Annotated in this window: 52 protein-coding genes and 1 tRNA gene (1 of these 53 only partly in view); 26 read left to right on the top strand and 27 right to left on the bottom strand. The window is 67.5% G+C overall.

All coding sequences use genetic code 11. From position 1 onward, the window contains the following. Together ACNJ7K_RS25700 and ACNJ7K_RS25695 are read left to right on the top strand one after the other, a co-directional pair. Nucleotides 1-182: the end of a DUF899 family protein gene (locus ACNJ7K_RS25700; RefSeq protein WP_487042449.1), read on the top strand. 580 nt of this gene lie to the left of the window's left edge; only the last 182 of its 762 coding nucleotides appear in the window; its start codon lies off the left edge, out of view; the stop codon is at nt 180-182. A gap of 80 nt (nt 183-262) precedes the next feature. Beyond that, nucleotides 263-805: a hypothetical protein gene (locus tag ACNJ7K_RS25695; RefSeq protein WP_487042448.1), complete on the top strand. Its 543-nt coding sequence runs from the start codon at nt 263-265 to the stop codon at nt 803-805. Here ACNJ7K_RS25695 and ACNJ7K_RS25690 read toward each other — a convergent pair. Beyond that, nucleotides 802-2754, bottom strand: coding sequence for an APC family permease (locus ACNJ7K_RS25690; RefSeq protein ID WP_192378562.1), 1953 nt, complete (start codon nt 2752-2754; stop codon nt 802-804). The two genes, ACNJ7K_RS25695 and ACNJ7K_RS25690, sit on opposite strands and share 4 nt — an antisense overlap. 414 nt (nt 2755-3168) lie before the next feature. Here ACNJ7K_RS25690 and ACNJ7K_RS25685 point away from each other — a divergent pair, with 414 nt between their 5' ends. The 3 genes from ACNJ7K_RS25685 (at nt 3169) to ACNJ7K_RS25675 (ending at nt 5346) form a co-directional block, all read left to right on the top strand. Continuing rightward, a complete protein-coding gene (locus ACNJ7K_RS25685) occupies nt 3169-3843 on the top strand; it encodes a PaaI family thioesterase (protein ID WP_192378563.1) in 675 nt (224 codons plus the stop codon). A gap of 176 nt (nt 3844-4019) precedes the next feature. Beyond that, nucleotides 4020-4859 (top strand): PaaI family thioesterase, encoded by an 840-nt coding sequence (locus ACNJ7K_RS25680; RefSeq protein WP_487042447.1) that lies wholly within the window; start codon nt 4020-4022, stop codon nt 4857-4859. A 97-nt stretch (nt 4860-4956) separates the two neighbouring features. Next, nucleotides 4957-5346 (top strand): hypothetical protein, encoded by a 390-nt coding sequence (locus ACNJ7K_RS25675; protein WP_120283673.1) that lies wholly within the window; start codon nt 4957-4959, stop codon nt 5344-5346. 426 nt (nt 5347-5772) lie between these two features. Here the strand turns inward: ACNJ7K_RS25675 and ACNJ7K_RS25670 are convergent, their stop codons facing one another. After that, a complete protein-coding gene (locus ACNJ7K_RS25670; protein ID WP_145692247.1) occupies nt 5773-6006 on the bottom strand; it encodes a hypothetical protein in 234 nt (77 codons plus the stop codon). Nucleotides 6007-6135: 129 nt separating this feature from the next. Continuing rightward, nucleotides 6136-7671 (bottom strand): amino acid permease, encoded by a 1536-nt coding sequence (locus ACNJ7K_RS25665; RefSeq protein WP_487042446.1) that lies wholly within the window; start codon nt 7669-7671, stop codon nt 6136-6138. 219 nt (nt 7672-7890) lie between these two features. Here ACNJ7K_RS25665 and ACNJ7K_RS25660 point away from each other — a divergent pair, with 219 nt between their 5' ends. Continuing rightward, on the top strand, nt 7891-8397 hold the full coding sequence (locus ACNJ7K_RS25660; protein ID WP_159417544.1) for an Lrp/AsnC family transcriptional regulator: 507 nt from the start codon (nt 7891-7893) through the stop codon (nt 8395-8397). Between the two features lie 54 nt (nt 8398-8451). On the opposite strand, the gene ACNJ7K_RS25655 is transcribed toward ACNJ7K_RS25660, so the two are convergent. From ACNJ7K_RS25655 to ACNJ7K_RS25640, 4 genes are all read right to left on the bottom strand, one after another. Then, nucleotides 8452-9537, bottom strand: coding sequence for a Glu/Leu/Phe/Val family dehydrogenase (locus tag ACNJ7K_RS25655; RefSeq protein ID WP_487042445.1), 1086 nt, complete (start codon nt 9535-9537; stop codon nt 8452-8454). A gap of 35 nt (nt 9538-9572) precedes the next feature. Further along, nucleotides 9573-13031 carry an indolepyruvate ferredoxin oxidoreductase family protein gene (locus ACNJ7K_RS25650; RefSeq protein WP_268654551.1) on the bottom strand — a complete coding sequence of 1153 codons (3459 nt, stop codon included), beginning with the start codon at nt 13029-13031 and terminating at the stop codon, nt 9573-9575. A 369-nt stretch (nt 13032-13400) separates the two neighbouring features. After that, nucleotides 13401-13814, bottom strand: coding sequence for an SPW repeat protein (locus ACNJ7K_RS25645; protein ID WP_268654552.1), 414 nt, complete (start codon nt 13812-13814; stop codon nt 13401-13403). Nucleotides 13815-13987: 173 nt separating this feature from the next. Next, nucleotides 13988-14986, bottom strand: a complete 999-nt coding sequence (locus tag ACNJ7K_RS25640) for a zinc-binding alcohol dehydrogenase family protein (protein ID WP_487042576.1) — start codon at nt 14984-14986, stop codon at nt 13988-13990. A gap of 90 nt (nt 14987-15076) precedes the next feature. On the opposite strand from ACNJ7K_RS25640, the gene ACNJ7K_RS25635 reads away from it, so the two are divergent. From ACNJ7K_RS25635 to ACNJ7K_RS25615, 5 genes are all read left to right on the top strand, one after another. Beyond that, nucleotides 15077-15229, top strand: coding sequence for a hypothetical protein (locus ACNJ7K_RS25635; protein ID WP_174246987.1), 153 nt, complete (start codon nt 15077-15079; stop codon nt 15227-15229). A 19-nt stretch (nt 15230-15248) separates the two neighbouring features. Further along, nucleotides 15249-15830, top strand: a complete 582-nt coding sequence (locus tag ACNJ7K_RS25630) for a hemerythrin domain-containing protein (RefSeq protein WP_487042444.1) — start codon at nt 15249-15251, stop codon at nt 15828-15830. A 438-nt stretch (nt 15831-16268) separates the two neighbouring features. Beyond that, complete coding sequence (locus tag ACNJ7K_RS25625) at nt 16269-17183, top strand: manganese catalase (protein WP_447818393.1); 915 nt, start codon at nt 16269-16271, stop codon at nt 17181-17183. A gap of 128 nt (nt 17184-17311) precedes the next feature. Then, a complete protein-coding gene (locus tag ACNJ7K_RS25620) occupies nt 17312-18604 on the top strand; it encodes an ATP-grasp domain-containing protein (RefSeq protein WP_487042443.1) in 1293 nt (430 codons plus the stop codon). A 9-nt stretch (nt 18605-18613) separates the two neighbouring features. After that, nucleotides 18614-20656, top strand: coding sequence for a CocE/NonD family hydrolase (locus tag ACNJ7K_RS25615; protein ID WP_487042442.1), 2043 nt, complete (start codon nt 18614-18616; stop codon nt 20654-20656). A 90-nt stretch (nt 20657-20746) separates the two neighbouring features. Here the strand turns inward: ACNJ7K_RS25615 and ACNJ7K_RS25610 are convergent, their stop codons facing one another. The 3 genes from ACNJ7K_RS25610 to ACNJ7K_RS25600 form a co-directional block, all read right to left on the bottom strand. Then, complete coding sequence (locus ACNJ7K_RS25610) at nt 20747-21205, bottom strand: DUF6098 family protein (protein ID WP_487042441.1); 459 nt, start codon at nt 21203-21205, stop codon at nt 20747-20749. A gap of 97 nt (nt 21206-21302) precedes the next feature. Continuing rightward, entirely contained in the window at nt 21303-22823 is a 1521-nt protein-coding gene (locus ACNJ7K_RS25605; protein WP_487042440.1) for a sugar transferase, read from the bottom strand. A 357-nt stretch (nt 22824-23180) separates the two neighbouring features. Continuing rightward, nucleotides 23181-24296 carry a glycosyltransferase gene (locus tag ACNJ7K_RS25600; protein ID WP_487042439.1) on the bottom strand — a complete coding sequence of 372 codons (1116 nt, stop codon included), beginning with the start codon at nt 24294-24296 and terminating at the stop codon, nt 23181-23183. Between the two features lie 184 nt (nt 24297-24480). Between ACNJ7K_RS25600 and ACNJ7K_RS25595 the strand changes: the two genes are divergently transcribed. The 5 genes from ACNJ7K_RS25595 to ACNJ7K_RS25575 all read left to right on the top strand — a co-directional run bounded on the left by ACNJ7K_RS25595 (nt 24481) and on the right by ACNJ7K_RS25575 (nt 31247). Further along, on the top strand, nt 24481-26211 hold the full coding sequence (locus tag ACNJ7K_RS25595; protein WP_487042438.1) for an alpha/beta fold hydrolase: 1731 nt from the start codon (nt 24481-24483) through the stop codon (nt 26209-26211). Beyond that, nucleotides 26208-27605: an O-antigen ligase family protein gene (locus ACNJ7K_RS25590; protein ID WP_487042437.1), complete on the top strand. Its 1398-nt coding sequence runs from the start codon at nt 26208-26210 to the stop codon at nt 27603-27605. Before ACNJ7K_RS25595 ends, ACNJ7K_RS25590 begins: the two co-directional genes overlap by 4 nt. Beyond that, on the top strand, nt 27488-28570 hold the full coding sequence (locus ACNJ7K_RS25585) for a glycosyltransferase family 4 protein (RefSeq protein ID WP_487042436.1): 1083 nt from the start codon (nt 27488-27490) through the stop codon (nt 28568-28570). The genes ACNJ7K_RS25590 and ACNJ7K_RS25585 overlap by 118 nt, the downstream gene beginning before the upstream one ends. A gap of 12 nt (nt 28571-28582) precedes the next feature. Next, nucleotides 28583-30130: a flippase gene (locus ACNJ7K_RS25580; protein WP_487042435.1), complete on the top strand. Its 1548-nt coding sequence runs from the start codon at nt 28583-28585 to the stop codon at nt 30128-30130. 82 nt (nt 30131-30212) lie between these two features. After that, entirely contained in the window at nt 30213-31247 is a 1035-nt protein-coding gene (locus ACNJ7K_RS25575) for a cellulase family glycosylhydrolase (RefSeq protein WP_487042434.1), read from the top strand. Here ACNJ7K_RS25575 and ACNJ7K_RS25570 read toward each other — a convergent pair whose 3' ends face one another. Further along, nucleotides 31248-32330 carry a GNAT family N-acetyltransferase gene (locus ACNJ7K_RS25570; protein ID WP_487042433.1) on the bottom strand — a complete coding sequence of 361 codons (1083 nt, stop codon included), beginning with the start codon at nt 32328-32330 and terminating at the stop codon, nt 31248-31250. 165 nt (nt 32331-32495) lie between these two features. Between ACNJ7K_RS25570 and ACNJ7K_RS25565 the strand changes: the two genes are divergently transcribed. Further along, entirely contained in the window at nt 32496-33617 is a 1122-nt protein-coding gene (locus ACNJ7K_RS25565; RefSeq protein WP_487042432.1) for a GH39 family glycosyl hydrolase, read from the top strand. Between the two features lie 16 nt (nt 33618-33633). Here ACNJ7K_RS25565 and ACNJ7K_RS25560 read toward each other — a convergent pair whose 3' ends face one another. The 8 genes from ACNJ7K_RS25560 to ACNJ7K_RS25525 all read right to left on the bottom strand — a co-directional run bounded on the left by ACNJ7K_RS25560 (nt 33634) and on the right by ACNJ7K_RS25525 (nt 41079). Then, nucleotides 33634-34833: a MalY/PatB family protein gene (locus tag ACNJ7K_RS25560; RefSeq protein WP_487042431.1), complete on the bottom strand. Its 1200-nt coding sequence runs from the start codon at nt 34831-34833 to the stop codon at nt 33634-33636. Nucleotides 34834-34876: 43 nt separating this feature from the next. Further along, nucleotides 34877-35524 (bottom strand): phosphate signaling complex PhoU family protein, encoded by a 648-nt coding sequence (locus ACNJ7K_RS25555; RefSeq protein WP_455408553.1) that lies wholly within the window; start codon nt 35522-35524, stop codon nt 34877-34879. A 73-nt stretch (nt 35525-35597) separates the two neighbouring features. Further along, nucleotides 35598-35756 (bottom strand): hypothetical protein, encoded by a 159-nt coding sequence (locus tag ACNJ7K_RS25550; RefSeq protein WP_159417534.1) that lies wholly within the window; start codon nt 35754-35756, stop codon nt 35598-35600. A 118-nt stretch (nt 35757-35874) separates the two neighbouring features. Next, complete coding sequence (locus ACNJ7K_RS25545; RefSeq protein WP_487042430.1) at nt 35875-37380, bottom strand: hypothetical protein; 1506 nt, start codon at nt 37378-37380, stop codon at nt 35875-35877. A 92-nt stretch (nt 37381-37472) separates the two neighbouring features. Then, nucleotides 37473-38297, bottom strand: a complete 825-nt coding sequence (locus tag ACNJ7K_RS25540) for an N-acetyltransferase (RefSeq protein WP_487042429.1) — start codon at nt 38295-38297, stop codon at nt 37473-37475. A 144-nt stretch (nt 38298-38441) separates the two neighbouring features. Next, nucleotides 38442-39080, bottom strand: coding sequence for a hypothetical protein (locus ACNJ7K_RS25535; RefSeq protein WP_487042428.1), 639 nt, complete (start codon nt 39078-39080; stop codon nt 38442-38444). A 108-nt stretch (nt 39081-39188) separates the two neighbouring features. Next, a complete protein-coding gene (locus ACNJ7K_RS25530; protein WP_487042427.1) occupies nt 39189-39515 on the bottom strand; it encodes an Rdx family protein in 327 nt (108 codons plus the stop codon). Nucleotides 39516-39966: 451 nt separating this feature from the next. Then, entirely contained in the window at nt 39967-41079 is a 1113-nt protein-coding gene (locus tag ACNJ7K_RS25525) for a glycosyltransferase family 4 protein (RefSeq protein ID WP_487042426.1), read from the bottom strand. Nucleotides 41080-41255: 176 nt separating this feature from the next. On the opposite strand from ACNJ7K_RS25525, the gene ACNJ7K_RS25520 reads away from it, so the two are divergent. From ACNJ7K_RS25520 to ACNJ7K_RS25505, 4 genes are read left to right on the top strand one after another with little or no spacing between them, the layout of a single operon-like run. Continuing rightward, nucleotides 41256-43244, top strand: a complete 1989-nt coding sequence (locus ACNJ7K_RS25520) for a hypothetical protein (RefSeq protein ID WP_487042425.1) — start codon at nt 41256-41258, stop codon at nt 43242-43244. Between the two features lie 5 nt (nt 43245-43249). Next, nucleotides 43250-44734, top strand: a complete 1485-nt coding sequence (locus ACNJ7K_RS25515; RefSeq protein WP_487042424.1) for a hypothetical protein — start codon at nt 43250-43252, stop codon at nt 44732-44734. Next, nucleotides 44719-46194 (top strand): glycosyltransferase, encoded by a 1476-nt coding sequence (locus tag ACNJ7K_RS25510; RefSeq protein WP_487042423.1) that lies wholly within the window; start codon nt 44719-44721, stop codon nt 46192-46194. The genes ACNJ7K_RS25515 and ACNJ7K_RS25510 overlap by 16 nt, the downstream gene beginning before the upstream one ends. After that, nucleotides 46191-47837: an ABC transporter gene (locus ACNJ7K_RS25505; protein ID WP_487042422.1), complete on the top strand. Its 1647-nt coding sequence runs from the start codon at nt 46191-46193 to the stop codon at nt 47835-47837. Before ACNJ7K_RS25510 ends, ACNJ7K_RS25505 begins: the two co-directional genes overlap by 4 nt. Here the strand turns inward: ACNJ7K_RS25505 and ACNJ7K_RS25500 are convergent. From ACNJ7K_RS25500 to ACNJ7K_RS25490, 3 genes are all read right to left on the bottom strand, one after another. Next, nucleotides 47829-48893, bottom strand: a complete 1065-nt coding sequence (locus ACNJ7K_RS25500; protein WP_487042421.1) for a beta-mannosidase — start codon at nt 48891-48893, stop codon at nt 47829-47831. The two genes, ACNJ7K_RS25505 and ACNJ7K_RS25500, sit on opposite strands and share 9 nt — an antisense overlap. Before the next feature lie 85 nt (nt 48894-48978). Next, complete coding sequence (gene dcd, locus ACNJ7K_RS25495; RefSeq protein WP_016696219.1) at nt 48979-49569, bottom strand: dCTP deaminase; 591 nt, start codon at nt 49567-49569, stop codon at nt 48979-48981. Between the two features lie 34 nt (nt 49570-49603). Further along, nucleotides 49604-50239, bottom strand: a complete 636-nt coding sequence (locus tag ACNJ7K_RS25490; RefSeq protein WP_120280344.1) for a TetR/AcrR family transcriptional regulator — start codon at nt 50237-50239, stop codon at nt 49604-49606. 109 nt (nt 50240-50348) lie between these two features. On the opposite strand from ACNJ7K_RS25490, the gene ACNJ7K_RS25485 reads away from it, so the two are divergent. The 3 genes from ACNJ7K_RS25485 to ACNJ7K_RS25475 all read left to right on the top strand — a co-directional run bounded on the left by ACNJ7K_RS25485 (nt 50349) and on the right by ACNJ7K_RS25475 (nt 51639). Further along, the gene (locus ACNJ7K_RS25485; RefSeq protein ID WP_487042420.1) at nt 50349-51173 is read left to right on the top strand and encodes an oxygenase MpaB family protein; all 825 of its coding nucleotides are present in this window, start codon (nt 50349-50351) and stop codon (nt 51171-51173) included. Nucleotides 51174-51260: 87 nt separating this feature from the next. Further along, a tRNA-Gly gene (locus tag ACNJ7K_RS25480) sits at nt 51261-51331 on the top strand. 173 nt (nt 51332-51504) lie between these two features. Then, nucleotides 51505-51639, top strand: a complete 135-nt coding sequence (locus ACNJ7K_RS25475; protein WP_263869916.1) for a hypothetical protein — start codon at nt 51505-51507, stop codon at nt 51637-51639. Between the two features lie 112 nt (nt 51640-51751). Here ACNJ7K_RS25475 and ACNJ7K_RS25470 read toward each other — a convergent pair whose 3' ends face one another. The 4 genes from ACNJ7K_RS25470 to ahpC form a co-directional block, all read right to left on the bottom strand. Continuing rightward, the gene (locus ACNJ7K_RS25470) at nt 51752-52240 is read right to left on the bottom strand and encodes a gluconokinase (protein ID WP_225623642.1); all 489 of its coding nucleotides are present in this window, start codon (nt 52238-52240) and stop codon (nt 51752-51754) included. A 69-nt stretch (nt 52241-52309) separates the two neighbouring features. Next, the gene (locus ACNJ7K_RS25465; RefSeq protein WP_487042419.1) at nt 52310-53185 is read right to left on the bottom strand and encodes a hypothetical protein; all 876 of its coding nucleotides are present in this window, start codon (nt 53183-53185) and stop codon (nt 52310-52312) included. Between the two features lie 206 nt (nt 53186-53391). Beyond that, the gene (gene ahpF / locus ACNJ7K_RS25460; RefSeq protein WP_487042418.1) at nt 53392-54987 is read right to left on the bottom strand and encodes an alkyl hydroperoxide reductase subunit F; all 1596 of its coding nucleotides are present in this window, start codon (nt 54985-54987) and stop codon (nt 53392-53394) included. A 146-nt stretch (nt 54988-55133) separates the two neighbouring features. Next, nucleotides 55134-55697, bottom strand: coding sequence for an alkyl hydroperoxide reductase subunit C (gene ahpC, locus ACNJ7K_RS25455; protein WP_024102020.1), 564 nt, complete (start codon nt 55695-55697; stop codon nt 55134-55136). Between the two features lie 214 nt (nt 55698-55911). On the opposite strand from ahpC, the gene ACNJ7K_RS25450 reads away from it, so the two are divergent. Continuing rightward, a complete protein-coding gene (locus ACNJ7K_RS25450; RefSeq protein ID WP_487042417.1) occupies nt 55912-56712 on the top strand; it encodes an alpha/beta fold hydrolase in 801 nt (266 codons plus the stop codon). Here the strand turns inward: ACNJ7K_RS25450 and ACNJ7K_RS25445 are convergent. Next, nucleotides 56700-56918, bottom strand: coding sequence for a DUF2630 family protein (locus ACNJ7K_RS25445; protein ID WP_192378582.1), 219 nt, complete (start codon nt 56916-56918; stop codon nt 56700-56702). The genes ACNJ7K_RS25450 and ACNJ7K_RS25445 overlap by 13 nt on opposite strands. Here ACNJ7K_RS25445 and ACNJ7K_RS25440 point away from each other — a divergent pair. Continuing rightward, on the top strand, nt 56911-57333 hold the full coding sequence (locus ACNJ7K_RS25440) for a hypothetical protein (RefSeq protein ID WP_064256149.1): 423 nt from the start codon (nt 56911-56913) through the stop codon (nt 57331-57333). The two genes, ACNJ7K_RS25445 and ACNJ7K_RS25440, sit on opposite strands and share 8 nt — an antisense overlap. Nucleotides 57334-57369: the final 36 nt, after the last annotated feature.

Raw genomic sequence — 57369 nt, 5'->3', positions numbered from 1 at the left:
GCGGCGAGAGGTGGGAGGACAAACCCGAGGGGTGGCCGGAGGGGAACGGCCCGTGCTGGTTCTGGCGCGCCGACGCCGACGGCAACGCGACATGGGACGAGACGAGCCGCCCGGTGCCGCAGTGGACCCGGCCCGGTGCGACTCCCGTCGAGACCCTCGGGAGGCAGGGCAACTGGCACTGATCATCCGCGACCGGTACTGATCACACCGACGGTGCCGCGCACCTACCGTGGAACGAGGTGTTCCCGACGAAGGAGGGTGCGTGGCGGAATCGTCCGGGTCGACTCGTCCCGAGTCCGAATGGAACGGCCGGGATTGGTACGTGAACTTCGGCGAGCGCAGCCCGTCACGGAATTGGGACGACGGCCGCCGTTACGGCTTCGTTGCCGCCGGCGGTGGCCGCTGGTATTCGGATTCCTTGCAGGAGTTGCCGGTCGGTGGCCGCGTCTTCGTCTACATCCCGAAGAGTGGGTACGTCGGCATCGGCGTCGTGACCGGCTCGGCTGCTCCGGCCGACGAGGCGACGCTCGTCGTCGACGGTCGCCCGGTGCCGTTCCGCAGCCTCGACCTGAAGGCGCCGTACGTCCACGAGAGCGAGGGCACGGACCCGCACGAGGACCACCGCGAGTGGATCGTGCCGGTGCAGTGGACGCACACCGTCGCGCGTGAGGATGCCTTCCGCATCCCGGGCCTGTTCGCGAACCAGAACTCGGCGTGCCGTCTGCGTCACCGCTTCACCGTCGACACCGTGACGTCGTTCTTCGAGAGCGATCCGGATCGGGAATCGGACTCTGCGCTCGCCTAACTCGAATCCGACGAGTGCAACCGCCACGGCACACTCGTCACCATCACCCCGGGCTGGAACAACAGGCGACTCTTGAGCCTCAGCGCGCTCTGGTTGTGGAGCAGGTTCTCCCACCAGTGCCCCACGACGTATTCGGGGATGAAGACGGTGACCACATCACGCGGTGAATTGCCCCGCACCCGTCTGACGTAGTCGAGCACGGGTCGCGTGATCTCCCGATACGGCGATTCCAGGACCTTCAGCGGAATCGTGATGTCGCTGGCCTCCCATTCGCGCACGAGAGCACGGGTGTCCTCCTCGTCGACGTCGACGGTGATCGCTTCGAGGGTGTCGGGATGGGTGGCCGAGGCGTACGCGAGCGCGCGACGAGTCGGGTGATGCAGTTTGGCCACGAGCACGATCGAATACGTGCGGCTGGGCAGCAGGCCGTCCCAGTTGCCGGCGTCGAGTTCGACGGCCACGCGTCGGTAATGGTGGTTCACGGCCCGCATCGTCACGAAGACGGCCACCATGGCGAGGATCGCGATCCACGCACCGGCAACGAATTTCGTGACGAGCACGATGACCAGGACGGTCCCCGTCATCACCAGACCCATACCGTTGACGACGCGTGAGCGCTGCATTCTCCGGCGGTGACGTGGGTCGGTTTCGGTGACCAACAGGCGGGTCCAATGACGCACCATGCCGGTCTGGCTCAACGTGAAGGAGACGAACACCCCAACGATGTAGAGCTGGATGAGATGGGTGACCTCGGCGTCGAACACCCAGACGAGCACGATCGCCGCGAGGGCCAGGAAGACGATGCCGTTACTGAACGCCAGCCTGTCGCCTCGGGTGCGCAGTTGCGTCGGCAGGTGCTTGTCCTGCGCGAGTATCGACGCAAGGACCGGGAAACCGTTGAATGCGGTGTTGGCGGCGAGGACGAGGATCAACGCGGTCACGGCGGTGACGAGGTAGAAGCCGAGGGGGAAGCCGGTGAAGACCGTCTCGGCGACCTGCGCGACCAGCGTCTTCTGATGGTATCCCTCCGGCGCCCCGAGCACTTGCGTCGCGGGGTCGGCGGCGACGACGACGCCCAGCCGCTCGGCGAGGACGATGATGCCCATCAGCAGCGTGATCGCGATGGCACCCAGCATCAGCAGCGTGGTGGCGGCGTTGTGCGATTTCGGTTTCCGGAAGGCCGGCACCCCGTTGCTGATGGCCTCCACTCCCGTCAGGGCCGCGCATCCCGACGAGAACGCGCGGGCGAGAAGAAACGCGAAGGCCAGTCCGGCCAGGTGTGATTGTTCGGCGGCCAGTTCGTAGTGCGACGACTCGGCGCGCAGCGGGGCGTCGAACACGACGAGACGCACGAAACCCCAGACGAGCATCACCCCGATGCAGAACATGAATGCGTAGGTGGGGATGGCGAAAGCTGTGCCCGCTTCGCGGAGTCCCCGCAGATTGACCGCGGTGAGGAGAGTGATCGCGACGATCGCGAACAGCACCTTGTGGTGTTCGACGAAGGGGATCGCCGACCCGATGTTCTGGGCCGCCGACGAGATCGACACGGCGACGGTCAGCACGTAGTCGACGATGAGCGCGCTGCCCACCGTCAGGCCGGCCATCGCTCCGAGGTTCTTCGTCGCTACCTCGTAGTCGCCACCCCCGGACGGGTAGGCATGCACGTTCTGCCGATAGCTCGCGACCACGACGACCAGGACGACGGCGACGGCGAGACCGATCCAACCGGAGAACGCGTAGGCGGACAGGCCCGCCACCGACAGCACGAGGAAGATTTCCTCCGGTGCATAGGCGACGGACGACAGGGCGTCGGACGCGAACACCGGCAGGGCTACGCGTTTCGGCAACAGAGTGTGGCCGAGGGTGTCGCTGCGCAGCGGCCTTCCCAGCAACATCCGTTTGGTGACGTTGTCACGGCCCTTGTGGATGGTTACGGCCACGACCATCGACTCCTGTCCGGCGCATACCCGCGCACGCAGAAGCGAACGGTACGCTTGTATTACCCCGCTCGCCACGGGTGCAGATAGAGCGAATTCACCCCGTCGATCACCCGTCGGCAACGTTGGCAGATGAAAGAATCGTGGGTAGCGTGGAGTCGTTGTTGCTCCTCGCAACAAAGCGTGCCGCGTCTCCTCCCCTTTGACACGGCACGGACGGACCCCGTCGGCCCCTCCCCTCGTTAAGCCGACGGGGTTCTCTCATTGATTCCCGCCCGTATGGCGGTTCACACGTTTTCGTACAGAACGGTCCGTTTTACGGATTTTGCGATGATCCCGTGCAGCGGCAGCAGAACTTGACTCCTTCACCGTGCGCGCGGTCGACTGCTGTCCTTCACCACGCTCACGATCCGGAGAACCCCGATGACCGATTCCATCCTCGAGCTCTACGTCAACGACGGACTGTCCGACGAGGAAATCGATCAGCAGAGGGCCACCTACGGTCCGCTCACCGAGGACGTGCGCGAGCTGATCCAGCTCGCACTGCAGACCCGTGTGGATGCCGACGACGTCGCGCGGGCGCGGGAACATCTCTCGGCCGCGCGCGAGATCCTCGAACGCGACCGGGAGGACGGCCCGTACGGCACCCGGTTCAACGATTCGGGCCGATTCCGTAACTGGGGAAACGCCGCAATAGGCCTGCGCAACGCCATCGCCCCGATCGGCGACATCCACGAGGACGACGACGGACGCGTGTGGACGGAGATCCACCTCGGTCCCGTCTACGAGGGGCCGGCCGGGCACGTGCACGGCGGGGTCTCCGCGCTGCTTCTCGACCAGATCCTCGGCGACGCCGCGCGCATCTCGGGATATCCGGGGATGACGGGCACGCTCACCATCCGCTATCGCAAGCGCACCCCTCTCGGCGCTCTGCGCGTGGAGGCGAAACTCGACCGTGTCGAAGGGCGCAAGGCGTTCGTCGTCGGGCATATCGCCGACTCGGAGGGGATCTGCGTGGAAGCAGAAGGCATCTTCATCGCGCCGGTGTGGATGGTGCAGCAGCGCGACTCGTTCGCGGAGCCCCCGAGGCCCGAATAAGCTCACAACCGAAAAGTGAGGCTCACAACGCCCATGGTCGACCACCAGGGTTGCGAGCCTCACCTGCGCGTTGTGAACCTCGGGACGAGGCAACTCTTCCGTCGTCGCTCGCATGATGGCAATATCACTCTCATGAGCGAGAATAGCATTCCGCAAGCCTGGGGCCGTCGGTGACCATGAGTCAGCACACCTTCACCGCCGACTTCGGCCTGACGTCGCTCCAGGTGAGCAAGGAACGCGCCGTCATGCGCGTCGACCTGCACGACAAGCTGCGCAACGACGCCGGCGCCGCAGCACTCGGGATGCTCACCACCGTGGTCGACATCGTCACGTCCACCCCCGCTCTCGCCGCGTGCAGCCCCGACTGGACGGCGACGCAGGACCTGTCCATCCACACGGCCGAACCCCTCACCGAAGGGCCGGTCGTCGTCGATACCCACCTGGTGCGCATCGGCAAGAAGACCGTGCACGTCGCCGCGGAGATCTTCGACGGGTGCGGCATCACCGACATGGGTGAGCTCGTCACCGCCCTCGACGACGGCGCGCTGCGCCCGGCAGGACGTGGCCTCGTCACCTTCGCTCGACTCCCCCGCGCCGCAGCGGCCGGCTCGGACCACTACAACCCCGGCGAGTGGGTGGGCGCCATCCGCGAGTATCCCAGCGAGCACGTCGAAGGATCGATCTACTCCCGCCTGGCAATGCGCACCCTCGACGCACAGACCGGCGTACTCGAGCTCGACCTCACTCCGTTCGTGGCCAACATGATCGGCACCATCCAGGGTGGCGCCCAGGCACTGCTCGCCGAGCACGCGGCGCACACCGTCCTCCCGGGTTTCGTGGCCACCGACATCCAGGCCCACTACCTGTCGCAGGTGAAGGTGGGGCCGGCACGGTCGCACGTCACAGTGGTCCGTGAGACGAAGGACCACGCGGTCGTCGACGTCCGCCTCGTGGACGCCGGAGCCGACGATCAGGTGCTCGCCCTGACGACGGTCACCCTGCAACGCCTGAGCTGATACCCCTGTTGCGAGAGTCACGACTTGCGACTCGGTGGGCCCGACTCCTCCGCCAGTACAGTTGATCGATATCCGGCAGGAGCGAGAGGAGTCGACCGTGCAGAATGCCGTGTTCTACTCGCTCGTCGCGATGTGCTCGTTGTTCGCCGCGTCGACGTGGTGCCTCTCTCGCCCTCATCTGCTGTCGAGCGCGGCCGCGCTCGTGGCCTCCGGACTCTGGGTGCTGATGAACGGGCCTCTCGAGGGGCGCGTGCTGTACTCGGTGACCCCGAACCACGGGTTGACCGAAGCCGATCTGCTCTCGGGAGTGGGTGTGTGCATTGCCGCCTGGGGGCTCTGGGCGACGCGGAACCGCCGACGTCGTCGGCGTTCGCAGCGGCCGTCGTCGTACCGCCGGCATCCGGACGGGTCCCGAGCGATGCCGACCCCCGTCTTTCCTGCGCAGAGCGATACCGAAACCGGTCCCATCCGTCGCAAAGCAGGATGAGCGTTCCGGTTCGGGTCCGAGAAGATTTCTCAGGTCTCGTTTCAGTATCGACCCTGGACGAGTGCCCAGACGTCACCTAAGCTCCAAAGCGGCCACGGCGTAGGTGGCCGTGTCTCCCTAGAGTCCTCCCCGACACAGGAGATACAGCGCGAGGCCCCGCCGGCTCCTCCCCTCGATTCGCTGGCGGGGCCCTTCCCTGTCTGCCTCCCCGACGACAGGGGCAGATCGAATGGTAATCGGGTCCCCTCGTCCGATTCGTCCTGTGTTCGGACGAAACGCCGGGCAACCCTGTGACCTTCGTCTCTGCGGCGCTGTTCACAGCATAGAGCAATCTGCTCACTTGCGTGCATAGATCTTTCTCGGAATTCACCGAAGGTCGAGTCGCAGAGTCTGTTCTGCAACTTTCGCGCGCTTCGTACGCTTTCCTCAGGCGCGATCCGTCAGTTCCGTGTGCCCGGCCTGACGTGCGCAGTGCGCGCAGCAGTAGACGGCATCCGCCGACTCCACGCCGTGCCCGAGGATGCGGCAGTGGCAGTGGGCGCACTGCGGTGCCATCGCGGTGATCGCGCACTCGAAACTGTCGAAGGTGCCCGAGACATCCCCACGCGTGAGGGTGAAGGTCTTGTCGTAGTCGTTGCCGCACGTGTCGCAGGTGGCCATGACTCTCCTCCTCTTCCGGCATCGCGACCGGACGGCGTCCGGTCTCCTTCCGATCGGGTACCCGCAACCGCCGGAACACACGAGCCCGCCCGCACCGATTCGGTGCGGGCGGGCTCGTGGACGATCGATCTATACCGGTTCGGGTTCCTTCGCTTCGTGCTTCGTAGCTTCCTGCTGCGCGGCCTCGAGCTTCAGGCGCTGTCCGAGCACCGACTTGCGGCGGCCGTAGACGAAGTAGATCGCCACGCCCAGGACCATCCAGACGGTGAATCGGATCCACGTCTCGACCGAGAGGTTGAGCATGAGCCAGCCGCAGGCGAGGACCGCGAGGATCGGGACCAGCGGCACGAGCGGCACCCGGAATCCGCGGGGCAGGTCGGGGCGGGTGCGACGGAGCACCATCACGCCGACGCACACCAGAACGAAGGCGAACAGGGTGCCGATGTTGACCATCTCCTCGAGCACACCCATGGGGAACACCGCGGCGAGGACGGCCACGACACCACCGACCATCAGGGTGATGCGCACGGGCACACCCTTGTGGTTCGTGACGGCGAGCTTGCGGGTGACGAGTCCGTCACGGGACATCGCGAACAGCACGCGGGTCTGGCCGAGCATCATCACCATCACGACGGTGGTGAGGCCGGCGAGACCGCCGATGTTGATGGCCATCTGCGCCCAGGTGATGCCGTGGGCCTCGAAGGCCGTGGCCAGCGTCGCGCTGCCGTCACCGACCAGCTCGCTGCCGGTGCGCAGGTCGGTGTACTTCACCATGCCGGTGAGCACGAGGGTGACGCCGACGTAGAGGACGGTGACGATCGCCAGCGAACCGAAGATGCCTCGGGGCAGTGCCTTCTGGGGGTTCTTGGTCTCCTCGGCGGTGGTGGCGACGACGTCGAAGCCGATGAAGGCGAAGAAGACCAGGCTCGCCGCGGCGAGGAGGCCGTACCAGCCGTAGGTGCTGCCGCCCGCGCCGGTGAGCGCCGAGAACAGCGACTGGTGCAGACCGGACGCGGTGCTCTCCGCTTCCTCGGGCTGCGGGACGTACGGCGAGTAGTTGGACTTGTCGATGTAGAAGATGCCGACGACGATGACGAGCAGGACCACCGCGACCTTGATGGCGGTGACGACCGCGGAGACCCGCGACGAGACCTTGGTGCCGATCGCGAGGATGATCGTGATGGCGCCGACGATGAGCAGCGATCCCCAGTCCACCGTGATCGGTCCGAGGTCGATCGACGCGTCTCCGCCGAACATGCCCCCGAGATACATCGACCATCCCTTGGCGACGACCGCGGAGGCGAGGGCGAACTCGAGGATCAGATCCCATCCGATGATCCAGGCGACGAATTCACCGAAGGTGGCATAGGAGAAGGTGTACGCGCTGCCGGCGACCGGTACTGCGGAGGCGAACTCCGCGTAACACAGGGCGGCGAGACCGCACGCGATCGCGGCGAGGACGAACGCCAGCGAGATGGACGGTCCGGCGAGATTGCCGGCGGTGCGGGCGGTGAGGGTGAAGATTCCGGCTCCGACCACGACGGCGACGCCGAACACGGTCAGATCCTTGGCGGTCAGTTCTCGTCGTAGCCGCGAACCGGGTTCATCGGTATCCGCGATCGACTGTTCGACGGATTTGGTCCGCCAGATGCCGACTCCGGGCATTGTGTGCTCCTCGGGGTGATTGCGGCGCCCACCACGCCCGGTCCGGGCGAGGGGTAGGCATGTCGCTCACTTCGCGCGCATTACGTTGCAGCAAGCCGTGTTTGCGTGAGCATTTGATGCAGCAATCATGGCACTGGCTCGTGAAGTGTCAATATCTTTCTGTTCGGCTGAGCATTATGCTCGAGTGGTGACGCGCATCACAACGGAAAGGGTGTCATCGTGTTCAGTCTCGACCGGCTCGACGCAGCTCTCCTCGGAGAGCTCACTCGCAACCCCCGGGCAGGAATCGTCGATCTGTCGGCGAAGCTCGGTGTCGCCCGCAACACCGTGCAGTCGCGCATCAGGAAACTCGAGGAGTCCGGTGCCGTCACCGGATACCGACCGGTCGTCGACCTGCCGAAGCTCGGCGTGCCGCTGCAGGCGTTCATCGGCGCCGAACTCGTCCAGGCACGGATGGGACACGTGATCGCCCAATTGGGGCGATTCCCCGAGGTATTGGAAGTACACGCGACGACGGGCCGGGAGGACCTCCTGATCCGGATGGCCGCGCAGTCCCAGGAGGACCTCCTGCTGGTCCTCGAGCGGATCCACGCCATCGAGGGCGTCGCGCACACCACCACGACGCTCGCGCTCACCACGCCGATCGAGTACCGGACGCAGCCGCTCGTCGAGCACATCACCCGCGATGCGGGGCACGGCCGTTCGTCGTCGCCCGGGCAATCCTGACAGCACGAGAAGGGGAGGCACCTCGCGGTGCCTCCCCTTGTTCCCCTGTGCGGATCAGGCAGTATCGATGCGCCGCTCGGCGATGCGGTTGGCGGCGGCGCCCGGCGTGACGCCGAGAGTGCTGGAGACGTCGAAGATCTCGGCGGTGCGGTCGAAGATCGACTCCACCCGCTCGCGGACGACCTCGGCGGCGGATCCGTCGACCTCACCGGCGACCTGGATCAGTCCGCCCGCGTTCGCGACATAGTCGGGCACCCAGACGATTCCGCGCTTGCCCAGCAGTCCCTCCACCTCGGGCTGCGCGAGCTGGTTGTTGGCCGCACCGCACACGAGACGTGCGTCGAGGTGGGCAGCGGTGGTCGAGGTCAGCGTGCCGCCGAGTGCGCACGGGGCGTAGACGTCGGCGGACGAGGCAACGACGTTGTCGGTGACCTGCGCCGGGAACTCGTCGACCACGCGGGCGATCGCAGCGGGGTTCACGTCGGAGACGATCACCTCGGCACCGTCTGCGACGAGCAGCTTCACGAGCTCGTATCCGACCTTGCCGAGACCCTCGACACCGACCGTACGACCAGCGAGAGTCGTTTGGCCCCAGACCGTCTGCGCTCCGGCGCGCATGGCCTGGAAGACACCGAGTGCGGTCAGCGGTGAGCTGTCGCCGGATCCGCCGGCAGCGACGGTGCGTCCCACGGCATGGGCGGTGTGCCGGCCCACCACGTCGAGGTCCTCCGCGCGGGTTCCCACGTCGGCGGCGGTGATGTAGCGACCACCGAGCGACTCGACGAATCGTCCGTAGGCGGCGAGCAGTTCGTCGGTCTTGTCCGTCTTCGGATCCCCGATGATGACGGCCTTGCCACCACCGAGGTCCACGCCCGACACCGCGGCCTTGTAGGTCATGCCCCACGACAGTCGCAGCACGTCCTCGAGCGCCGACATCTCGTCCGCATAGGGGTAGAAGCGGGTGCCGCCGAGGGCGGGACCGAGTGCGGTGGAGTGGATCGCGACGATCGCGCGCAGCCCGGTGGCCGCGTCGTGGTGGAAGACGACCCGCTCGTGGGGACGGTCGGTCAGGCGGGCGGAGCGGCCGAACACGCCGTCGGACGTGGTGAACTCGGGGAGGTCGAGGGCAGAAGTGGTCATCGGTGGGTTCCTTTGCAGCAGACGGTGTTCGTGCGTCAGAAGTCGGTGTCGACGCCGAGCTCGGCGAGACGGGCCCGGTACTGCTCCACGGAGCGGAGCTTGACGTCCTCGTAGCCGCGCACCATGTCGGGCAGGGCCGCGATCTCGACGGCGCGATCATAGGAGTCGACGTGCAGGTCGGCGGCGAGCCGCTGGATCGTTGCGGTGTAGTGGGCGAGCAGAGCACGCTCGACGCGGCGGACGTGGGCGTAGCCGAAGGGATCGAGCTTCGTGCCGCGCAGACGCTTCGCCTTGGCCAGAGCCTTCAGCGCGACATGCGATTTCGGTCCGAAGCCGACCTTCTTCTCGCGGCCGAGTGCACGCAGCGCCGGCGGGTGCAGGCGGTAGGTGAGCTTGTGCCCACCGGGGACCTGGCCCTGCACCTCGTCGAGGAAGGCCGGGTCGACGAGCATGCGGGCGACCTCGTACTCGTCCTTGTAGGCGGTGAACTTGAACAGCCCGCGGGCGACGGCCTCGCTGAAGTCCGTGCGGTTCGTGACGCGACGCTCGGCTTCCCAGGCTGCCTGCACCTGCCCGATGTAGCGGGCGGCGAGCGCTTCGCTCTGGAAGTCGATCAGCGACGCGGCGCGGATGCGCACGAGTCGCTCGACCTCACCGGTGAAGGTGGTGCCGGCGAACAGACGCTCCGGCGCGACGGTGGCGGCACGCTCCGGGCGGGCCGGTTCGGTCGCGGCGGCGAAGGCCGCGGGATCCGCGACGGCCACCCGGCCCCACCGGAAGGCGGCGATGTTGGTCGCGACGGCCACACCGTTGATCTCGATGGCCTCCTCGATGGCCTCGGCGGGGATCTCGAGTCCACCGAGCTGATGGGCGGCGCCCACGACGAGGAAGTTCGCGGCCGAGGTCTCGCCGAACAGCGCCTGGGCTGCGGCGAGGGCGTCGAAGGAGACGGTCGTGCGGGTCGCGGTGTCGAGGCGGGCGAGCAGGTCCTGCTCGTCGGGGTGCCGGACCGAGCGGTCGTAGACCATGTCGCCGGTGGGGACGCGGCTCGTCGACGCGACCGCGACGGTCTCCTCCCGGTTCGCGTAGGCGAGGTTCTTCGGCTCGGTCGCGGTGAGCAGGTCGAGCGCGAGCAGAGCGGTGGCACCGCCCGGGCCGACGCGGTTGCCAGGCTCGAGTCCGTCGGCCGCGAAGCGCAGGTGGGAGACCACCGGACCGGCCTTCTGGCTCATGCCGATCTGGTCGAGCGACTCGACCTCGAATCCGGCGCGCAAGGCTGCAGTGGCGAGCACCTGGTTGACGGTGACGATGCCGGTGCCGCCGATGCCCGCGAGGAAGATGTTGCGGGTTCCCTTGGGGGTGTCGATGGCGGCGTCCGGGATGCGGGGCGGGGTCGGAGCCTTGCGCCGCTTCGGCTTCTCGGGCGACGTCTCGACGGTCACGAAGGACGGGCAGTCGCCGTCGAGGCACGAGTAGTCGGTGTTGCAGGAGGTCTGGTCGATGCGGGTCTTCGAACCGAACTCGGTCTCGACCGGCTGCACCGACAGGCAGTTGCTCTTGACGCCGCAGTCGCCGCAGCCCTCGCACACCGCTTCGTTGATGACGACGCGGGTGGTGCGGGCGGGCAAGGTGCCGCGCTTGCGCTGACGGCGTGCGTCGGCGGCGCAGTGCTGGTCGTAGATGAGCACGGTGACGCCCTCGATCTCGCGCAGCAGCTTCTGCGCCTCGTCGAGCCGGTCGCGGTGCCAGACCTCGGTGCCGCGCGCGAGGGTCCGCTTGCGCAGACGCTTCGGCTCGTCGGAGCAGATGATGATCTTGCGGACGCCCTCGGTGGTGAGCTTGTGGGTCAGTGCCGGGATCTTCAGGGCGCCTTCGGCGTCCTGCGCGCCGGTCATCGCGACGACGTCGTTGTAGAGCAGCTTGAAGGTGATGTTCACGCCGGCGGCGACGCACGCCTGGACGGCGAGCTGGCCGGAGTGGAAGTAGGTTCCGTCGCCGAGGTTCTGGAACATGTGGCCGATGTCAGTGAACGGCGCCTGGCCGATCCACTGCGCACCTTCGCCGCCCATCTGGGTCAGGCCGGTGACGGCGCTGTCCTTGCGGCCCGACAGGGTGACGAGGGTGTGGCAGCCGATGCCGCCGCCGCCGATCGACCCCTCCGGCAGAGCGGTGGAGCGGTTGTGCGGGCAGCCGCTGCAGAAGTAGGGGGTGCGCTGGGTCGACAGCACCTCGAGCGACAACTGCGGCAGGGGTGCGGGGCCGAGTTCGACGTGGCCGCGCAGCACGCGACGCAGCGGGCCGCGCAGGCGACCGGCGGTGAGCTCACCGTCGACGGGCACGAGCGGGCGGCCATCGGCGTCCTTCTTGCCGACGATCTGCGGGGCGTTCGCGGTGCCGTAGAGGATCTCGCGGATCTGGGTCTCGACGAAGGCGGTCTTGTCCTCGACCACGATCAATTCGTCGAGGCCGCGGGCGAATTCGCGGACGATCTCGGGGCCGATGGGGTACGGCATGCCGATGCGGAGCAGGCGGATGCCGGCGCGGTGCAGCGCGGCGTCGTCGACACCGAGGTCGAGCAACGCCTGGCGCAGGGCGTCGAAGGTGGTGCCGGTGGCGGCGAGGCCGACGCGGGCCTGCGGCGGGTCGACCTCGATCACGTCGAGGCCGTTGAGGCGGCCGTATTCCTGGACGATCTTCCAGCGCGGCCCGTAGAGGTCGGCCTCGGCGATCACACTGTCGCCGGGCGCGGCCATGGGGCGCTGCTTGTAGACGAACGGCCGTCCTTCCCATTCGATCTCGGGGACCGTGATGGGCAGGTCGGAGATGGAGCCGTCGACGGACCAGGCGCCGTCGGCGACGTCCGCGACGATCTTGAGGGCGACAAGACATCCCGAGGCACGCGACAGCGCGACGCCGTGGAGGCCCATCGTGACGATCTCGGCGGCGTTGCGCGGGAACAGGACCGGGATGCCGAGGGCGGCGAGGGACCGCTCGCTGACGGCGGGCACGGTCGACGACTTCGACGCGGGGTCGTCGCCCACCATGAGCAACACGCCACCGTTCGGGTTCACCCCGTACATGTTGGCGTGGCGCAGCGCGTCGGTGGCGCGGTCGAGGCCGGGGCCCTTGCCGTACCAGACGCCGACGACGCCGTCGTGGGTCGGTGTGCCGGCGCCGAGCTGTCCCTGGCTGCCCCACACAGCGGTGGCAGCGAGCTCCTCGTTGAATCCGGGCACGAAGGTGATGTCGTGCTCGGCGAGGACCTTCGGCATGCCGTGGAGCATCTTGTCGAGACCACCGAGGGGGCTGCCCTGGTATCCGGAGACGAAGGTCGCCACTCGGCGACCGTCCCGCATGGCCCGTACCTGCTGCTCGACGAACAGGCGGGCGATGGCCTGGACGCCGGTGAGCAGCACGGTGCCCGAGCCCGAGCGATATCGGTCGTCGAGGTCGTAGGGAAGTCGTTCGCTCTCGCGGATTACGGTCTCGGTCATTGCGTACCACCCGTCCTTCGTCGCGGCGTCCGATTGTGTCTGTGCCGCTTCGATCGCGTCATTTGGTACAGCAATGGTTGATTGAACTAGGCGAACTCGTCAACAAAAGATTTTCGAGCGCATCATTTCGCTCAAATGTGACGCACCGCACACACGGGAAGTGTGCACGGTGCTCAGAATCACCGCCCGCGGGGCGGTTCCATCTCTCCCCGGTTCACTGACCCGCCGGGGGCGGACCTGGTTGCCATCGCCGCCGGGAGGGTATGGACCTCGGTAGCCGGTATCGGTGTCCGGACACCGCACCCGGTGAGGTGCTGCCGGTTCAGACATGCAGCCGGCAGCACCGTCCGGGCTACGCCGCCGAACCGATCAGCGCGAACGGTCCATCAAACGGGTCCCCATCGCGGCCGTGGCCAGACCCAGAACACACACGACCACGCCCACGATGATGTGGGACCAGATCATGGATGTGCTGGTCTCGACGCCACTGACCAGCCACGGCGAGAAGATCAGCCACAGACCGAGCAGCGGCGCGACGAACGCCAGTCCGTGGGTGCGGCCGTAGGCCGAACCGAGCGCCAGGGCGAGCAGTGCGACCGCGAGACCGCAGATCAGATTGGTGGTGGCGAGTGCCGTCTGATCGGCGAATCCGATGATCCAGGCGGATGCCGCCGCGTACAGACCGGCAACCATCATCAATCCGTCGGTGACCTGCGCTGTGGGCTGTTCACCCATCCGGTCGTAGCGTTCGCGCATCTCGACGATGTCGGGATGGGTGTGCATTGCAGAGTGAGCCGATGATGTCGACATTGTCCTCATCTCCTCGTGGGTGAGAAGTCCGAGGGGCCCTCCTGGGTCCGACACCATTATCGTCGCCCCGGGGCGGGATGTTGCCGTAGGGTAGAAAGTCCCGACTTGGCGATCTCGGGCGGGAAGAACCGTATCGATCCGGACCGTCAGGGGACGAGGACGGCAGCACCGCGCACGCGGTCGCCGGCGAGATCCGCCAGCGCGCGGTCGGCTTCGTCCAGCCCGTAGCGCATCGTCGCAACCCTGATGCGGTGCTGACCGGCGAACGCGAGAAACTCCCGGGAATCCTCACGGGTATTGGCGGTCACCGACCGGATCTCACGCTCGTGGAACAGGTGCCGCTGATAGTTCAGCTGCGGTACGTCGGTCAGGTGGATGCCGGCGATCGAGAGGATGCCGCCGCGGTCGAGCGCTTCGAGTGCGGGCGGCACGAGGTCGCCGACGGGCGCGAAGAGGATGGCGGCATCGAGGGGCACCGGCGGGGCGTCCGCGGCGCCCTGCACCGACGCGGCCCCGAGCTCGCGGGCGAGATTCCGCGCGTCCTCGCTCCTCGTCATGACGTGCACCTCGGAACCTTGCGCCAGGGCGACCTGCGCCGCGATGTGGGCGCTGCCGCCGAAGCCGTAGATGCCGAGCCTGCCGCCGTCGGGGACCGAGGCGCGCTTCAGCGCGCGGTAGCCGATGATGCCGGCGCAGAGAAGCGGAGCGAGTTCGACGTCGTCGTATCCCTCGGGCAGCGGGAGTGCGTATGCCGCCGGTACGGCGACGAACTCGGCGTACCCGCCGTCCTCGTCCCAACCGGTGTATCTCGAATTCGGACAGAGGTTCTCGTCGCCACGGCGACAGTAGCGGCACTGCCCACAAGTCGACCGCAGCCAGGCCACGCCGACGCGGTCGCCGGCGGCGAACCCCTCGGCCGCCTCCCCCACCCGATGGACCACACCGACCACCTCGTGCCCCGGGACGACACCCGCCCGGTGGACGGGGAGATCGCCCTCGGCGACATGCAGGTCGGTGCGGCACACACCGCACACCAGCACACGCACCAGCAGATCGTTCGGTCCCGTCTCCGGAAGCGGGACGGATTCGAACCGCAAAGGGTGACCGGCGACGGGGCCGGGCTCCACCACTCGCCATGCTCGCATCGATCGGGGCTCGTCCACGGCGCTCGCCTCCCGCGTATCTGTCGATCTTCCTGTGTTTGCCGATGTCGGCACCGGTGAACTCCTTCATACATGAGCAGCACAGACGGTTCTGCCGATCCGTACGACGCAGCCGAAGATCCTGACGCCGATCCCGACAATCTCCTCTCCAAGGCTCCGCAACAGCCCGACCAAGCGGAGGGCGAGGACGAACCGGACGAGACCGGCGATACCGGACATTCCTGACGATCCGAAGGAGATCCCGATGACCGAAACAGCCTACGAGGGCCCGAATTCCGGCGGCACGGATGTCGTCACCATCCTCACCGAGGACCACCGGGAGATGCTCGAACTTCTGGGCCGAGCGGAGACCACACTCGACGCGGAGGAGCGCCGCGATCTCACCGATGCGGCGATCGCCGAGGTGATGAGGCACTCGGTCGCCGAGGAGATGTTCGTCTATCCGGAGATGGAGAAGCACCTCCCCGGGGGCACGGAAGCCGTCGAACACGACAAGGAGGAGCACGACGAGATCGTGCAGGTGATGAAGCAACTCGAGGACGCGGAGGCATCGAGTGCGGAGTTCACGACGTTGGTGAAGAAGTTACAGGATCTACTGCGCCACCACGCGAACGACGAAGAATCCGAACAGTTCCCGGCGTTGAGGACGCATCTCGGGCAAGACACCCTCGTGGAGGTCGGCACCAAGGTACAGGCCGCCAAGAAACTGGCCCCGACCCGACCGCATCCGTCCGCGCCGCATTCCGAACTGTTCCACAAGACCATCGGACCGGGGGTCGGCATGGTGGACCGACTGCGCGACGCACTGACCGGACGCAATACCTGAGCGTAGGAACAGGACGAGCGCACGGATCACGATTTCCATCAGGGCACCAACCAGGTATCGAAATAGATTGTCACTGACGATTTCTCGTCGTCCATCACCGAGACGAAGCCCGATTCGTCCCATTGCCTCCCGGCACGGATCCGCACGTCGAGCGCGAAGGTGAACTCGTCACCCGGTGGTGGATCGAAGGTCAGTTAGGCCAAACCGTCCCCCGCGGTCTCCGAGGACGCCTGTTCTCCATCTCTCCACGTTGACACAGAACCGGTGACAAACGGTGGATATCCATAGGGCGTTTGAGCTGCAGAAGCACGGGTAGTCGCACGTAGCACCACGGGCCAACCGAGGCGGCGTCGAGACCGGGCGCCACGGGGTGTCTTCACGGGCGCGTCTTCACGCGGGACGCGTCTCCGCACGATAATCGGCATTCGAGGGAGCAACATGTTTCGTCACACAGACCATCTGCAGTTCGACGTCAAGCCGGAGAAGCCCGATCCCGTCTACGCCCGCAAGCTCCAGGAGCTGATCGGCGGCGCATATGGCGAGATGACGGTGACCATGCAGTACCTGTTCCAGGGCTGGAACTGTCGAATGCCCGGCAAGTACAAGGACATGATCATGGACGTCGCCACCGAGGAGATCGGGCACGTCGAAATGATCGCCACCATGGTGGCGCGTCTCCTCGAAGGCGCACCCGCCACGGAGTCGACCAAGAACGCCGCCGCCGACCCCGTGGTCGCAGCCGTACTCGGCGGCATGGATCCGCAGCAGGCCATCATCTCCGGTGGCGGCCCCACTCTTTCCGACAGCAACGGTGTGCCCTGGAACGGGCGCTTCATCGTGGCCAGCGGTAACCTCCTCGCCGACTTCCATGCCAACGTCGCCGCCGAAGCGCAGGGCAGGGTGCAGACCGCACGCCTGTACAACATGACGGACGATCCGGGTGTCAAGGACATGCTCCGGTTCAACCTCGCCCGCGACACCTACCACCAGAACCTGTGGCTCGCGGCGATCGAGGAACTGAAGGCCGACGGCATCGAGCCCAGCCCGATCGCACCGAACGCATTGTTCGACGAGGAGCATTCCGAGCACGCGTCGAGCCTGTGGCACCTGTCGGATGGCGCGGCCGCCGATCAGGGCCGCTGGGCGCACGGAACCGGCCCCGACGGCACGACACCCATGTCGTTCCTCGCCGACCCGGTCCCGCTGGGCGATGTGGCGAGCGCCCCGCCGCCGGACCCGAAGCTGTACGCGACCTACGACGGATCGCAGGGCAAGCCCCGTTCTGCCGCAATGGGAACGGAGAAGGGCCTCATGGGCAAGATGAAGGACGCCCTCGACCCCGACAACCCCTGATCGATCGTTGCGACCCGACCGCCCCGGCTCCCCGCGAGCCGGGGCGGTTGCGCGTGAAAGTACCTTCCCCGCGGTTTGTTTCGTTACCGGTTTGTTTTGTGACGCAAGGGAGCGGGAAGGCTTCATCAATGAGCACCAACATCTTCGTCCTCGGACTCACCGACATCCAGCGCAAGGAACTGGAGACCGTACGCAGCGCCGACCAGCTGAGCTTCCATGGCCTCCTCGACTACGAAACATTGGTGGAGCCCGACGAATACGTGTTCGACGAACTTCTCGACGCCTGCCGGCGCGAACTCGACGAGTTCCCCGGCAGCGTGGACGGGATCATCGCCCACTGGGACTTCCCCACCAGCGTGCTCGCCCCGATCCTCGCCGCCGAACGGAACATCCCCTCGCCGTCGCTGCGCAGCATCGTGGCCACCGAGCACAAGTACTGGAGCCGACTCGCACAGAAGGAATCGGTTCCCGAGTGCGTCCCGCAGTTCAACTCGTTCGACCCCTTCGACGACAACGCCCTCGACAGCATCGAGCTCGACTTCCCGTTCTGGGTCAAGCCCGTGAAGTCGCACTCGTCGCAACTCGGATTCGAGATCCACAACGAGCAGGAGTTCGCCGACGCCCTCATCGAGATCCGCGAGAAGATCGGACTCGTCGGTAACGCCTTCGACGAGGTTCTGCGCCGCGTCGACCTCCCGGACGAGATCGGGCAGAGCTCGGGTACCACCTGCCTCGCCGAGCAGGTCGTCAGCGGTATCCAGGCCGCCCCCGAGGGCACGATGTTCCAGGGACAGTTCAACGTCCACGGCGTGTTCGACATGCGCAAGGACGCCGCCGGGCACAGCTTCGAACGTCTCGACTACCCGGCGAGCACCGTGCCCGAGGACGTGCAGGCACGCATGATCGACATCACCGAGCGCTACCTGCGCCACGTCGGCTTCGACAACGGCTGCTTCAACTCCGAGTTCATGTGGGACGAGGAGAACGACAAGCTCTGGCTGATCGAGGTCAACACCCGGATCTCCCAGTCGCACAGCGAATTGTTTGCCAAGGTCGACGGCAGCTCCAACCACGAGGTGGCCATCGACATCGCCCTCGGCCGGCAGCCCCGGATGCCGCACCGGCAGGGCGAATACGCCGTCGCGGCGAAGTGCATCATCCCGCACTACGAGGACGGTATCGTCACGTCGGTGCCCTCGGAAGCGGACATCGCCCGTCTGCGCGAACGGATCCCCGGCGCCCTGGTGTGCATCGACGTCGCTCCCGGTGACCGGCTCGCCGATCTACCCAACCAGGACGCCTACCGCTACGAACTGGGCACGATGTACATCGGCGCCGACAGTGTCGAACAGCTCGAGCAGCGCTATCACGAAGGGCTCGAAGCACTTCCGTTCACGTTCGATCCGGTGCCCGAGGACTAGGAGGACTACATGCACACGATCACAGACCTCCCCCACGAGGTCCGTGTCATCGAGAACGTCTTCATCCCGATGCGCGACGGTGTGCGGCTCGCGGCGCGGATCTGGCTGCCCGTCGATGCCGAAGCGAATCCGGTACCCGCTGTGCTGGAATACATTCCGTACCGCAAGCGGGATTCCACGCGCGGGCGGGACGCGCTGAACCATCCCTACATGGCCGGCCACGGCTACGCCTGCGTGCGAGTGGACATGCGCGGCAGCGGCGACTCCGACGGGGTGTTGCGCGACGAGTACCTCGCCGACGAGCACGACGACGCCTGCGAGGTCATCGAATGGTTGGCCGCCCAGCCGTGGTGCGACGGTTCGGTCGGCATGATGGGCATCTCGTGGGGCGGCTTCAACAGCTTGCAGGTCGCGGCGCGCCGACCACCGGCATTGAAGGCCATCGTCAGTGCCTCGGCCACCGAGGACCTCTACGTCGACAACATGCACTACATGGGTGGTTGCCTGTTGTCCGACAATCTCTCCGAGGCGACGGTGATGTTCGCCTTCAACAGCCTGCCTCCCGATCCCGCCATCGTCGGTGACCGCTGGCGCGAGATGTGGCACGAACGTCTCGAGGGCAGCGGCCTGTGGATCGAGAAGTGGCTCGAACACCAACATCGGGACGACTACTGGAAACGCGCCTCCGTCAACGAGGACTACTCCTCGGTGCAGTGCCCGGTTCTCGCCGTGGGTGGCTGGGCCGACGGCTACACCAACGCCATCTTCCGGTTGATGGAACATCTCGAGGTCCCCCGCAAGGGGCTGATCGGACCGTGGGGCCACAAGTACCCGCATCTCGGGGTCCCCGGCCCGGAGATCGGCTTCCTGCAGGAGGTCGTGCGGTGGTGGGACCACTGGCTCAAGGGCATCGACACCGGGGTGATGGACGAACCGATGGTGCGCGCCTGGATGCAGGACTCCATCGAACCGAACCCGTCCTATGCGGAACGTCCGGGCCGCTGGGTGGCCGAACCATCGTGGCCGTCACCGAACATCGAGAACCGCCGCTACACCTTCGACCGGTACGCGCTGCACCCCGACGACGACGGCACCCTCACCGTCGACGAACGTCCCCTGGCACTGCAATCCCCTTTGAGTGTCGGCATGTTCGCCGGCAAGTGGGCGTCCTACGCCGCGACTCCCGACCTGCCGTCGGACCAGCGCGAGGAGGACGGCGGTGCGCTCGTCTTCGAGACCGAGGCGCTCGACACCACGACGGAGGTTCTCGGCCGTCCCGAGCTGGAGCTCGAGGTCTCGTCCGACAGACCGGTGGCGATGCTCGCCGCTCGGCTGTCCGACGTCGCGCCCAACGGCGAGGCGACGCGCGTGACCTACGGGTTGCTCAATCTCACGCACCGCGACAGCAGCGAGAAGCCGGAAGCCCTCGAACCGGGACGGCGCTACCGCGTCCGGATCGAGCTCAACGGCATGGGCCACGTGTTCCCGGCCGGGCACCGTCTGCGCCTGTCGCTGTCCACCTCCTACTTCCCGCTGGCGTGGCCGTCGCCGACACCCGCAGAGGTCACGGTGTACACCGGTGGTGGTCTGCATCTGCCGGTGCGCCCGCCCCGACCGGAGGACGCGCACCTGCGCGAATTCGGCGAACCGGAGGCCGCCCCGGAACTCGGGATCACCCTGCTGCAGCCGGGCGAGCACCACTGGCGGACCACGCGCGACCTCGCGACCGGCGTGTCGACCCTCGACATCCTCGACGACCAGGGATCGTTCCGGATCGACGAGACCGGTACGGTCATCCGGCGTCGCACCCAGGAGTGGTTCAGTTTCGGGGGCAACGATCCCAACTCGGTGCGCGGCGAGACGCAGACCCTGCGCCGCTACGAGCGGGACGACTGGCGCACCGAGGTCCGTACCCGCACGATCCTCACGTCCACCCCGGAGGAGTTCGTGATCAACGCCGAGCTCGATGCCTTCGAACTCGACGACGATCACGGCGATCGACGGGTCCACTCGGAGAGCTGGCAGCGCCGGATTCCACGCGATCTGGTCTGACGACGGTGATCCGGTCTGACGGAATCACAACGGAAGCCCACCCCGCGACGTGGCGCGGGGTGGGCTTCCTGCGTTCTGCGCGAACCGTGTTCACGCGCTCCTGCGCGAATCGTTGCCGACGTCGAAGTGCTCGTCGTACCACTTCCTCGCCTCGTCGAGCACACCCCTGCTCAGGCGGGCATGAGGCCGGACGTCGACGAGCAGCGGCTCGTGGTCGGGACCGCGCCCGACCATCCTGCCGGTCAGAAGCCACGCGAACCGTCCGTCCTCCTCGGCGAGCTCCGAGTACTTGCAGACGCGACGGGCGACCCAGTCCTTGACGGGCCGTCGCCACCACGGCTCGGGAGAGAGCGTGGTGGCCGAGAGCCCCGGCAGGGTCACGTTCGCCTCGTGGTCGCGGCTCGGTCCGTCCTCGGCGTCCGCCGCCGGCCCCTTCGAGTACCGCAGGTAGAGCAGCGGATCCGTCGCCAGATCGGCGAGCTGGTCGAGTGAGGTGATCAGCGGGATGTCGTCGGGATCAGGATGGAAACTTCGGACGGACGTGCTCACCTTCTCCTCCTCCTGCCGATACTCCAGGACGAATTCGGAGAGTTCCCCGCTCCCCTGCCGCGAAACCCCGCACCGCGGTCGGGTCAGCGCGGTCGGGTCAGTAGGCACCGTCGCTGGCGAGCACCGCCCGCACCGTCTTCACGACGATGAGCAGATCCTGCACCATCGACCAGTTCGCCACATAGAACAGGTCGAGGCGGATGCGGTCGGCCTCGGACAGATCGGATCGGCCGGAGACCTGCCACAGTCCCGTCATGCCGGGACGCACGAGGATGCGGCGCGGAATGAAGCCCGGGATCGTCTCGCCCTCGCCGACCGCGAGGGGACGCGGCCCCACGAGACTCATGTCGCGAGCGAGGACGTTGAACAATTGCGGCAGTTCGTCGATGCTCGTGCGGCGGATGAACCGCCCCACGGGCGTGATCCGCGGGTCGCGGGCGGACTTGTAGAAGGTCGCGTCCTTCTGACCGGTCTGCGCGCGGACCGTATCGACCATCCGGTCGGCATCGACGACCATGGACCGGAACTTCCACATCCGGAAGACGCTTCCCCCCAGTCCGACACGTTCCTGCCGGTAGAAGACCGGGCCACCGTCCTGGAGTTTGATCAGCGCGGCGACCACGAGCATGACCGGTGCCGCGACAGTGAGGGCGAGCACCGCGCACACGAGGTCGAAGACCGTCTTGGCGAGTCGGTGAGACCCCCGGTACTGCGGCTCCTCGACGTGCACGAACGGCAGCCCACCCACGGGGTGCATCGACAGTCGCGGCAGGGCGATGTCGGTGACGCCGGGAGCCACTACGAGATCGACGCGGTAGGGCTCGAGTTCCCATGCAAGTTCGCCGATGTCGCCGTTGCCCCATTGGGTTCCGGCCGCAATCGCGACGGTGTCGGCTCCGGAGAGTTTGACGGCGTTGATCACGTCGGTCTCCGCACCGAGTACCGGGATCTCCTGGCCGGCGACGGTGATGGTGCGACCGCTCTCCCCGGTGTATCCGGTGGTGCAGACACCGACGACGCGGTATCCGGCCGAGGTGTCGCGGACGAACGATCCGACCATCGCGTCCACCGCATGTTCCGAGCCGACGACGAGCACCGAGGTCCGGAACTCACCCCGGACACGGCGTCGCTCGATCGAACGACGGCACCACCGGCGTCCGAGCGGGAGGACGACCAGACCGACCGGCATGGCCAGCAACAGATAGACCCGGATGGTGTCGAGGTCGGTGGCGAACGAGTCGACGACGAACGAGGCGATCGCGAGCAGGCCGAAGGTCTGCAGGGTTGCTCTCGTGACGAGCCGGTACTCCTCCTCTCCGCTGCCCACGACCGGCTTCTTACGAGTTCCTTTGAGCGCCAGAATCGCAAGCCACAGACCGGCCACCACGATCGCAGACGCGAGTCCGCGAGGCACCGAGGACACCGCGCCGACGGGTCCGCCGATCATCGTCCCGGCCCCCTGCGCCAGGGCGACGATCGCGACGACGATCGTCGTGTCGGTGATCGCCAGCGATCGTAGGTAGGTGCGCTGCCATTGTCTGCGCGGGACACTTCCGTGGCCATCGCTCGTGTCGTGGGCCGGCGCGCGGCGACGCGCCAACTCGGGTCCGATCCCCATGCTTCTCCTGCTTGCCTACTCCACGCGAAGTGGCCCCGACAGCCAGATGAACGATTTGGTGATTATGTCCGTTTCAACGCGAGAACGCGAATTACGTTCCAGTGCAACGGATCACAGTGACGTAGTTGATTCCACCCACGGCCGGAGAAGTTATACGCAACTCGAATTGCTTGTGCGCGTAGTTACTTCAACGAAGGACACATCCAGGGAGCAGCGACGAACGCAACTCGGTCGGCGACAATGAGCCATGACGATCCCCCATCGAACCCCATCAGCAGGCTCCCGACCCGGGAAAAAGGTACAACAGGGACGAACCGCCGACAAGAGGCCGACTACTCGTCGGTAGTATGACGTGAGTCACGCCCGGCCGACCTCCTCCCCGACCCAGTCGCGGATGCGCCGTCGAAAGTTCTCCGAGGACAGCGCGGCGACGGCATCGTTACGTCCCTTCGGCACGCCGTCGATCGCGGCGATGCACTCGGCGACCGCCTCCACCCTGTCCTCGCGGAAGCACAACCCGTCGACCCCTTCGGCAACCGTCTCACCAGCACCTCCGAGCGCATTGACGATCACGCGTGCTCCCGCCGCACGCGCCTCGACGGGCATGATCCCGAAGTCCTCCACCGCAGGAAAGACGTAGACGTGGGCCTGCTGGTAGAGCGCGTAGAGCAGGGCGTCCGACGGCCGCGCGAGCACGTGGACCGGCACCGTCGCCTCGGCGGCGAGTTGCCGCAGCCGGCCCTCCTCCGGCCCGGATCCCGCGATCACCGCCGGTACTCCGGCGAGGTCGGCGGCACGGATCACCCAATCCAGTCGCTTGTACGGTACGAACCTCGACGCCCCCAGCACGAAGGTCTCCGGAAGCCCCTCCAGCAGGGCGGTTTCGGCTGTGGACAGTTCGTCACGCCAGTCGGGCACCGACGAGATACGGGCCGTCTCGACGGGAGGAAAGATCACACGCGCCTCGACATCCCAGGCCCGCTCGATGCGGCGGCGCACGAAATCGCTGTTCGCGGCGAAGTGCGCACCCTCCCGGGCACGACGCCGATCGAGGACCCGCAACGGAGGTGCCGCGCACCGCACCGCGAGCGAGGCACCCCGATCGTCCAGCTCCGGATTCCACAGGTAGCGCGCCGGAGTGTGTACGTAGACGAACTTCTCGAACCCGCTCGGTGCGCGCCGGAAGGTCACATGATGAGCAAAGCAATGCGAGCTGACCAGGGCAAAGTCGTACGATCCGGGCCGGCGACGCCAGACGTACGGCATGGCCGACAGCGCCAGCGCCTTGCTCCGGCGCAGCGGCGTGCGCGCCAGCCCGCTCTCGTGCACCGTCCGCCCCGGATACCGGTCGGCGTCGTCCCACAGGCACAGCACGTCGGCGTCGGGAAAGGTGCGAACGAACTCGTCGAGAACCTTCTCCGAACCTCCGTCGCGCGCGATCCATTCGTGCACCAAGATTCCGGGCACAACCATCCTTCCGAATACCCCGAGCCGATCGGGAAGGTACTTTATGACCCTGCCGGCGCCGAGAGGTAACGGGTCGGCACAATCCTTCGATACGAATACGTCCGAACGACAAGAAGATTCAGGGTCGAAGACGGGGTCGGGAAATCACCCCCTCTTTCACCCCCTCGACAGTGGAGGTCACGGAGTGGATGTGCGACAGGCGTCGTGGTTCGGCGACCCAGCGTGCCCACTCCTCGGCCACGTCCACCTTCCCTCCGATCGCCGCGCGCGCGGCGCGGTGGTGCTGTGCCCGCCTCTCGGCAAGGAACACCTCGACACCTATCGGGGCGTCAAGGCTCTCGCCGAACAACTAGCCGAGCGCGGACTGGCGGCGTTGCGCTTCGACTACGCAGGCACCGGAGACTCCGCCGGCGATCAGGACTCACCCGACGCGGTCGCTGCATGGCAGCGCAGTGTCGTCACCGCGGTGGAGACGGTCCGTGCGAGCGGCGCCGAGCACATCACCGTCGTAGGATTGCGCGCCGGCGCATTGATCGCGGCGACGGCGCTGCCGGAGTGCGGGCCGGTCGACGCCGTCGTGCTGTGGGATCCGATCGTGTCGGGCCGAGCGATGTTGCGCGAACAACGCGCCCTGTACCGGCTCGCCCTCGGCGCCGACGAGCCCGAGGACCCCCGGGTCTCGATCGTCGGCGGTGTCCTTGCCCCCGAGTCCGCCGAAGCACTCGGCACCTCGAAGATCGATCCGCGGGCGCTGACCGGCGCACGGTCCCTGCTCGCGACCCGGCCCACGGCCCGCGAGACCGCCGCGGTGTCGGCGCTCGCCGCCGCACTCGGCGGTGACGAGATCTCCCTCGGCGCCCACGAATCCTTCGTCACTCCCAGCACACTCCACTCCGCGATGCCGACGGAGCCGCTCACTCGGATCGCCGACTGGGTCGCCGCGGGCGCGCCGGCCGCCACCCACGAGGTCCACTTCCCCGGCCGCGACCGCGCGGTCGTTACGACCACCGACTCCGGGCTCCCCATCCACGAGAGCGTCGAGTATCTCGGCCCGAACGAGATGTTCGCGCTGCGCACGCACGGTGTCGGTACCGAGGGGTTCGGCGCACCGCACCCGTCCACCCCGACGGTGTTGTTCTTCGGCACCGCCTACGAGCACCGACTCGGCCCGAGTCGTCTCTGGGTCGAGCTCGCGCGCGAGTTCGCCGCGCACGGCATCTCCACGATCCGATTCGACCGCACCGGAGTCGGCGATACCGGCACGGCACACAGGGCGACTCCCACGCCGCTGTACTCCGACGACTCCGACCGCGACGCCCTCGATGCTGTCGCCGCGCTCGGCGTCGATCCGCAGGACCTCGTGGTGATCGGGTTGTGTTCGGGTGCGTGGTACTCGTCGTGGGTAGCCCTCCGGGGCGCAGCGCACTCCGCCGTGCTCGTGAACGTGATCCTGTGGTGCACCCACCGCCGGAAGTCGCTGCGGGCAGACCTCGGCCCGAACGCGCCCGACGTTCCGGCAATCGCAGCTCCGGCGGAACCACAGACGGCCTCCCTGCGTGCCCGCATCAAGCCGTGGGCGCAGAAGTACCTGCCCTATCCGTTGTGGCTCCTGCTCGGCCGACTCGGCGTGACCCAGGTGCCCGAGGTCGGACTGGAGGCACTGCGTCGCGCGGGTGTGTCGACCACGGTCGTGCTGTCCGCCGAGGACTACCGATGGTTCCTGTCCCAGCGCGGAGAGGAAGGACTTCGCCGGGTACGCCGACGTGGCTTCACCGGGGACATCCTCACCGGCGAGGTCGGTGAGCACAGCGGTCGGCAGCGGGACGGCCGCGAATTCCTCCGCACGGCGATCACCTCGGCCGTGCTCTCCCGGTTCCGGTCCCGCACCGCGGATCCCGCTGCAGGCGAGTACGTCTCATGACTTTCCTGCTGCTGCTCGCCGTTCCCTCCGTGCTCGTGCTGGGAGTGCTGCTCTGGCAGCGCCCCCAACGCGGGTTGCTGGCGATCGCTGCGCTCACCCCCTTCCACGGCCTGCTCGCGATCGTCCCCGGCGGTGAGTCCCTGTCGCCGTGGAAGGAGGGGCTGTTGCTCCTCACCCTCGCCGCGACCTTCGTCAGCCCGTACCGACGCCGGCTGCCGACCCCGTCCTATCCGTGGTGGCCGGCCGTGGTCGCGTGGGTGGCGATCGGGGTTCTGTCGGCGCTGCTGGTCTCGGGACTCGCCGGCATCATCGCCATCAAGATCACCTACTTCTATCTCGTCATCCCGGTGATCCTGTGGCGAGCACCGTTCGACGCCCGCGACCGCGACCACCTGGTGTCGATCCTCATGGGCACCACGGCAATCACCGCCGTCGTCGGACTCGCGCAACAGGTGATCGGCGGCGAGCGACTGGCCGAACTCGGATACCGCTGGGACGAACATCTGCGTATCAGCGGCGGAATCCTGCGCAGTTTCAGCACGTTCACGACCCCCTTCGCCTTCGGTCTGTTCGTGATGATCGGGCTGATCGTGGGGTGTTCGGTTTCCTTCGCCGATCCGCACCGGCTCCGGAACAAGCTGTTCCTGTGTGCGACACCGGTCATGGTGCTCGGCATGGGTGTGACGATCGTGCGCGCCAGCTACATCGGGCTCGCCGTCGCACTGCTGTGGCTGGCGGTCCACCGCTACCGTGCCCTGTTCCTCGGCTTCGGCGCCGCCGCGGCGCTCGCACCGCTCGCCCTCTTCGCCGCGCCGAGTTCGATTCTCGCTCCGCTGTTCTCCTCGTCGAGCCTCGGTGAGCGCGGGGACGGCTGGTCGCAGACCCTGTCGTCGCTGTGGGTGCACCCCTTCGGTCAGGGTCTCGGCGCGACCGGCTCTGCTGCCGCCGACACGGTGGCGCAGAGCAACCCGATGCTGTCGGAACTGTCGTACACGGCGGCCGTGCAGTTCGGGTTCATGCCCTATCAGCCCGACAACTACTACATGAAGCTCGCCGTGGAACTCGGCCCGATCGGCGTGTGGCTGTTCGTCCTCGTACTCGTCTGCGCCGCGGTCTCGACGCTGCGTGCATCCCGGGTGCTGAGCGGGCAGGACGCCGCACTCGCACTCGGGGTGAGCGGCACGATCGTTGCGGCGGCGGTCGCCTCCACCGTGGCGACCTATCTCGAGATCTTCCCTCTCGACGTCTATTTCTGGTTACTGTTAGGAACTGTCGGATGCGCACTGACGCAACACTGGTCACCTCACCGAAGCTCGCTCACCGCATCGGATTCGGCGCCCTCGCACTCCGCCCGTCCGGCAGTGGAGTCCAGACCTACGTCCGCGAACTGCTGACCGCGCTCGACCCGCTGCTCCCTTCGGCTGCGCTGCGCGCGACCGTGCAGTGCGATGCCACGGGTGAACTGCCCCCACGCGTGACCCCGTCGGTGCGGCCGGTCGCCGACGGGGTGCGACGGATGCTGTACGCCAAGATGCCCGTCCGCGGGGTCGACCTGTTCCACAGCCTCGACGTCGACCTGCCCGCCCTGTGTTCCGGCGTCACCGTCTCGACGTTCCACGATCTCGCCGTCTTCGACACCCCGTGGGCGTTCGGCAAGTACCGCGCCGCCGGGGAGCGTGCACTGCTGCGCGATGCCATGCGGCGGGCCGACGTGCTCGTCGCGGTCTCGAACTTCACCGCCGAACGTCTCCACGCGCTGTGCGGCCGCGACGCCGTGGTCACCCCGCTCGCCCCAGCGGCGTGGGCGAAACCTCCCACTCCCGAGGAGGTTCGCGACATCCGCCGGGCCTACCGGCTGCCCGAACGGTTCGTCCTGCAGGTCGGCACCGTCGAACCCCGCAAGGACGTCGCGCTGGTCGCCGACGCGTGCCGCATCCTCGACATCCCGCTGGTGCTGGCCGGAGCCGGATCCACCGGACCGCACGCACCGGCCGGTTCGATCGGTCTCGGTTACGTTCCCACCGCGCATCTCCCCGCGCTGTACGCCGCGGCCACCGCCGTCGCATACGCCTCACGCTACGAGGGTTTCGGGTTACCGCCGCTCGAGGCGATGGCGTGCGGTGGGGCCGTGGTGACGAGCGCCGTCGGCGCACTGCCCGACGTCGTCGACGACGGAGCGCTGCTCGTCACCGAACACACCGTGACGTCGTGGACCGCGGCCCTGCGCGTCGTCGTCCACGACCGCGATACCGCCGATGCGCTGCGCACCCGAGGACGCGAGGTCTCGTCGGGCTCGACATGGACGCGCACCGCCGAGCTCACGCGCGATGCCTATCGCACCGCAGGCCTGAGAATCTGACAGGGCCGTCGCGTGGGTAGACATTCGCTGGCCGACCGGATGGCCGAAACCGTCGTGATGGAGCGGATCGTCGCTGCGCACGACCCCGGTGGCACCCTCCACGAACCGCAGACCCCCGAACTCGACGGGCGGGCCGCGCGACGCAACACCGTCGTGATGCTCGGAAGCCGGCTGGCCGTCGCCTCGATGGGCTGGGCCGGTTCGATGGTCGTCGCCCGGGCACTGGCACCGGACGACTTCGGCAAGTTCTCCTTCGTCTTCGGGTTACTCGGGTTGCTGTCCGTCGTCACCGATCTCGGCGTGGGCCGAGTGGTGCTCGCCAAGCTCGTCGAGTGCAATCCGTGGGAGGTCTCCTACGTCACCACCGCGTTCATCGCGTTGCGCGGTGTGCTCGGTCTGCTCGGGTACGCGCTGGCCGTCGGGTACGTGGTGCTGCTCGGATACTCGTCCGATGTCGTCCGGGCGACGGTGATCGCCGGTCTCGTCGTGGTGATCGCGACCCCGAACAACGCCCTGTCGGTGATGTATCAGAGTCGCCTGCGCATGGCGTCGGTCGCGATCGCCGAGACCTTCGGACAGCTCGCGCAGCTGATCGCGACCATCGCCGCGGTGCTGTGGAATCCCGTGCTGCTCGTGCTCGTCGTGCCGGCCGTGATCAACGAGGTCGTCGGCGCAGGCATCCTCGTGCGCGGCGTACGAGCGGGCAAGGCCGGACCCCTGCCCGCCGCACGTGCCCAGTTGTGGCGGTGGCGCGAGATGCTCGTCGAGGCCATCCCCCTCAGCATCGGTTTCGCCCTGCTCACCCTGCTGTCGAAGATCGACGTGCTGATGCTCGGGCGGATGGACACCTTCGACTCGGTAGGTCTCTACACCGTCGGATACAAGTTCGCCGACCTGCTGTCGATGGTGTCGTCGACCGTCGTGGGTCCGGTGACCACGCTGCTGGTCGCGACCTGGCCGGCACAGAGCAACCAGTTCCGGCAGCGCACCCGAGAAGCGGCGATGCTCCTCGCGGTGCTGGGTGCAACCGCCACCGCGGCCTTCTGGTCGTCGGCGGACGGTGTGCTGTCCCTTCTCTACGGCGAACGGTTCGCCGAGGCGGCCGGCGCCTCGCGCATGCTGGTGCTCGGCAGCGCTCTGTCGATGCTCACCGAACTCGGTCTCATGGTGCTCATCGCGACCGGACGCCACCGGGTCTACCCGTGGGTGGCGCTGGCCGCGCTCGCCGGAAACATCGGTGCGAACCTCGTCCTCATCCCCCGCATGTCGTTCGACGGGGCGGCGCTGGCGACGGTGCTCACCGAGGCCGCGATGCTCGTCGCGATCTGGATCGTGGTGATCCGGAGCGTCCGGATCAGGGGTCTGTTCCCCTTCACCCAGACCATGGCGATCGCGATGCTGGGTGTTGCGGTGGCCGTGTGGATGTCGCTCTTCGCGGAACGCTACGATCTTCCCTGGCCCGTCACCGCTGCTCTCTCGGCTGTCTGTGTTCTGGCCGGAACCCATGTCCTACCCATCACCGGCGGGCTCGGCCTCGCCGGTCTCGTCAAGTCCCGTTGAGGTTGCAGTGTCCCTTTCGCGGTCGATGCCGCGTCGCGTGTCGCGGTCCATGCCGCTCCGCGCCGTTCTCACCCTTGTCGGTGTGTTCGCTCTGTCGTGTACCCAGAGCACCGAGGCACGCGACTGCCGAACAGATCTGACCGCCGACAGTCTCGGGGTCGCGACGGGAGCCGGTCTCGACTCCCTCGACGCCGACGAGCTCGACGAGTACATGTCGACGGTCGCCGACAGCGGCGCCGGCTGGGTCCGGTTCGACATGGACTGGTCGATCATCGAACCCGCGCGCGGCCGCTTCGACTGGAGGGGCACCGACCGGGTCGTCGCCGCGGCCGACGCGCACGACCTGCAGGTGCTGGGCCTGCTCACCCACACTCCGCAGTGGGCGCGGACGTCGGAGACCGACCCCGGCGATCCACACGGGATGCCCTCCGACCCCGGCGAATTCGGTCGTTTCGCAGGAGACGTCGCCAATCGCTACTCGGACAGTGTCACGCACTGGGAGATCTGGAACGAGCCGAATCTGACGGCCTTCTTCACCCCGCGACCCGACGTCGGCGCGTACGCCGACCTGCTCGTGGCGGCGTCGGACGCGATCCGTAACGTCGACCCCGGGGCGGTGGTGATCACCGGCGGCCTGTCCCCCGGCACCGACAACGGATCGGACATCGCCCCGACGACCTTTCTCGCCGAGTTGTACGACCAGGGCGTGTCGTCGGCCTTCGACGTCGTGGGCATGCATCCCTACAGTTATCCCGCTCTGCCGTCCGACGCGTCGACGTCCGAGTGGAACTCCTTCTACCGCATGCGCGAGATGCGCACCGTCATGGTCGAGCGGGGGGATTCCGACAAGCCCATCTGGGCAACGGAGTTCGGGGCGCCGACTGGCACGGACACCGACGCGGTCGGGCCCACGGAACAGGCCGACATCCTGCGCGACGGGATCACCGAGCAGCGCGCGTTGGGATTCGTCGACAAGCTGTTCGTCTACAGCCTCCTCGACCGGGGCACCGAGGTGGCCGATCGCGAACAGAACTTCGGGGTCCTCGCGCACGACGGGGCACCCAAACCGGCCTGGGACGTGCTGCGCACGGCCGCGGTCACTCCGGGTTGCCTCTGATCAGCAGCGGCTCGAGGTGAGGGCGTCGCGCGCCGCCAGGCGCAGGGGACGGACGAGGTCGGCTCCGAGATCTGCGGCGCGGAGGGTCCACCGATGGTGCGGTCGCGAGGTGGGGACGGCGACGATCCGCCCGACGCGGTATTCACCGTTCGCCCACTGCTCCTTGAATTCCGTTGTGCCGAGGAGGTAGTCGAAGCGGTCGATGCCCAGTTCGTCGTGCCGGTCGGCGAGGTGGCGCTGCAGCAATTGTCCGGGCTGGTAGCGGCGCACCTCGGGATGGAAGCGGCTCAACCACATCTCGGCCGTGGTTCCGGTACGGAACATGATCTCGTGGGCCATCCACCGGTCGCCGATGAGCAGGCCCACGACGAGCAAACGGCCGGCGCGGGCTTCGGCGTCGAGCAGCGGCCGAGTGAACGCGGCGAACGGCGGCGCACAGAAGTTGTCGCGTCCGCGGTGTTCGTCGGCGGCCGCGGCAACCGCAGTGATGTCGTGCCATCTCTGCGCGAGATGGTCCGGATCGCACACCACTTCGACGGAGGCCGGTGTGCCCTCCCGTTCCAGCGAGCGTTCGAGCCGGGACAGCGTCTTCAGTGTGCGTCGTCCACGCAATGATCCGGCGCCGTCACCGGTGGCGACATCGACGGTCAGGCACCGTTCGGTTCCGGCGATGTCGACGCTCCAGCGAGGCGAGGCCTGCAGCATCTCCACCAGAGGGTCGGTGAGATCGACGTGGTCGAGTTGCAGTGCCATGTTCCGGTCGGCGATGCCGCCGAGCAGGCCGGCGAGCGCGGCGTCGTCGGTCGCGAGGAAGGTTCCTATCGTGGCGAGACCGTGGGCCGGGAGTCGTAGCGCGGTGACCCCGAGCCGGGTGCGGGTATGCAGGGGCGCGAGTCCGACGAGACGCCCGCCGCGCCGGACGGTGCACACGGCCGATCGGCCGCGTCCCATCCGATTCCAGGCCAGTGCGTAGGAGGGGCGGGTCGCGACGCGTCGCCCCGTCTCCTGTGCGAGGTCGTCCCATTCCGCGGAGAGCCGAACGGCTGACGCCTCGTCGTGGATCTCGAAACTCATGGTGCGCATGCACCGGAACCTTCGGTCCACAAATCCCGCATCTTCCGGCCTCCTGCTCGTTAGAGTGAATTCGCGGCGTCGGTCTCCCGCTCGCTCCACCGAAAAAATCGCAGGTCGGCGGCGCGGCGTTACGACCGATGCCGGAATTGTCCGGATTCTACTCCAGGAGAGTCGATGGGTCGTCTCGCACGCGCCGCACTGACCACCGCCCTCTCGTGTTCCCTCGCAGCACTCGCGGCGTGCGCCCCACCGACCCAACCGCCTCCACCGACGACCTGCACGACCGACGACATCGGAATCGCCGCCGGCGCACCGCTGATGTACCTGCCGGACTCCGAACTCGACCGCGAACTCGACGCGATCCGCGCGGTCGGCGCCCGGTGGCTGCGGGTGGACATCGACTGGTCGGTGATCGAACCGAACCGCGGGCAACAGAACTGGTCGGTGCCCGATCGCGTGGTGGATCGCGCTCGGGTACGCGGACTGGAGGTGGTCGGCGTCATCGCGTACACCCCGGCTTGGGCACGCGTCGCAGGTGGCGGCGACACGCACGGATATCCCGCCGACCCGGCGGCCTTCGCCGGCTTCGCCCGGCAGGCGGCACAGCGTTATTCGACCCGGGTGACCCACTGGGAGATCTGGAACGAACCGAATCTGACGAACTTCTTCCGTCCCCGTCCCGATGTCGGCAGGTACGTCGAGTTGCTCGCCGCGGCCGCTCCGGCCGTCAAGTCCGTGCAGCCGAATGCCCGGATCCTCAACGGCGGACTCGCACCGGCGGTGGACAACGGATCCGACATCTCCCCCGTCACCTTCGTGCAGCAGCTCTACGCGCGCGGAGCGCACCAGTACTTCGACATCCTCTCGGTGCACCCCTACAGCTATCCGGCGCTGCCGTCCGATGCGAGCACGCAGAGCTGGAACACCTTCTACCGCATGCGTCTGATGCGCGACACCATGGTGCAGTACGGCGACGCCGCGACACCGGTGTGGGCCACCGAGTTCGGCGCTCCCACCGGAACCGCCGCGAACGCGGTGAGCACGCAACGACAGGCCGACATCATCGCCGACGGCATCGCGGAGGCCCGCCGACTCGGCTGGGTGCAGAAGGTGTTCGTCTACTCGATGCGCGACCGCGGGACGAACCGCGCCGACGTCGAGCAGAACTTCGGGCTGCTCTACCAGAACTTCTCGACCAAACCCTCACGCGCCGTGGTCGCTTCGGCCGCTTCGGGTTGTGCGGCCGCGAACGACACACTCGAATCCACGAACACGCCGGCCGACCCGGTGTGGTGAATGGATGTAGTGACGGTCAGGCGCCGAGCGCGTCGGTGACGCCGTCGAGGATCCGATCGAGGATCGGCCCCGACGTCGCGAAGTTGATGCGCAGGAAGTTGCGTGCCCCCGACCCGAATCGCACCCCACCGTCGGCGAGGACGCGTCCCCGATCGCGGACGGCCGACACCGGATCGTCGATGCCGAGCGGCCCGGTGTTCAACCAGGTCAGGTAGGTGCCCTGTGGCAGGTGATGCCGCAGGGCCGGGATCCGTTCGCGCAGAACCTCGTCCACCCGTCGGCGGTTCCGGTCGAGGACCTGCAGCAGGTCGCGCTGCCACGCGTCGCCCTCGCGCCACGCGGCGAGCGTCGCGACGACTCCCGGAACCGAGACCGTCCCGTACAGGTCGAACGGTTCCGCGTCCCGGCGCTTCAGCAGGGTCTCGGAACCGTAGTGCACCACCGCGCACCGCATCCCTGCGAGGTTGAACGCTTTGCTGGCCGAGGTCAGTGTCACCGTGCGGGCAGCGGCCTCCGGCCCGAGCGAGGCGAACGGGATGTGCCGGTGCGGTTCGTAGATCAGCTCGGCATGGATCTCGTCGCTGACGACGAGCATGTCGAACCGTTCGGCGAGATCGGCGATCCGTTCGAGTTCCTCTCGCGTGAGCACCCGACCGGTGGGATTGTGCGGGTTGACGAGCACCAGCACCCGCGGACGACGCCGCGCCACCAACGACTCGAACGCATCGAAGTCGAGCACCCACCCGTCGCCTCGATCGACGAACGGAAAGTCGATCTGTTGCAGACCCATCCGTCGCAGCGACGCGAGGAACGGCGGGTAGTTCGGCGTCTGGATCGCCACCGCATCGCCGCGCGTGGTGCTCAGGTGCAGCACGAGCTGCAACGCCTGGATGAGATCCGTCTGCTCGCGGACGGCATCGGGATCGGGTTCCCAGCCGTAGCGCGTGCGCATGCGTTGCGCGAACTCCTCACGCAGCGGCGTGCCGTGGAACCAGTCGGGATAGCCGAGATCGTTGCGGTCGACCAACTCGTGCAGCGCACGCGCGATCGGAGGTGCGACCGGGAAATCCATGTCGGCGACCCATGCGGGGGCCAGCCCGTCGGCTGCCGCTCGTGCCCATTTGGCACCGGACCGCGCCGACAGGACGTCGAAGTCGAGGTCGTCGAACCCGGGCACCCCAGGACCGCCGACCGAGAGGCGCTCGTCGCTGGTCATGTGGATGAGAATCGCACGGTTCGCGGCGCTCCGCGCGCCGAAGTCAGGCGGCCGGTCGCTGGCCCGTGACGAAGAAGATCAACCGATCCGCGACGTCGACGGCCTGGTCGCCGAACCGCCCGTAGAAACGCGCGAGCAGGGCGGTGTCGACCGCGGTCCGGATGTCGCCGTCCCATTCGGGGCTCTCGAGCAGGGAGAGCAGTCGCGAGTGCACCACATCGAGTTCGGTCTCGATGGCGTGCGTGCCCTTGATCGTCTCGAGGTCGAAGTCCGTGAACGCGTCGCGCAGGATCGCGACGATCTGCGCCGCGAGATCGGCCATCCGGCGAAGATCGTCGCGCAGGAGATCGGACACCAGCGACTCGGGATGGCGACGCCGTACAACGCGCGCGATGTGCAAGCTCAGTTCGCCCATCCTGGTGAGATCGCTCGTGATACGAACCGCGGAGAACACCAACCGCAGGTCGGCGGCCACGGGCCCCTGCAGGGCGAGGATCCGCACCGCCCGCTCGGAACAGTCGGTGTCGAGTTCGGCGATCCGTGCGTCGAGATCGAGGGCGGCCTGGGCTGCGTCGAGATCGGTGTCGAACAGGGCGCGAGTGGCCAGGTCGAGCCCTTCGGCGGCAACCGCGGCAAGCTCACCGAGACGTCCGACCAGGTCGTCGAGCTGTCCTCGGAACAACTCCCTCATGTCTCGCTCCCTCCGTCGCCCGGTTCACGGCACGTGTACCCGGCTGATCCTCGTTGCAGTCCTCGGAAGGAGCCTAACGACGCGCGTCGACGACGCTCTCTACGGCGACGTCCTCGGAGGACGATACAGAGCTCGCGCTGTCGTCCATGCGGGCGAGATGAGCCTTGATCCATTCGGTGCTTCCCGGCGTCGCGGTGCTGTGCTGCGGGGTGCCGGCAATGCAGATAGACAAATTGTTTCCCTCATCGTGACGCCGATGTGCTCGGCTGCGCAGGCCACACCCATCCCCTGGAGTGACCGCCATCACTATAGCTTGTCGGCGCAAAGCTTCAACTCGGGCAAGAACCCGATCAGTAGCGCGACGTCTCCCGAGGTTCGCCGTAACCGTTCTGCTCGGGGTAACCGTGCCCGTCCCGGTAGCCCGGGCGGTCGGCGTATCCGTAGTCGCATCCCTCGTCGTAGCGGTACTGCTGATGGGACCGATCCTCGGGCGGGACGAACAGCGACTCGGGCTGTGAAGACACCGGTTGCGGGGCCCGATGACGGTCGTCGGGCACCGGGCGCGGTGCCGGCGCCGCGGGTACGGGTGCCGGCTGGGGTGCGGCAGCCGGGCTCGCGGGCGCCGGGGGTTCGGGAGTCGCCTCCACGGCCGTCTCGCGACGGCGGGCCGGAAGCACGGGCACCAACTCGCGTCCGGCGCCGAGCACGACGAGACGCGTGGGCACCTCGATCTCGGCCAGGGCACGCAGCGTGTCCTCCGCCTGCACTCGCTCCTCGGCCCCGGCCTGCAGCACGATCACGGCGAGCGCGAGTCCCTCGGTGTTCGCCCTGGTCCACCACTGCTCCCCGATGCCGCAGCACACGATCCGGTCGCGGGCATCGCCGAACGCATCGATCTCCACGGCCACACCCTCCCCGCTCAGGAGGAGGATGTGGTCGCCGAGCGAGGCGCGCTGCTGCAGCATGACGATCGTGTCGAGCGGAAGCGTCTCCCGGTCGTCGCGCTCGACCTGCACGGCCGCCCGGTGGCGACGCGCGACCCGCCGGGCCCACGCCGGACTGTTCGACGCGCCGAAGCGTCCGTTCAGCGCGACCAGCAACTCCGCGACGAGAACGAACACGGCGAGGAAGGCGACCGCGGCCTCGGCACGCGGCATCGGGGACACCTTCGTCCCGGTGCCGGCGGGCATCGACAGCACCTGGAGGTATTCGAGGCTCGCACCCGAGCGTGCCTGCCGGAGCTGCTCGAGCCGCGCATCGAGTTCGGCCTGCACCACCGGATCGGCTGCGCCTTCCGCGTCGGCCGCCATACTCGCGGCGAGGTCGGTACGCAGACCGGCGACGACGGCGTCCAGTTCGGCGATACGCGCCTCGAGGGCGACGCGATTGCGTTCGGTCTGCGCACGGTCGAGCTGCGTGACGACCGTCTGCGCGAGCCGGTCGGCGTCGGCCTGCGAGTCGTCGCGAGCGGTCACGGTGAGCAGGGTGGGCGACGAGCCGTAGCCGACGTCGATCCTCGACGGCAGCTTCGCGGCGTTCTCGTTCGTCTCGGCCGCGATCGCGGCCACGACCGCCGAGTCCTGCGACAGCGCGACGTAGGGGGCGATGAGCTGCCCGAGGGTGGCGTCGTTGCCGGACACCGAGGACGACGAGCGGATCTCCGCGACGAGCGACGACTCGTACACCCCGGGACCGCTGTCGCGGACGAAGAAGACCGCGACCGCGGCGAGCGCGGCGACGAGCGCGGCGGGCACGGCCACGCGAGCGAGATCGCGGGCATGTCCCACGAGATCGACGGTGGGAGGAACACCGAGCTCACGACGCAGTTCGGCGTCGCGGATGCTTCGTTCGGACACGATGCACAGGCCTTTCGCTGTCGCCCCGGGGAGTGGGCACGTCGCCAGTGTGTCGCGACGAATCGGGCAAATGTTACCGATCCGTACGTCCGTCAGCTGCCGAGCAGCCAGCGTGGACGGGACCACATCTGCCAGGTCTCGGCGACGCGCGCTCCGGCCGCGAGATAGAGCGGGGTGATACGCGGCCTGGTGAGTCCGCACATCGCGACCGGGCCTCGCTGCGCATGGGTGTGGGCGGCGCCGGCCCGGATCAGCCGGTTCGCGTATCCGCGACGTTGCCGGCCGGTGCGGGTTCCGAGCGACCACACCGTCCGGATCGGCCCACTGTCGACGAGCAGGGTGCAGGACTGCAGAGCTGCAGCCCGACCGCCTGCATCCTCGCCGTCCGAATCCCGGTCGCCGACATCTTCGTCGTCGAAGATCCCGATCACCTCGACATCGGGAGTGCGGGCGACGACGTCGGCGTAGGCGACCGCGGCGGTCCCGGGGGCGATTCCGAAGGTTGCGGCGGCGAGTTCGCGAGCGTGCAGCATGTCGTCCTCGCCGAGAATCCGGAAGCCCGGATCCACGGGAGCATCGTGGGCGACGAGGTAGGTCAGGTCCAGCGAACCCGCACACACCCAGCCGTGGTCGGCGAGAACCTGAGCGGCGCCGAGGCCGTCGCCGGCGAGCAGGACGATCGACGGGTGACCGGCCTCCGTCAACGTCTCGTAGACGTGGTGGGCGTGGGCGGTCACGTCGCCGCCGTGGACGAGGGCGAGGTTGTAGTCGGGGTCGGGGGCCGCGGTGATGCCGATCCACCAGCCGTCACCCTCGGACCAGTGACCTCCCGACGTCAGTGGCCGCATGCTCGTGCCGTAGGCACGTCGCAGTTGCGGCGACGATGCGAGACCCGTCGCGATCGAGGCGGTGTCCACCCCTTCTCCTTCCCTGCCGCAGGAAATTGCCCGGACCAGATCCACCCGGACCACATCTACAGGGTCGGTACAGAAACGGCATCGGCGGCACCCGCTGGGGGTGCCGCCGATGCCGTCACGTGCGGATCGGGTCCTGGACGCCGATCAGAGGTAGGCGCCGATCAGGTCGCGCAGGAACTTGATCACGAACTGGAGCGGGTCGACCGGCTCCGGCTGCGACTGGGGGGCCGGCGGAACATTGTCGGCCTGGGGCGCGGTCTCGCCCTGCGGTGCGGGCGCGGACTGTGCCTGCGGAGCCGCCTCGCCCTGCGGTGCGGACCCGCCGCCGCCGACCGTCACGGAGATGCCACCTGTGAAGGGGCGACCGGACGCGTCGAAGATGTTCTCGTACTGCGCACCCGAGGCGTCCTGGCAGCCCCAGAAGACGTTGTAGGTGCCGTCGGTGATCGACTCCGGGCCGGCCTGCGAGGGCGCGCCGTCCTTGATGTACAGCGCGCTCGAGGTGCTGGTGTTGGTCACCGAGAAGCTCGTGCCGGCGGGCTGCGCGTCGATGCGGCCCGACGGATCGGCCGTGTCGACGGTGCCCGGCTTCAGGACGTAGGTGACGCAGGTGACGCCGCGGTCGACGTCGGCACGCGTCAGATCGAAGTCGACGACGATGGCGCCGTTCTCCGCCTTCGCCGAGACGCTCGGACCCGCAGCAGACGAGACGCCCGGAACGACCAGGGCCAGCAGTGCGGCACCCGAGGCCGCGACGGCAGCCTTCTTCGCAACAGAATTCATCGATTTTCCTCCCCGTATTTCGATGTCGGCGACCGCTTTCGTGAACGGCACGCCGTCGACCGTGCCCGACGCGCGTAGAACGCGGGCACATATGCGAGAACGTTACCGCTAGATGTCGTTGCTGTCGCGACGAGGTGGGGAGTCGGCCCGGGCGGCACGATCCACATGCCCGAGATCACGATCCGGCTCCACGAGATCGCGCACCCGCTGCTTGAGTGCGGCGATCTCGGGAAAACCCTTGTCCTCCTTGCGGTCCCACACCACCGTGTCGTCGACGACGATGTGGAACACCCCGCCGGTGCCGGGAACGAGCGCGACCTCGCCGAGCGCGGTACCGAAGGTGTTCAGCAGTTCCTGCGCCATCCATCCGGCGCGCAGCAACCATTTGCACTGTGTGCAGTAGGTGATCGCGACGCGCGGAGCCTGCTCGGTCATGAGCGACAGGATACCTCCGCCGGAAATGGGTGAAGCCCCGGCAATCGTGGTGGTGGATCGGCCGGGGCTTCTGCACGGACCGGTGATGGGGGGTAACCGACCCGTGCGGCCGTCCTCACATGGGGGGACAGGAGGACGACGCGGAACCGAGTCTAGACACGAGAAATCGTTACTGGCGAGTATCGCGCAGGCGGACGTCCGGCGTGTCAGGAAGCGACGGGAGGGTTCGCAGAATCACGCTGCTCCCGTTGCATCTCGACAAGTTGTTCCTCCCTTTCCGAGACGAACAGGAACCGACCGACCGCGAGCGCGCCGAGAGCCGAGAGGCCCAGCCACGCCGCCAGCGCCGATGCGATCCACACCCACATGGCTCACAGTGTGCGCGAATCCGCCGAGAACACCAAACATCGGAGATCACAACATGGTTGCAAAAGCAATACTCGAGGACGCCTCACAATGTGACACCCGTCGCCCACAACGCGTTCACCATCGCCGGCAACGTGACCTCGATGTCGTGGCGCTTCTCCACTCGGCGGCGCGCGGTGACGGCGAGTTCGTTCCGCAGGTCGGGATCGCACACCAGTCGCCGCAATGCATCTGCCAGGGCCTTCGCATCGCCGGGTGGAACGAGCAGTCCCGCACCGTCGGCCAGGTGCTCTGCGGTCCCACCGTGATCGGTACCGACGACAGGCACACCGTGCGCCATCGCCTCGAGCGCGACCAGCGGCCCCGCCTCGGGTGAAGTGCTCGCAGAGACCATCACGTCCCAGACCGCGAAGACCTCCGCAGGATCGACCCGACCCAGGAACGACACCCGTCCGCGCAGGTCGGGGGCGTCTGCGCGACGCCGCAGCTCGTCGAGGAAGACCTCGTCGCCGGGGAACGGGTCCCCCGCCACGTCGAGATGGATGCCGGGTACCTCGGCCACCGCATCGAGAAGGACGCGGTGCCCCTTCCATTCCGTCACCGACGCGAGGATCCCCACCCGCGCCGTCGAGTCCTCAGGAGATGCCCGTCGGGACGGAGAAAGTGGGATCGGGACGCCGTGCGGTGTGACGACAACCGGATATCCGCATTCCCGGACCGGGACGGCCGAGGCCCGCGAGACAGCCACCGCTTCGCCCACGGCTTCCCTGCCCATGCGGGCGACGATGCGCTGCTTGCGCGAGGACAAAGTGTCGTGCACCAACCACCTGGCACGTTCCCGATGGGACGTGCCGAGCACGGCGAGTCTCAGGGAAGGCAACGCGAACAACGAGTTGCACACCACCTGTGGGCGCTCCACGGCGAGCACGCGACGGAGTCTGCGTGCTCCCACCAGCCACCGCACCGGAAGACCCGCCAGTCCCGCGATCCATCCGAATCCCGTCTGTCCCCACATGCCCAGCCGGGGCAACCGGACGTGGACGCATCCGGACGGAAGGGCCTCGGCGAGCGGCCCGTCGGGGCACGCCACGACGACCCGACGCCCCTGCGCGAGGGCGACGTCGACGAGCATCAGCATGACCTTCTCGGCACCCGACCGCTCACCGGTGTGCGCGACGAACAACAGCGGATCGCTCACGGCGTCGTACCCGCCCGATCCCTCGCCGGTTCCGCCACGGGTCCTCCTGATCGTCCGATTCCGAGTCGTCGGCTGAAATCGAGGCCGGGCGTCGTTCCGTTACAACAGCGCAACATCACACCGAATTATTGCCGCGTCTGCAATATTCTCGTGACCGGACGCAATACGCTGTTCGAGTGACATACCCCCGAACCGGTCGCCGTTCCCGTCGCACCCTCCTGCTGGCTCTTGCCACCTCGATGACGTTGTGCGCGAACCCGATTACCGCCGCAGCGCAGGATCTCGAGCCGACGGAACCGACGCCTCCGGGCGAGGTCGCATTCCCGACCCGCAATCTCGGACTCGGGCCGAACATCGAATTCCGCGGCAATTCCGATGCCGTCACGCTCACTTTTCCGGTCCCTGCCGGAAATACCCCCGCTTTCCTCGACACCACCGCCGAACTGCCCACGAACGTCGCGCGGGGATGGATCGACGTCACCTCGGACGGGCGTCTGCTCACACGCCTGGAACTGCCGCCCGGTGGCGATATCGTGCCGCTGTCGATCCCGCTCACCGGCGCGAAGGTGGAGAACGACGCCGCGGTGATCTCGCTCGATCTGCACCTGGTCGCCGTCGACAACATCTGCCCCGACGACTGGACGCTGGGTTCGGTACGTCTGCGCGACGGTGTGGTCCGGTACGCGGGCACACCCGCGGCGCCGCAGACGGTCGCCGACTACCTCCCGCCGGTCCTCGACCGCCTCGAGTTGTATCTGGCCGAAGATCCCACGGACGCCGAAGCGAGCGTCGTCCTCGACCTCGCAGCGACCGTGGGCGCCCGGTATTCCGGGCGGCAGGTGCCCGTGGACGTACGTGAACTCCCGGCGAACGGCGTACCCCCGGCAGCCGACACCCCGTTCGTCCGGCAGATCGTCGTCGGCGAGGGCGACCAGACGGGTGCGGAGGTCGTGCCGGTGCCCGACGGGCCGCCCGCCCTGTACATCCGCGGCGACGCGGAGACGCTCCTCGACCAGGGACGCCTGATCACCAGCGCCCTGTCCGGCTTCGCCGTCGGCTCCGACGTCGCCGTCGGCGCGTTCGAGACCCGGCCCATCCTCCCGTCCGACTCGGCCACCCTGTACGACCTGCGGGTGTCCGACCTAGAGACGAGCGGCCTCGGGATCGCCGACGTGCACCTCTTCCTCGACCAGACCGAATTCGGGCGGCCGGTGCGCGATGTGAGCATCGACCTGCAGGGCTCCTACACCCCGCTCCCCGCCATCCAGGGCGGGTCGATCACCGTCTCCGCCGGCGACGTCACGCTCGATTCGTGGGCGGCCGACGCGAGCGGTGTCATCGACCGTGTTGTCACGGTTCCGAACTCGGCCCTCGGGCGGCTCACCGACATCAGCGTCGAACTCCGTACCACCGGTGCCCAGGAGCCGTGCGGTCTCCAGCAACCCGTCACCCTCCGTATCGACGGTGACAGTCGTGTCTTCAGCACGCTCGCGGATCCGCCACTCCCCGCCGGCTTCCCGTCGCTGCCCCAGACTCTGATGCCGAGGGTCGACGTCGCGACCTCCGATCGCAGCCTCGTCGACGTCTCCCGCGCCGTCGAACTCGTCGCCGGACTCCAGTCACTCACCAGCCGTCCGCTCGACCCCGAATGGGTGACGATCGACGACGCACTCGCCTCGTCGGGACCGGCAGTGATCGTGGACGCGAACGGTCTCCTCCCCGAAGGTCTGCAGTCGCAGCTGCCGCTCGTCCGCACCGAGGACCGCCGGTTCGAGGTCCGCAACGCCGAGGGCGAGAGCACCAGCCTCACCTTCGGCACCGAGGTGAACTTCGCCTCGCTGCAGGTCGTGCGGGACGACGGACGCACCGTGCTGGTCGCCACGTCGACCGCTGCTCCCGAGGAACTCGATCGGACGCTCGACTGGCTCTCCGCCGAGCCCGATCGCTGGTTCGAACTCGAGGGCAACGTGCTGTTCACCGCTCCCGACCGCGATCCGATCTCGCTCATCGATCCCCGGCCCCAGGACGACGATCTCGACGCACCGTCATCGGGATCGGACAGCACAGTGACCGCGGTGGTCGTCGCGGGTGTCGTCCTGCTCGTCGTCGGCGCGGCGGGCGCCGCGGTGTGGTCGCGTACCCGGCGCCGTCCGCAGTCGCGGTGAACACCATGACCGCGACAGTGGAGCAACCGTCGTTCACCGAGCGGTTCTTCACGAACGCGATGCTGCACACCACCAATCGGTGGATCGTGATCGTCGCTGCGACCGTGATCGCCTTCCACTCCACCTGGCTGCAGTTGATCGACGAGATCCGCACGGGAACCACCGGCGGCTACGTCCTCATCGTGCCACCGCTCGTTGCGATCGTCGCGATCGGCATCACGCGGCAGCGGAAGAACGAACTGCCGATCCACGACCGGCAGACCGACATCATCACATCGGTGCTCCTGCTGCTGATCGCGCTCGCGATCAAGGGGCTGCTGATGCCGCGCTACGCGACGAACTATCAGGTGATGCATCTGGACGTGCTCGCCGCGTGGGTGTTCGTGTGCGGGGCGTGCGTGGCGATGTTCGGTCTGCGCGTGACCTCGGCGTACTGGCAGGCCTGGGCGATGCTCTTCCTGAGCTCACCCGTGCTCTACCGGATCGTGCTCGTCGAGTTCGGGGGTACGAAGCTTGCCGCGGGACAGGTCACGCTCGTCCTCGCCGCCACAGCCATCGGACTCGCGACGCGGCGCACCCGGGCCCGCGGATTCTTCTACGGGTCCGCGACATTCGTGACCGGCCTGATGGTGCTCATCCTGATCGACCAGCGATGGCCGGACGCGCCCATCGCCGTGTCCCAGTACGTGCCGACGGTGATCGCGACGGTGATCGTCGGGGCGGGAGCCTATCTGTGGACCTACCGCGGGCTCGCCCCGCGCACGCTGCCACCGAATCCGGTGTCGATTCCCCAAGCCGCGCGAGGAGCCCTGTGCATTGTGGTGGCCGCGCTGCTCGCGGCGCTCGTGCCACTGCCCGACCAGCGGCTGACCCCCGTGTCGGAAGGGCCGCCCTATTCGGGCACCGCCACGCAGATCGTCCCGGCCGGGTGGGTGCAGTTGTCGTCCGTCGACTACGACTGGCCCCGCGCCTACTTCCGACAGGGATCGGTGCTGCGCCGCCAGATGATCCGTGCGGAGGAACCGAATCCCGATTGGGACCGTCTGCTGCGTCCGCGCACCGTCGCGGTGCAGACCCTGCAGGTGCGCAGCCCGAACGCATTCGCGGTCTACCCCACCGAGTCGATGTACGAACTCGGCAGGTCGCGCGTGAGCCCCAAGGAATACGTCGACCTGGGGCGCGGGGTGACCGCCGAGTACTTCACCGTCGTCGACGACAACCTGCTCCTGACATGGAGCCTGCTCAGCTTCGTATGGACCCGCAGCGACACCGTCGCCCAGCGGGTGAGCCTGCTGACGGTGGACAACCACGAACTGGACGCGCCGTTCCCGCAGCCCGAGCCGAACTCCGTCGCCAACGTCCGCACGCTGCTGCGGGTGTTGCTGCGCGGTAACGGCACCGTCGAGGACACCGAACCCGAGTACAAGGACCGTTCCATGCTGATCGATGTGGGTCGCGAACTCGTGGAGGCACAATGGCAGGGCGAGTGAACGTCGGCTCCGGACACGATGTTCCGCCCGAGGGCACCGCGGAGTTCGACGCCTACCGGACCGCAGCCCTCCACGAGGCGGTGCACGGACTCCGCGAACGCAGCCCCGTCTCGTCGGCGTCGGTCGCATTCGTGCCTTGGCAGAAATATCTCGGATTCGCGCTCGCCGCGGCCTTCGTACTCGCGCTCGTCGTGGCGACGAAACCGACCCTGATCGTCTTCACCGTGCTGTGCACCTTCGGGTACATCGCGACCCTCGCCGACCGGCTGCTGCTGTTCACCCGCGGCATGGCGCGCGACGCGCAGTTCATCGTCGACGACGAGGAAGCACTCGCCCTCACCGACGACCGGCTACCGCCGTACACGGTGCTCGTGCCCGCCTACAACGAACCCGAGGTGGTCGGCGACCTGCTCGCCGCCATGGCCGCGCTCGACTATCCGGCCGACAAGCTCCAGGTACTGTTGCTGCTCGAGGAGGACGACACCGTCACGATCGAGGCCGCGGAGAAGGCCGGGCTCGGTGAGAGCGTCGAGATCCTGCTCGTCCCGGCCGCCGACCCGCGCACGAAACCGAAGGCGTGCAACTACGGTCTGCACTTCACGACCGGTGAGATCGTCACGATCTTCGACGCCGAGGATCTGCCCGAGCCGTTGCAGCTGCGCCGGGTGGTCGTCGTCTTCGACCGTCTCGGCGACGACGTGGCGTGTGTGCAGGCGAAACTAGCCTTCCACAACGGAACCCAGAATCTGCTGACCGGCTGGTTCACCGCCGACTACGCACTGTGGTTCAACTTCATCCTGCCCGGACTGATGAAGTCGCACTCGCCGATCCCACTGGGAGGCACGTCGAACCACATCCGCCGGTCGGTCTTCGACGAGATCGGCGCGTGGGATCCGTACAACGTCACCGAGGATGCCGATCTCGGCGTGCGGATCGCCGAATCCGGTTATTCCACCGCGGTTCTCGACTCGACCACGCTCGAGGAGGCGAACAGCGATCCGATCAATTGGGTGCGGCAGCGATCCCGTTGGTACAAGGGTTATCTGCAGACCTGGCTGGTCCACATGCGTCGGCCCGTCCGGTTGTGGCGGGTGATCGGCACCGCGGGGATGCTGCGGTTCACGACCCTGCTGGCAGGCACGCCGATCATCGCGTGCCTGAACATGGTGTTCTGGATGACGACGCTGGCGTGGCTGCTCGGCCAGGCGGAACTGATCGAGGAGATCTTCCCCTGGTACGCCTACTTCCCCGCGTTGATCTCACTCGTGTTCGGCAACGTCGCCGTGATGTACATGAACTTCGTGGCGTGCCGCGAGACGGGACACGCGAACCTGTGGTGGCCGTGCCTGACCGTGCCGTTCTACTGGGTCCTCATGTCGATCGCGGCGATCAAGGGCACCTACCAGCTCATCCGTAATCCTTCCTACTGGGAGAAGACCTTCCACGGGTTGTCGTCGTGAGGGCCCGCAGCACGTGGGTGTTCTGGACCGCCTGCCTGATCCATCTGATGGTGGGACTGTGGCTCGCGCTGGACGTGCAGTACTACCAGGGTGATTCGCTCAGCCGGGTGAGCGCTGCACGGTCGGTGCTGCTCAGCCGCGACCCGCATCTCGCCGCCATCGGCTTCGTGTTCACGCCGCTCACCGCACTCGTCCAGGTGCCGCTCACGGGACTGTCGGCGTGGTTCCCGGGGCTGTCGGCCTATGCGGTCACGGCGGTGCTCGTGTCGGCGCCGTTCATGGCCGGTGCTGCGGTGCAGATCCACCGCATCGCGTGCGATCGCGGATGCCCGCCGTGGTTCGTGTGGACGGTGACGGCGGTGTTCGCCCTGAACCCCATGATCGTCTACTACGGCGCGAACGGGATGAGCGAGGCACCGTTCCTGTTCGCGTTGTGCTGGGCCACACGTCGTCTGATCCGCTGGTGCAGCACCGACGACATCCACGACCTGGCACTGGCCGGAATCGCCCTCGCGCTGGCGTATCTCGCGCGGTACGACGCGCTGGCCGTCGGCGGGGCGGTGACGGTCTTCGTCGCGCTGCTCGTCCGGTACCGGTCGCGTCGCTACTCTCCCGGTTCGGGATGGCAGCCGGCGATCATGGACGCGATCCTCGTCGCCGCTCCCCTCGCCCTGGCCTTCGTCGCGTTCGTCGTGACGAGCTGGCTCGTCACCGGTGAATGGCTCGCACAGTTCACCTCGGCCTACGGCAACGCCGCCATCCTCGAGCAGAGCGGTGGCGGCTCGTCGGGCGGACTCGGTGCGATCACCTTCTCGCTCGCCGAGACCGTCGTGCTCGGACCGGCGCTTCCGCTGCTGATCCCGGTCGTGGCGGTGCTCGCGTGGCGGCGACGTGACCTCGAACCGCTCGTGCCGTTCGTCGTCTTCGGCGCGGTCCTGGGATTCGCCGCGCTGTCCTATGCGCGCGGAATGACCTTCCCGTTCCTGCGCTTCTACATCTGCGCGATCCCGCTGCTCGCGGTGTGGGTCGTGCAGCTGGCACCGCGACGCGGACTGCTCACGGCACGACGTCCCGGACCGCACGCCGTTCCGAGGACGGAGGACCGTAGCGGCACGGCACCGTTGGGTGCGGTGCTCCTCGTGTGCAGTCTGCCCGTCACGTTCGTCGCGATGGGCTCGCCTACCCTGTCGCAGGAACAGCACGCGCTGCGCACGGTCCTGTTCCCGGACAACGACGATCCGTCCGAGGTGCGCGAGCAACAGCGACGGGTGATCGCGGCGTTCTCCACCGAACGACGCATCGCCGAATATCTCGACGCGATGGACCTGCCGCCGGGCTCGGTGCTGATGGATACGGTCTACGGGTTCGCGATCTTCTCGGCCACCGAACGCCCCGAGACGTTCGTCATCCCTTCGGACTCCGACTTCACCGCGGTACTCAACCGTCCCTCCGCCTCCGGGGTCGAGTACATCCTGACCGTCCCCAACGAGGGCCGGGGAACCTCGGATGCCGTCAACCGCCGCTACCCCACCATCTACGAGACCGGCAGCGACATCGCGGTACTCGAACTCGAGATTCCCAACGACGGTGCCGACCAGCCCGATTGGCGCCTCTTCCGGGTACTCGACCGTGCTTCAGCCTGAGCGGTGGTGGCGCCGTAGGACGTAGTGGACCGGGTCGTCCGGGCCGATGTCGTAGGTGCACTCGTCCGGCCGCGGATCAGGGACGAACGACCACATCAGTGCGCCGTCGGCCCCGAGTTCGCGGTACTGCGTGAGCGTGCGGTCGACGATGTCGGCACGCTCGTTCACCCCACGGCACGAACCGGCCCGGACACCGAGTTCGGCGACGAGCATCGGCTTCGACAACCCGTCGAGCCGCTGCTCGAGGAACTGCGCGTCGTCGTAGTCGTGGTACTGCACCACGTCGAGTTGCTCGGCGCCGGCGATGGTCGTGAAATCGTCACCGGCCGAACCGCACTGGTCGCCTCCGATGGTCCCGACGGTGACGAGCCGGTCCGGGTCGTGCTCACGGACGATGGCGCCTGCTTCGTCTATCCAATCGCGGAGCAGCCGGGCACCGCCGGGCAGGCACTCGCGTCGTTCGAGGGTGCACTCGTCGTCGGTGCAGGTCGCGGTCTCGGGTTCGCCGATCAACTCCCACATCGCCACCACCGACGACGACCCCCACCGTTCGACGGCCGTCGCGACCCAGTCGTCGAAGGCGAGCACATGACCCGGCAGCGGGTCGCGCCAACCGGTGTCGTACCAGTTCGCCTGCTTGTATCCGCCCGCGTCGCACTCGCTGTCCTGCGGGGCGAGAACCGGGATCAGGTACACCCTGTGCCGCTCGGCGGCGTCGAAGACGGCATCGAGCGCGGTGAAGTCGAGCGTGCCGCCGATCCGGTGCACGGCGTGGGACTGAAAGGCGTCGAAACGCACCACCGAGCGCGGTGCCAGTGCGCCGAAGAACTCGTCGAGATCCACCTCGGCACCACATCCGTGGTTGACCTCCCAGCGGGTGCCGAGCTGGTAGGCGTTGAGCCCGGCGGGCCACCATGTCCGGTCGTCGAGAACGAAACGGTCGCCGTCGGCGCGGACCATCGGGAGATCCTCGGGAGGTGAGGGGCGCGACGAAGTGTCCTGCGCACAGGCCGCGAGCAGGAGGAGCAAGGTGGTGGCGACCGCAGCGACGCGCACGTCCAGAGATTAACCCGGCCGTGGGTGTGCTCGACCCGCACGGACGACATTCACCCCGGGTTTCGTCTGCGACGTGCCCAGGAAATCAGCTGGGGCGCGCGTCGGGATGCTTGTGCACGAAATTCAGGTACGCCTTCGACGGCGTGGGCCCGCGCTGGCCTTGGTACTTGGACCCGACCTTCGCGCTGCCGTAGGGGTGCTCGGCGGGGCTCGTCAGCCGGAACAGGCACAGCTGACCGATCTTCATGCCCGGCCACAGCGTGATCGGCAGGTTCGCGACGTTGGACAGCTCGAGGGTGATGTGCCCGTCGAAGCCCGGGTCGATGAACCCGGCCGTCGAGTGCGTGAGCAGACCGAGCCGGCCCAGCGACGACTTACCTTCGAGGCGACCGGCGAGATCGGCCGGCAGGGTGCACCGCTCCATCGTCGACCCGAGCACGAACTCGCCGGGATGCAGCACGAACGGCTCCCCCTCGGGCACCTGCACCAGCGACGTCAGTTCGTCCTGCTGCTTCGCCGGGTCGATGTGCGTGTAGCGCGTGTTGTTGAAGACGCGGAACAGGCTGTCGAGTTTGACGTCGACACTCGAGGGCTGCACGAGCTCCGGATCGAACGGGTCGATGCCCAGATGCCCGGAGGCGATCTGAGCGCGGATATCGCGATCGGAGAGCAGCACGAGTAGAGGTTAACAATCGCCCGGTCGCGGGGTTCTACGTGGCCGAGTCGCGCCGCAGTTGGGCCGACATCGTGAGCAGCAGTTCGGTGCACTCCTCGACGACGTCGTCGTGACTCAGCGGCACGGTGCCGTCGAGCCAGGCCGTCAACGCCTGGGCTAGTCCGCCGACGACGTAGTGCGCCGCGAGATCGAGCCGGGGGCTCGGGGTGATGGCGTAGATGTTCTCGGCCTGAGCGGTGACCAGACCGGCGAACATGCGGGTCGAGTCGAGGCGCCGCTTCGCGAGCTGCGTGTTGGCCTGGCTGACGGAGAACAGCATGCGGCCGAGCCGCGGGTCCTCGTCGATCTCGCGGACGATGTTCTCGACGCAGGCCCGCACGATCGCGCGGTCGTCGTCGGCGGGTGCCGAGGTCACAGCGGCGAGCGTGCTCTCGGCGATGCGCTGGACGACGTGGTCGTAGACGGCACCGGTGAGCTCGTCGCGGTCGGCGAAGCTCTCGTAGAAGTAGCGCGATGCCAGACCGGCGCGCTTGCAGACACCGCGCACCGACAGCGTGGCTTCCCCGTCGGCAGCTCCGAGGAGATCGAGACCGGCCTCGATCAGCTGCGCTCGCCGATCGGCCTGTCGTTCCTCGCCTGCGCGTCCACCGTAGAGCCGTCCAGTTGCCATGCCCCTATCTTCGCAGCGTCCGGTCTCCGTTCCGCGCAACCTCCGGTCTTTACCGTCGGCGCGCATCTGAGTACAGTCGTGATCACTTCGAACGATGGAGGGAATTCCGATGACGACGACCGTCGACAAGCCCGTCGGCCTGGACGACACGATGGACGGGCTCGGCCTGGCCGCCGGAGCAGCGAACATCATCATGCAGCTGTCGTGGCCCGGCGTCGGCTACGGCGTCTACGAATCCCGCGTGGAGTCGGGACGGCTGTTCGACCACCCGATCAAGCGCACCCGCACCACCCTCACCTACCTGGCCGTCGCGGCGCGGGGCACCGACGACGAGAAGCGCTTGTTCCGTCGCGGCGTCAACAAGGCGCACGCGCAGGTCCGTTCCACCGAGTCGAGCCCGGTCGAGTACAACGCGATGGATCCGGAACTGCAGCTGTGGGTGGCGTCGTGCATCTACCGCGGATTCGAGGACGTGCACCGCGCACTGTACGGGCCGATCCCCGACGACGCGATCGAGTACTTCTATCAGAACGGCGCGACCTTCGGTACGACGCTGCAGGTGCCGCAGCACATGTGGCCGAAGGACCGGGCGGCGTTCGAGCAGTACTGGGAGGACAACCTCCACAAGGTGAAGATCGACGACACGATCCGCGAGCATCTGCTGTCGATCGCCCGGATCGAGTTCCTGCCCCAGCCCGTCCCGGCCCTGTTCGGCAAGCTCAATCTCTTCTTCACCGCCGGCTTCCTGCCGCAGCTGTTCCGCGAGCAGATGTTGCTGCCGTGGACGCCGCGCGACCAGCGTCGCTTCGACCGCGTCATGCGAGCTCTGGGTGTGGTGAACAAGAGGCTGCCGGTCGCGGTGCGGGAGCTGCCCTACCACGTGCTGCTGGCCGACATGCGGTGGCGGATCCGGACGGGCCGATCCCTGGTCTAGGGGTCCCGCGATCGACCCGGAGAGTCTGCTACAGTTTGCTCCGAAAGCTCGGGCCGGAGTCGGTGAGAATCGGCAAAAGCCCAGCGTGCCGATGTAGTTCAATGGTAGAACATCAGCTTCCCAAGCTGAATACGCGGGTTCGATTCCCGTCATCGGCTCCCACACGAAGGCCCCGACACGCGGTCGGGGCCTTCGTCGTTGTGGGGCGGGTCCGAGCCCGTCGTTCCTGCCGCAGGACGCTCCCGGCGCCGACTCGTGCGCGGATCACGACCGACCTTCCCGTACTGTGGGGGAATCGGGACCGTTCAGGTCCCCAATTGAGGGTGGCAACATGGCCGACAAATCGCCTCGCAGTTCGATGTCCAAGAAGTCCGGCAAGTCGCTGAAGGAAAAGCGCGCCGAGAAGAAGACCAGGACCAGCATCAAGGCCGAGGCTGAGATCGTCGCGAACGTCAGGAAGCGCTGATCTTTCTGAGGATGAAGGCCTCGACCGCACGGTCGGGGCCTTCGTCGTACCGAGTCTGTCGTTGTTGTCGATTTTCTCGCGTTCTTCGACAACAACACCTACCTCGACAGTCCTACCGGCGGCCTTCGAGGTACGAGCGGGCTGTATCGAGGAGTTCGGGGAGCGAGCGGGTCGCGTCCAGGGTGACGCCGTCCTCGTCGGGTCCCAGCGGCTCGAGCGTCTCGAACTGGGAAGCCACCAGCGACTCGGAGAAGAAGTGGCCGCCGCGTCCGCGAACCCTGGACCGCACGACGTCGACGGGCACATCCAGATGGAGGAAGACGGCCGGGGTGCCGGCACGCAGGATGTCGCGGTAGGACCGCTTCAGTGCCGAGCACGCGACCACCGGGGTCTCGACGCTGTCGGCAGCGGCCGCGGCGACCGCACGCAACCACGGCTCACGATCCTCGTCGCCGAGCGCGTGCCCCGAGCGCATCTTCTCGATCGACGCGTCGCTGTGGTAATCGTCCGCCTCGATGAAGGCGCCGCCGATCGCGTCCGCGAGTTGCTTCGCGAAAGTCGTTTTGCCACATCCACTGACGCCCATCACCACAACAGCCATGCCACATCGTAACTTCGGGGAGGTTGTGGTCGCTCTCGTCGAAATTCCCGACCACGACCTCCCCGAAGTTCACTCGAGGTACGACGCGTAATCGGCGTAGGGCACCTGACCAGTGGGGCTCGCCTTGATGGCCTCGGCAACCTCCGGCGGGATGGGAGCCCAGTAGGCCGGCATCGCGGCCGCGAGGGAAGGACTCACGGCGTAGATGAGAGCGAAGTTCACGATCCACAGCGGCGGCGCCATCGACATGCCGACGGTCGAGACGACGTCACCCTTCGTGTTGGTGACCAGCTGCGCGGCGCCGGACATCTGTTGCGCCGCAAAACCGAAGGCCGCCTCGATCGGGTACGCCGACCGGTACAGCGCCACCAATGTGTCCGTCGCGTCGTTGTTGCGCAGCCAGGTGTCGACGTACCCGCCGGGCGCGATGAGCGTGTTGATCTGCCGTGTCGGCGCCGACGCGTTGGCCGGGCTCTGCAGTATGCCGTCGGGCGTCACGTAGAGGCCGTAACTACCGAGGACCGACGGGGTGGAGACACCGTTCACGTCGGAATACATGGGGCGGCCGGTCGTATTGACGAGGATGTCGATGGAGCTCTGGATGATCTCGGCCGCCTCCTTGCTTCCGCCCACTCCCCCGCCGGTGGTGAAGTCGCGGGCCTGCTGCTCGGACAACGCATCCGACGGACTCAGCCCGATCTGACGGGCGATGTCCTCGGCCCACTCCCGACCGAGCGGGGCGTGCAACCGGGACGGGTCGGTGACCTGCGTCGGCGCCAGATGCTCGTAACCCGGTGCGCCGGAGAACGGGAGCGAGAAGCCGGTGACGTCGTCCGCCGATGCCGCGGGATTGACCCACAGGGCGAGCAACCCCATGAGCGCCACCACCGTGGCGGCTCTCCCTCCGCGTCTGTGCCGTCGGCCGGACTTCCGTGTGCTGCGCATAGGTCGGCCTCCTGGGACACCGTCGCGATGGGGACACACGTGCGTATTTCAGTGAAACGCCGGGGTAAAGAGTGCGTCAATGCCCCCACGGGGTGAATTGGGGGAGAATGTGGACGGTTTTCGCGAGATTCTCGGCAACGACCGCCCCCGACAAAGCAGCGTGGCCGCCACCCGGAAGGGTGACGGCCACGGGGCTGCAGTGACGCCTAGACGGTCGCAGCAACCGCTTCCTCGGCCTGGGCCGGGGCGCTCGTGCGGATGAGGTGGTCGAACGCGCCGAGCGCGGCCGTCGCACCCGCACCTGCGGAGACGATGATCTGCTTGTACGGGACGGTCGTGCAGTCGCCGGCAGCGAACACGCCGGGCACCGAGGTGCGGCCGTGGTCGTCGACGACGATCTCGCCGCGCGGGCTGAGTTCGACCGTGCCGGAGAGCCACTCGGTGTTCGGCAGCAGACCGATCTGGACGAACACGCCGTCCAGCTCGAGGGTGCGCGACTCGTCGGTGGTGCGGTCGGTGTAGGTCAGGCCGGTGACCTTCGAACCGTCGCCGAGGACCTCGGTGGTCAGGGCGCTGACGATGATGTCGACGTTGGGCAGGCTGCGGAGCTTGCGCTGCAGCACCTCGTCGGCGCGCAGGACCGAGTCGAACTCGATGAGGGTCACATGGGCGACGACGCCGGCGAGGTCGATCGCGGCCTCGACACCGGAGTTACCGCCACCGATGACCGCGACGCGCTTGCCCTTGAACAGCGGGCCGTCGCAGTGCGGGCAGTAGGTGACGCCCTTGTTGCGGTACTCCTGCTCGCCCGGCACGTTCATCGCGCGCCAGCGGGCACCGGTCGCGAGAACGACGCTGCGCGAAAGCAACCGGGCGCTGCTCTCGAGCTCGACCTCGACGAGACCACCCTCGGTGGGGGCCGGGGTGAGCTTCGAGGCCTTCTGGACGTTCATGATATCGACGTCGTACTGGCGCACGTGGTTCTCGAGCTCGGCCGCGAACTTCGGGCCCTCCGTGTAGGGGACGGAGGAGAAGTTCTCGATGGCCATGGTGTCGAGCACCTGGCCGCCGAAGCGCTCGGCGAGAACGCCGGTGCGGATTCCCTTGCGAGAGGCGTAGATCGCGGCGGTCGCGCCGGCGGGGCCGCCACCGACGACGAGGACGTCGAAGGGATCCTTCTCGCTGATCGCGGCGGCGGTGCGCTCGGCGGAGCCGCTGTCGAGCTTGCCGACGATCTGCTCGAGGTTCATGCGTCCGGAGCCGAACAGCTCACCGTTGAGGAAGACGGTCGGCACTGCCATGACCTGGCGTGCATCGACCTCGTCCTGGAAGAGGGAGCCTTCGATGGCGGTGTGCTTGATGCGCGAGTTGGTCACGCACATCACGTTCAGGGCCTGCACCACGTCGGGGCAGTTCTGGCACGACAGCGAGAAGTAGGTCTCGAAGTGGAAGTCGCCCTCGAGGTCGCGCACCTGCTCGAGCAGTTCCACGGCCTCCTTCGAGGGGTGGCCGCCGACCTGCAGCAGGGCGAGCACGAGAGAGGTGAACTCGTGGCCGAGCGGGATGCCCGCGAACTCGACCGCGATGTCGGTGCCGACCCGGCGGATCAGGAAGGAGGGGCGACGGGTGGCTTCACCGTCGCGCACATGGGTGACCAGATCGGACATGCCGGCGATCTGATCGAGGAGGTCGGCGAGTTCCTTCGACTTCGGCCGGTCGTCGAGGGACGACACGAGCTCGATCGGCTGGGTGACCTTTTCGAGAAGGGACTTCAACTGGGCGGCAAGGGAGGCGTCGAGCATGAGGATTCACTCCAGAGGTGGAAGAACTGTGACCGGAAGAGATGGGAGTCGGCGAACTTCTCAGCTCGAGCCGAGCGGACCCGGACGGTGCCCGGTGGCACGGGACGTTCGATCCCGTGCCACCGGAACGAATTTCCGTCGACGAATCAGATCTTGCCGACGAGCTCCAGCGACGGAGCGAGGGTGTCGTCGCCCTCTTCCCACTTGGCCGGGCAGACCTCGCCCGGGTGGCTGCGGACGTACTGAGCGGCCTTGACCTTGCGGACGAGCTCGGCGGCGTTGCGGCCGATGCCCTCAGCGGTGACCTCGGTGAACTGGACGACGCCGTCCGGGTCGACCAGGAAGGTGCCGCGGTCGGCGAGGCCCTGGTCCTCACGGAGGACCTCGAAGTCGGTGCTGATCTGCAGGGTCGGGTCACCGATCATGGCGTACTTGATCTTGCCGATGGTCTCCGACGAGCCGTGCCACGCCTTGTGCGTGAAGTGCGTGTCGGTCGAGACGGAGAAGACCTCGACGCCGAGCTTCTGCAGCTCCTCGTAGTGGTCCGCGAGGTCGCCGAGCTCCGTCGGGCAGACGAACGTGAAGTCTGCGGGGTAGAAGAAGAAGATCGCCCACTTGTCCTTGATGTCCTCGTCGGACACGGTCACGAAGGCGCCGTCCTTGAAAGCCTCGGCCTTGAAGGGCTTGATCTTCTTGTTGATCAGCGACATGTAAGAACCTCACTCGTCTCGATGGGGTTGACGGTTCAGACGTTATCCGCGAACTATTGATTGTGCCAATCGATAGTTTCTAGAAGTTCGATAAGGAAGGGCTATAACACGCCGTTCGACCAGGTCGTTGCTTTTCCTTCCTCACAAATGTGACAGAACACACAACCTTTGCGACAGGGCACTCCGGCCCGCCCGACAGGGAAGAATGGAACCGATGCACTCACGACCGAGCTACCGCCGCACCGGATCCGGTGAACCCCTACTCCTCCTGCACGGCATCGGCGCCACGATGGACGACTTCTCCACCCTCGTCCCGCGACTCGCCGAGCACTTCGACGTGCTGAACGTCGACCTACCCGGCCACGGTTCGTCGCCGGAACAGAGCGGCCGACCCACCGTCGGCGCGCTCACCGACACCCTGGAGGCGGAACTCGACGCCCTCGGACTCGACCGGGTGCACGTTCTGGGCAACTCGCTCGGCGGACGACTCGCGATCGAACTCGCCGTGCGCGGCCGCGCCCTGTCTGTGGTCGCCCTGTCACCCTCCGGACTCGGACTGCCGCCGGAACGTATCTACCAGGGCGCGCTCATGACGACCGCGCGCCTGCTCAACAAGGCCCGCAGGCCGCTCATCGAACCGATGTCGCGCAGCGCCCTCGGCCGTACCGCACTCACCGTGGGTCTACGCGCGAAGCCGTGGAAGACGACCCGTGCCGAAGCACTGGCGGTCAAGGGCGGATTCGCCGATTCGGCCGGTTTCTGGTCGATGCTGTGGGACGCGATCCTGACCGATGTGCCGACGGGACTCGACCGGATCGACTGTCCCGTCACTCTGGCGCAGGGCGTCCTCGACACCGTCGCGTCGGCGCAGACCGTGCGGTACGTCCCGCTGATCCCCGGGGCACGGTTCGTGCCGCTCCCCTGGGCCGGCCACGCGCCGCAGTCCGACCGCCCCGAGGCCATCGTCGACCTCGTGCGCCGGACTGCCGCGCGGGCGAGCACCTACTGCCGGTAGGACTCGACCTCGTCGACCGGCCGTGGCTGTGCGTCGTCCGGATCGTCACCGAACTCGGCCTTCGCGCGACGTTGACGCAGCAGGTCCCAGCATTGGTCGAGTCGCTTCTCGACAGCGCGCAGGCGCTGCAGATCCTCGTCGCTCGGACCGTCCGCGCCCGTCCGGTTTCGCACCCGACCGGCCGGGTATCTCCTCGACATGAGCATCGAAGACGGTCCCGGCGACACCCTCAGCCCCAGCGAAGGCCTCGACGCCGACGAGGTGCGGAACGACGACGGCGACGAGGTCGTCGATCCGCCCGAGGACTGGAGTGGAGCCGACAAGTTCGGAACGACCCAGCGTGAAGAGCAGGAAGGCGAGTCGCTCGACCAGCGTCTCGCCGAGGAGGAACCCGACGTCGAACCCGCCGAGCCGCTCGACAAGCCTGTCGCGGCGACGCCGGAGGACGAACTGACCGAAGACGTGGACGAGGTGGTCGACGACGCCACCACCGGCGCGCCCGAAGACTCGAAACTCGCGGACGAGGTCGACGGGGTGATCGTGGAGGATTCGCGCGTCGACCGCGGTCAGGTCAGCGGCGCGCCCGAGGACGGGGAGTCGCTCTTCCCGATCGTGGAGTAGGAGTTCGGCGAACAGACGAAGGGGAGGTTGTGTGCG

The organism is Rhodococcus shunpengi (assembly GCF_048381395.1).
Taxonomy (GTDB): Bacteria; Actinomycetota; Actinomycetes; order Mycobacteriales; family Mycobacteriaceae; genus Rhodococcus.
This window is presented reverse-complemented; position numbering and strand designations above follow the sequence as displayed.

Bases quoted from the DNA above. Each gene is read 5' to 3' on its own strand.
- ACNJ7K_RS25690 (WP_192378562.1), bottom strand. From the start codon at position 2,754: ATGGTCGTGGCCGTAACCATCCACAAGGGCCGTGACAACGTCACCAAA.
- ACNJ7K_RS25685 (WP_192378563.1), top strand. From the start codon at position 3,169: ATGACCGATTCCATCCTCGAGCTCTACGTCAACGACGGACTGTCCGAC.
- ACNJ7K_RS25680 (WP_487042447.1), top strand. From the start codon at position 4,020: ATGAGTCAGCACACCTTCACCGCCGACTTCGGCCTGACGTCGCTCCAG.
- ACNJ7K_RS25670 (WP_145692247.1), bottom strand. From the start codon at position 6,006: ATGGCCACCTGCGACACGTGCGGCAACGACTACGACAAGACCTTCACC.
- ACNJ7K_RS25665 (WP_487042446.1), bottom strand. From the start codon at position 7,671: ATGCCCGGAGTCGGCATCTGGCGGACCAAATCCGTCGAACAGTCGATC.
- ACNJ7K_RS25655 (WP_487042445.1), bottom strand. From the start codon at position 9,537: ATGACCACTTCTGCCCTCGACCTCCCCGAGTTCACCACGTCCGACGGC.
- ACNJ7K_RS25650 (WP_268654551.1), bottom strand. From the start codon at position 13,031: ATGACCGAGACCGTAATCCGCGAGAGCGAACGACTTCCCTACGACCTC.
- ACNJ7K_RS25645 (WP_268654552.1), bottom strand. From the start codon at position 13,814: ATGCACACCCATCCCGACATCGTCGAGATGCGCGAACGCTACGACCGG.
- ACNJ7K_RS25640 (WP_487042576.1), bottom strand. From the start codon at position 14,986: ATGCGAGCATGGCGAGTGGTGGAGCCCGGCCCCGTCGCCGGTCACCCT.
- ACNJ7K_RS25635 (WP_174246987.1), top strand. From the start codon at position 15,077: ATGAGCAGCACAGACGGTTCTGCCGATCCGTACGACGCAGCCGAAGAT.
- ACNJ7K_RS25630 (WP_487042444.1), top strand. From the start codon at position 15,249: ATGACCGAAACAGCCTACGAGGGCCCGAATTCCGGCGGCACGGATGTC.
- ACNJ7K_RS25625 (WP_447818393.1), top strand. From the start codon at position 16,269: ATGTTTCGTCACACAGACCATCTGCAGTTCGACGTCAAGCCGGAGAAG.
- ACNJ7K_RS25620 (WP_487042443.1), top strand. From the start codon at position 17,312: ATGAGCACCAACATCTTCGTCCTCGGACTCACCGACATCCAGCGCAAG.
- ACNJ7K_RS25615 (WP_487042442.1), top strand. From the start codon at position 18,614: ATGCACACGATCACAGACCTCCCCCACGAGGTCCGTGTCATCGAGAAC.
- ACNJ7K_RS25605 (WP_487042440.1), bottom strand. From the start codon at position 22,823: ATGGGGATCGGACCCGAGTTGGCGCGTCGCCGCGCGCCGGCCCACGAC.
- ACNJ7K_RS25600 (WP_487042439.1), bottom strand. From the start codon at position 24,296: ATGGTTGTGCCCGGAATCTTGGTGCACGAATGGATCGCGCGCGACGGA.
- ACNJ7K_RS25590 (WP_487042437.1), top strand. From the start codon at position 26,208: ATGACTTTCCTGCTGCTGCTCGCCGTTCCCTCCGTGCTCGTGCTGGGA.
- ACNJ7K_RS25585 (WP_487042436.1), top strand. From the start codon at position 27,488: ATGCGCACTGACGCAACACTGGTCACCTCACCGAAGCTCGCTCACCGC.
- ACNJ7K_RS25570 (WP_487042433.1), bottom strand. From the start codon at position 32,330: ATGCGCACCATGAGTTTCGAGATCCACGACGAGGCGTCAGCCGTTCGG.
- ACNJ7K_RS25565 (WP_487042432.1), top strand. From the start codon at position 32,496: ATGGGTCGTCTCGCACGCGCCGCACTGACCACCGCCCTCTCGTGTTCC.
- ACNJ7K_RS25560 (WP_487042431.1), bottom strand. From the start codon at position 34,833: ATGACCAGCGACGAGCGCCTCTCGGTCGGCGGTCCTGGGGTGCCCGGG.
- ACNJ7K_RS25555 (WP_455408553.1), bottom strand. From the start codon at position 35,524: ATGAGGGAGTTGTTCCGAGGACAGCTCGACGACCTGGTCGGACGTCTC.
- ACNJ7K_RS25535 (WP_487042428.1), bottom strand. From the start codon at position 39,080: ATGAATTCTGTTGCGAAGAAGGCTGCCGTCGCGGCCTCGGGTGCCGCA.
- ACNJ7K_RS25530 (WP_487042427.1), bottom strand. From the start codon at position 39,515: ATGACCGAGCAGGCTCCGCGCGTCGCGATCACCTACTGCACACAGTGC.
- ACNJ7K_RS25515 (WP_487042424.1), top strand. From the start codon at position 43,250: ATGACCGCGACAGTGGAGCAACCGTCGTTCACCGAGCGGTTCTTCACG.
- ACNJ7K_RS25510 (WP_487042423.1), top strand. From the start codon at position 44,719: ATGGCAGGGCGAGTGAACGTCGGCTCCGGACACGATGTTCCGCCCGAG.
- ACNJ7K_RS25490 (WP_120280344.1), bottom strand. From the start codon at position 50,239: ATGGCAACTGGACGGCTCTACGGTGGACGCGCAGGCGAGGAACGACAG.
- ACNJ7K_RS25485 (WP_487042420.1), top strand. From the start codon at position 50,349: ATGACGACGACCGTCGACAAGCCCGTCGGCCTGGACGACACGATGGAC.
- ACNJ7K_RS25475 (WP_263869916.1), top strand. From the start codon at position 51,505: ATGGCCGACAAATCGCCTCGCAGTTCGATGTCCAAGAAGTCCGGCAAG.
- ACNJ7K_RS25470 (WP_225623642.1), bottom strand. From the start codon at position 52,240: ATGGCTGTTGTGGTGATGGGCGTCAGTGGATGTGGCAAAACGACTTTC.
- ACNJ7K_RS25465 (WP_487042419.1), bottom strand. From the start codon at position 53,185: ATGCGCAGCACACGGAAGTCCGGCCGACGGCACAGACGCGGAGGGAGA.
- ahpF (WP_487042418.1), bottom strand. From the start codon at position 54,987: ATGCTCGACGCCTCCCTTGCCGCCCAGTTGAAGTCCCTTCTCGAAAAG.
- ahpC (WP_024102020.1), bottom strand. From the start codon at position 55,697: ATGTCGCTGATCAACAAGAAGATCAAGCCCTTCAAGGCCGAGGCTTTC.
- ACNJ7K_RS25450 (WP_487042417.1), top strand. From the start codon at position 55,912: ATGCACTCACGACCGAGCTACCGCCGCACCGGATCCGGTGAACCCCTA.
- ACNJ7K_RS25440 (WP_064256149.1), top strand. From the start codon at position 56,911: ATGAGCATCGAAGACGGTCCCGGCGACACCCTCAGCCCCAGCGAAGGC.
- ACNJ7K_RS25445 (WP_192378582.1), bottom strand. From the start codon at position 56,918: ATGCTCATGTCGAGGAGATACCCGGCCGGTCGGGTGCGAAACCGGACG.